This window comes from Winogradskyella echinorum (assembly GCF_014297365.1).
Lineage (GTDB): Bacteria > Bacteroidota > Bacteroidia > Flavobacteriales > Flavobacteriaceae > Winogradskyella > Winogradskyella echinorum.
Genome location: NZ_JACOQD010000001.1, coordinates 1,038,087 through 1,095,757, shown reverse-complemented (window position 1 = coordinate 1,095,757; position 57,671 = coordinate 1,038,087). Strand labels below are relative to the sequence as shown.

Genomic DNA, 57,671 nt, shown 5'->3' with positions numbered 1-57,671 from the left:
ATTGGTTTCACTTGGTAAAACTAAATCTGTAACAATGGTTTTAGACTGAAAAGCAGTTCTTGATTGCATAAATGTTTAAAATTTGTGCAAAGATAAAGGGAATTTAAATGGTAGATGTGCGATTTAAGATTTTAAATTCTGAATAACTATAAAAATTGGTGCATAAGTTTCCGAATTGAATAACGAAAATTACCGGAATTCGAGTCTATTTAAAATTTACTTAAGCTTCTTTATTAACAACCAAGCATCACGATTATGGTTGCGACGAACTTTATTAAGCTCGCGCTGAGCCTCTGCTCTGGTTTCAAAACTAGCATATACTACTTCATGCAGTCCATAACGGTTTTTACCAATTTTTCTAGCTTTATAACCTTTTGCTCTAAGTTGATTTACTTTTTTATCAGAATTGGCTTCCACTCTAAAAGCACCAGCTACAATATGGTAATTCCCACTTTGTTTATCGAGAGATAATGTTGCAGCAGGTAATGGATTGCTAATTATAAAAGTTGCCTCTTGTACTCTAGCATCAAGCTGTTCGTTGGCTTGTTCTTGTGCTAATTGGTTGTACTCTTCTATAGTATTATTGTAATATTTTGCAGCGCCAAAACCACCTAATCCTAATACAATAACTGCCGCAGCAGCATACTTTAACCAATTATTGTTAGAGCGTTTTTCTGGCGTAAAAGCAATCGGAGCTTTTTCTTCAATATTTTCAACAGTTTCTTTATAAACCTCTCTTGTTATATCAGAAGATGTAAAATGCGACAGTCCAAAAGAATCTGTTAGATAGTTGATATGACTAGATGGGTCAAAAACCATTTTTCCATCAGCATTTAAAGCTAATTCGCCAATATTTTTAAACTGAATCGTTTCTCCTTCTACTAAATAAGACTTTATAGATTTTACTTTTTTAGAAATCTTTTCTGTAGCTGTTGCGTATGGTATTTTTTCAACCTCAGCGATATAATTGGCTAATAAACCATCGTTATTTTGCAATTGCTCATTAAAAGATAACACCTTTTTTGGAGGATAAAAAGTGTGTGTAGTTTCATGTACTTTAGCCGAAACACGATTGGTTAAAAATGCTCCAAATCCAGGAACCGTTACACAATCATATCGGTATAAAAGGTCGCTAATGTAAGTCTCTAACTGCATATAATAGCAAAGTTAAAATTTTTTAATTCTGAATAAAGTTTAGTGCGATTTAGTTATTAACATCAGAAAAATTTAGTTTCTTGTAGGTTTGAAATCAATACTTTAAAATGACAGAACGAGACCTAATCTATGCTTTAGCTTTACAACATGTGCCAAAAATTGGGTCAACAACGGCAAAAAAGTTAATAAGTCATTGTGGTTCTGCCGAAGCGGTTTTAAAAGAAAAGACATCTAAGCTTTTAAAAATTGATGGCATAGGCACTATTACTATTGAAGGACTTTTTGATAAAGTTCACCTTGAAGAAGCCGAAAAAGAATTAAGATTTATAAAAGACAATAATATTGTTACGCATTACTTCACCGAACACACATATCCAGAGCGTTTAAAACATTGTATCGATGGACCAATAGTATTGTTTCAATCGGGTAACATTAACATAAAACAACAACGTATTATTAGTATTGTTGGTGCACGAAAAATTACAACTAGCGGCATCACTTTTTGTGAAAAACTAGTAGAATCATTATCACAATTTAATCCCATTATAGTTTCTGGTTTTGCTTACGGTACTGACATTACAGCCCATAAAGCAGCTGTAAAACATAATTTGCAAACTATTGGTTGTTTAGCTCATGGTTTAAACCAAATTTATCCAAAGGTGCACAAAAAATATGTAGCAGATATTGAAAATCATGGTGGATTTTATACCGATTTTTGGAGTACAGATCCCTTTGACAGAAACAATTTTTTAAAACGAAATCGTATTATCGCAGGGCTTAGTGAAGCTACCATTGTGATTGAGTCTGCAGAAAAAGGCGGAAGTTTAGTTACAGCGGACATTGCTAACTCTTACAACAGAGAAGTATTTGCAGTACCAGGACGCACAACAGATAGCCAAAGCGTAGGTTGTAATAATCTTATAAAGTTTCAAAAGGCACATTTGTTATCTAATCCATTAGACGTTCCTTATTTGCTAAACTGGGAATTAGAAAATGAGAAAAAGCCAGTAGTACAAAAACAGTTGTTTGTTGAGTTAGAACCCGACGAAAAAATCATTTATAACTTCTTAAAAGAGAATAATAAAGAATTGTTAGATGTCATTGCACTACGTTGCGAAATGCCAACCTATAAAATTGCTGGTATTTTATTGAATATGGAATTAAAAGGGGTTGTTAGACCTTTGCCAGGTAAGTTGTTTGAGGTAATTTGAATTCATTAAAAGGTAAGAATCTTATTTTTTATAATTTAAAGGTAAGTGAAAGCCTGTTTTAGATGCTTCCTCTTCTATACTAATAAGCCATATCTCATTTCTTAACTTGTTAAGTTTTTCTGGAAATAATACGTTCATATATACCATTTTATCATAGCCTTCTGGCATATAAAGAGTTGTTCCATAATAAGTAGATTCACTATCAACATACCAACTCACATAATGATCATAGGTTTTTGCATATTCAGAGGGTGTCAAATTTCCTTTTTCGACTTCAAGCCATAGAAAATCAATAAATTCTTTTGCATCATCTTTATTAATAAAACCAGCAACGGCGTGATTAAGTAGCATACTAATAGATTGATTATTAAATCTTGAAACAAGCCCACGACTAGGAAATTTATTGTTTTTTAATAGATCTAGCATCAAATAACTATTTCCAGAACCAAGATATTTTGCTATTGTATTGTATTCTGATTCCTCAATACCTTTTTTGGGTAATATGTTTAATCTAACTTGTTGAAAGTAATATTCATTTTGTAATAAAACCTCATAGGTTTCATCTTGAATTACATCTATGTTCTTGAGAAAATTTTCACGACTCTTTTTCATTTCTTTTTCATTTCTCGTTGCCATAGTTTTTATAAAACTTGCATAAGGACTTTTAGACTTTTCATAATTAAACAAAAAGCCGTTCTGATAATTAACTTTATATGGAAGATTTTTGAAGTTTTCATCATCTTCAAATTGATAACCAGAATCGATTGACTTAATAAAATATTTGTCAGAGTTATTTAAATCACCTTTTTTATAATAGGTAAATGCTAAACTTTTTAAATCCCTTGCGAATGGGCTTGCTACCTTAAAAGCTTTTATAAAATAGAATATAGTAGAGTCTAAATTTTTGAAACTCTTAGCTTTATTAATGGTTTTGTGATACGTTTTGTAATCATTGTTTTGAGCATTCAACTTGAAATGAAAAAGACAAATAATAACAAAATAAAAAGTAAGTTTTTTAAATAAGAAATGGTTCATTACATAATAATTTATAGTAATGAATATATTCAAAATATACTTAAGAACAGCTTTATATTATAAATTATGTTTTATTGGGCATTGTATAATTTAATTAATACCCAACCTTCTCTCTTACACGTTTCAATACTGCATCAGCAACTACCTTAGCCTTGGCAGCACCTTTAGCTAAAGCGGCATCAATTTCTTCGAGATTATTCATATAATATTCATAACGCTCTCTAGGTTCTGCAAAACGCTCTAAGATTAACTCGTATAAGGCTTGTTTAGCATGCCCATAACCATAATTGCCAGCTTCGTAATTAGCTTTCATTGTAGAAATTTGCTCATCGGAAGCCATTAAATTATATAACGCAAAACAGTTGCATGTTTTCCAATCTTTTGGATCTTCTAAAGGAGTACTGTCGGTTTCTATAGACATTACCTTTTTACGTAGTTGTTTTTCTGGCAAAAAGATATTGATAAAATTCCCTCTACTTTTACTCATTTTTTCACCATCTGTGCCAGGAATAAGCATTGAGCTTTCTTGTACTTTTCCTTTAGGCAAAACAAAAGTTTCTCCCATTTTAGTGTGAAAACGAGAGGCAACATCACGAGTCATTTCTATATGTTGTAATTGGTCTTTTCCAACAGGTATAATTTCAGCATCGTATAATAAAATATCTGCAGCCATTAGCATAGGATAAGTAAACAGGCCAGAATTAACATCCTCTAAACGATCTGCTTTATCCTTAAAACCATGAGCCAATGTTAAGCGCTGGTATGGAAAGAAACAGCCTAAATACCAAGACAATTCAGTAACCTGTGGTATATCACTTTGCCTATAAAACACTGTTTTTTCTATATCTAAGCCAAAAGCTAACCATGTAGCAGCAACAGAATACGTGTTATGTCTTAATTCTTCAGCATTTTTTATCTGTGTTAAGGTGTGTAAATTCGCAATAAATAAATACGATTCATTATCGCTATTTTTAGATAATTCGATTGCCGGTAAAATTGCACCTAAAATATTGCCTAAATGAGGTGTTCCTGTACTTTGTATGCCTGTTAGTATTCTTGCCATGCCAACTTCCTGCGAAAGCAGGAATCTCTTTAAATGTTAAACGATGCGCAAAGATAATTTTTTTAGTAGAACTATTTACTTAGTTTTGATGCTATGATAATTTTTAAGTATCCATTTTGGTTATTATATCGTATTTGGTTCTACATTTTAGTAGCAATTCCAATAATTGTTCTGTTTCCTTTACTCATTATTTCTATTTCTAGAGAACAATGGTATCCTTACTTTTTTAAACTTGCGCGTTTTTGGGCCAAATTTATTTTAGTAGGTATGGGCTTTAATTATAAAATTATAAAAGAAGAGGTGCCAGACCCTAAAAAGAGCTACATGTTTGTGGCTAACCACACGTCTATGGCTGATATAATGCTAATGTTGGTTTCGGTAAAAAATCCATTCGTTTTTGTAGGTAAAAAGGAATTAGCAAAAATTCCATTGTTTGGTTTTTTTTATAAACGAACATGTATTTTGGTAGATAGAAGTAGTGCTAAAAGTCGGCAAGCAGTATTTTTGAGGGCACAACGCCGTTTAAAACAAGGTTTGAGTATTTGTATTTTTCCTGAGGGAGGTGTGCCAGAGGAACGTATTCTTTTAGATGCCTTTAAAGATGGTGCGTTTCGTTTAGCAATAAATCATCAGATACCTGTTGTGCCAATTACATTTTACGATAATAAAAAGCGGTTTTCTTACACTTTCTTCAGTGGTGGACCTGGTAAAATGAGAGCTAAAATTCATAAATTTTTTAAAACAGAAGGCTTAAAGGTTGAAGACACTAAACCACTAAATGAAAATGTAAGAACTATAATTTGGGAGGAATTAAGCAAACCTGTAAAATAAAAAAAGCTACCCTAACCACGAGTAGCTTTTGTAATTACTGCTTCACCATTGCTTAATTGAGTTGCAATAACCTAACCTAATTTAAATTTCACCTAAAACTTAAAACTTAATCCTGTATATACACCAATAAAGAAAGGCTTAAAATTACCAGACGTATTATTGAATGTATTTATTTGATACTTGAACGTTGGTTCAAGATTGATATTCCATTGTTTCGATAAGCTGTAGTCCATACCTAAACCAAGATTAGCACTAAAGCTTGTTGAGTTAATATTATTAGCTTTACCAATTAATGTTGAATTTCCATCTATATCAGCATAGATTTCATTATCACTTAAAAAGAAGGTGCTAAAACCTCCTATAAGATTAACTCCAAACTTCTTATCTACAAGCTTGTATTCTATCTCTAAAGGCACTTCAATAAAACCAAATCGTTGATCAATATCTCCGGCTTGCTTAACATCATCATTATTTGGTTTAGACATAAGAAAATATTTGTTTGCATGCATAAAAGAAACTGTATTCATGCCATCCTCATATTCTAAATTATTTATATCCGTATTCTCACCGCGTAATAACACTTCGCCACCTGTGAAGGTAATAACATCTGAAGTCACATGATTAAGATGTACGCGGTTAACACCAGCACGTATTTTTATTTTGTCAGTCACAGCATAAGAACCAGCGATACCATAACTCATGTTAATGTCTCCTGCTTTTGTGTTACCGTTAAATTGATCGTTAATTGGTGAACCTTCACCTAAAGAACCGAAATAAACAGGCGCAACATTGGGCGCAATGCTCCACCTGCTTTGTTTATCTTCTTCTTTTTCATCAATATCTTTAGTCTGTTCTGCAATAGCATCGACAATAGATTGCTTTTCTGGTGTTTCTATTATAGAATTTTTTGTTTCTAGTTCATCAATATCTTTTATGCCAGTTCCTTTAGTTTCAGAATCCGATTTTTTTGATGAGGTATTATCTGCAACAGCAGTATTATTTTCTTCTACCGACTTTTTAAGAACTGATTTTATTTCAGTTTCATTTACAAGATTAGTCTTATTATTTTGCTCAGTATTTTTAGTATTTAATGCAACTTTAGTACTGTTCGTTTGATTTGGATTTGTTGATAAAGCACTACGCTTTTGAGAAGCTGTGGTGTTTTCATTCTCTTTTTTATTGCCATTAGAATTATTAGCAACAGTATTTAGCTTGGTCTTATTAGGACTTGTTAATTGTTTAGAAGCATTGTCTTTTCGAGGCACATTGCTTTCGTTATTATCCTTAATTAAGCTTTTGTTTTTATCAGAATCAACAAGATTAACTTTATCATTAACAGTATTAATATCTTTTTGATTTGTGCTTGTTGGAGTCTTTAAATTACCATCATCTTTAATAGATTCGGTTTTATCTATATCTACAATTGGTAGGTCTTGCTTGCTGTTTCCATCAGAATTAAAAACCGACACACCAATAGTTAGGAGTAAAGCAATAACTGCAGCAACTCCACCTATTTGCCACCAAAGCGCAATAACTCTACGCTTTTTCTTTTTGTTAGGAAGACTTTCGTTTATACGATTCCAAACAGCATCATTAGGTACTGCTTCAAAATCCTTAAACTTTTCTTGAAAAAGTCTGTCTATGTTCTTTTTACTGTTCATTGGTTATAATGATTGCGAATTTGGACTCGCATTGTAACTTTCTATTTTATCTTTTAAAATCAGCCTAGCACGTGCTAAGTTAGATTTTGAGGTGCCTGTTGAAATATTAATTAATTCGCTAATTTCTACATGAGAGTATCCGTCTAAGACATACAAATTGAAAACCAATCTATATCTGTCTGGCAATTCTTGAATAATTTGTAATAAAAAATCAAGACTTACATTCTCATCGTCTATATCTACAGAAACATCTTCAATATTACCTTCGTTTACTATATCATAAACTCCAACATCTTCTCTGTAGCGTTGCAATGATGTGTTAATTGCAATTCGTTTTAACCAACCTTCAAAAGAACCTTTATTGTTATACTGATCTATTTTACTAAATACAGTTATAAATGCATCATGCAGATTGTCCTCTGCTTCTGCATAGTTTTTAGAATACTTGAGACAAAGCGAAAATAATTTACTTGCATATTGCTTGTATAATTGACTTTGTGCCTCAGCATCTTGATTAATACAATTTTTAATGAGTCGGTCTAAACTCACATTAGTGTTGGAATTAATTAATAATCATTCTAACTATTCATCCTTTGTAACTTCATCTTAATAAATTAAGACAAGTGTACCTTTTGTCATTAATTTTTATAAATAATTACAATCAATTTCATCAAGTAGATGCAAAAAGTGCAAAAGGGTTGCGTCTAAAAATAAAAAAATCCTGAATTTTTTCAGGATTTTAATTTTTTCTATTCAGAATCATTAATCAAGGCTCGTACTTTTTCCTCTAATTCATCCATGAGATCGGGATTATCTTTAATTAAGGATTTTACAGCATCTCTACCTTGCCCAAGTTTTGTATCTTGGTAGCTAAACCAAGAGCCACTCTTTTTTACTATATCATGTTCTACTGCTAAGTCTAAAACTTCACCAACCTTAGATATACCCTCTCCATACATAATATCAAACTCTGCTAACCTAAACGGTGGTGCTACTTTGTTTTTAACCACTTTAACTCGGGTTTTGTTACCCATAACGTTACTGTTACTATCTTTTATTTGGGTAGAACGTCTTATGTCTAAACGTACAGAAGCATAAAATTTAAGAGCATTACCACCAGTTGTAGTTTCAGGATTTCCAAACATTACACCAATTTTTTCACGTAATTGGTTAATAAAAATCATAGTACAGTTGGTTTTGCTTATAGAGGCAGTAAGTTTTCTTAAAGCTTGAGACATTAAACGAGCATGTAAACCCATTTTTGAATCGCCCATTTCACCTTCAATTTCACTTTTAGGTGTTAAGGCAGCTACAGAATCTATTACAACAATATCAATAGCACCAGAACGCACTAAATTATCTGCAATCTCTAAAGCCTGCTCACCATTATCGGGTTGAGAAATGATAAGATTTTCTAAATCTACACCAAGTTTTTCGGCGTAGAAACGATCAAAAGCATGCTCCGCATCTATAAATGCTGCAATGCCTCCTGCTTTTTGTGCCTCAGCAATAGCGTGTAACGTTAATGTTGTTTTACCAGAAGATTCAGGACCATATATCTCAATAACACGTCCTCTTGGGTAACCACCAACTCCTAAAGCAATATCTAAACCTAACGAGCCAGACGAAATAGCATCTACATCAACAATTGCCTGATCACTCATTTTCATTACAGTTCCTTTGCCATAGGCTTTATCTAATTTGTCTAAAGTTAATTTTAAAGCCTTTAATTTTGCGTCTTTTTCACTACTCATTTCTTCTGTGTTTTTCTTAATTATAAACATCAAAAATACCACTTATTTTAATTTTATTACGCAACCATTTTACACTTTTTACATCTTACCATAATAAAGGTTAGAGTTGTGATGAAAACCTTGATTTAAAATTAAGGAAAGTCTTCGAAGCTTCATTACGATGATAGTAAAGTGTGCTTATTAAAATAAACACAGTAGTTCAAAATAGGTGTTTTACAAGAATATACTAGCCTTTTATTTCGTATTTAATCAAATCATAAATCAACTAACATGAAAAATATTTTACACAAATTATCAATGATTTTGGGATTAGTATTTACATTTTATGGCTGCTCAGAGGATATAGAAGATGATAACTTAGAAATTAATGTTGAACCAGAAGTTGCATCACAATTAATAGAGGATTTATACGCAAAGATGTATACTCCAGGTTCGGGTGGTACAGGAGAACATGATGATTTTGGACATAAAACGTATGATATATTTTCCGATTTATTAATTGGTGATATGGCGAAGTCGTATGAATTTGTTGGTTCAGGAGGATTAGCTCCTTCTGTTAATCAAGATTATTTTGGCACTCTAGATTTTACCAATTCAAATAACTACAAAGTTTGGATACAATACTATAGTATTATTGAAATTGCAAATACTATTTTAGATTTATATGGAGGTGATACTGCGGATCCACAAGACGATGCAGACCGTCATTTTTTTGGACAAGCCTTAACTATGCGCGCTCACTCTTATTTTTATCTCACGCAATACATGGCTAACGATTATGATCCTGAAGCACTAATACTGCCTATTTACAGAGAATCGAGTAGTGATTATGCACCAAAATCTACCACAGCAGAAGTGTTTCAATTAATTGAAAATGATTTAAATAAAGCTATTGATTTATTAAAAAACTATCAAAGGCCTTCTAAAAAACAGGTTAACGAATTTATGGCTAAAGCTATTTTGGCATATGCCATTGCAGCGCAAAGAGATGTGTCTCGTCTTAATGAGGTGGTACAATTATGCGATGAAGTTATTGTTAATAGTGGAGCTACTGTAATGGACGAAACAGAAGTCGTTGGAGGGTTTAACAATGTAGAAACACCAGGTTGGATTTGGGGTGTAGATCTTACTTACGACATGAATATTGGTTTAATATCGTGGTGGGGACAAGTTGATTACTTTTCATACAGCTATGCAGCTGTTGGTGATTCAAAAGCAATAGATCAAAATTTGTATGATGAAATACCTATAGAGGATGTACGTAAAGAACAGTTTTCTAATGAATCAGGTGTTAACTATCTTCAACCACTTTATAAATTTTATGATTCGGATAGAGTTCGTTTAGGAACAACAGAAAGTACACAGAGTGATTATGTATATATGAGAATAGCAGAACTTCACTTATTAAAAGCAGAATGTTTAGCTAAATTAGGTCAAGATGTGGCTGCGAGGATGGCTCTTTCGGAAGTTTTAACTCAACGATTACCAAATGTAAATTACCTAAACAGTTTATCAGGTGTTGCATTAGAAGACGAAATCTATTTACAAACGCGTATTGAATTTTGGGGTGAGGGGAAGGCATATTTAGCACTTAAGCGCAATGGAAGATTTACTGGTGTCAATGGTCAAAACCACTATTATCAAGATTTTATTGGTGCATCATTTCCCCATAATGACGAACGTTTAACTTTTGAAATTCCACAATCAGAAATTGAGAACAACCCATTTATAAATGAACAAAATTAATTTTTTTCAATTTTATCACGCAACCATTTTACACTTTTAGCATCTACTAATTGAAAAAGGAAATAATTGCTATGAAAAGCGTCAAAATTTTTTAAATTACAATTTAAAATCTAATGACAAAACCATCTAAATCAATTGTGTGAGATTAATTGAATTAGAATTTCTTTAAAAAGTTGAGATAAGTCTTGTAAATAATTTCTTCTACTTTTTAATACCAATTAGCAAAACATTAGGTGTTTCAGGTGCTACATTTTTTGCGGTAACTGTAAAGCCGATGTAGATTAACCTTTTAATTAGTTTTATGTTAATAGTTAATCTAAAAAGCACTTTGATAAATGTCAAAGTGCTTTTTTTATGGCTAGTCCTTTGATATTTAATAACAAACAATACCTTTGCACTTAGCACATCGAATTTTTTACATTGATGTGATAATAATAATTCTTTAACCTTAAAATTAGTATAGCATGCAACTGTACAATAACTTAAGTGCTAAGGAAAGAGCAGAACTTATTGAAAAAGCTGGAAAAGAACGCTTAACAATCTCTTTCTACAAGTACGCCAAAATTGGCAACACAGAAATTTTTAGAAATCATTTATTTTTAGCTTGGGATCAACAAGACGTTCTAGGTAGAATATACGTTGCTAACGAAGGCATTAATGCTCAACTATCTGTACCAGCTGAAAATTTCGAGGCTTTTAAAAATCATTTAGATACCATTACTTTTTTAGAAAACGTTAGACTTAACATTGCTATAGAGCATGATAATTTTGCATTTTTAAAGCTTAAAGTTAAGGTTAGAAACAAAATTGTAGCGGATGGACTTAATGACTCCTCGTTTGATGTTACAAACAAAGGTGTGCATGTTAATGCTGAAAAATTCAATGAATTAATTGAAGATCCTAATACTGTTTTGGTAGACATGCGTAATCATTACGAAAGTGAAATCGGTCATTTTAAAAATGCCATTACACCAGATGTAGATACTTTTAGAGAATCTTTAGATTTAATAGAGGAAGATTTAAGAGAACACAAAGAAGATAAAAAATTAGTAATGTACTGCACTGGTGGTATTCGCTGTGAAAAAGCAAGTGCTTACTATAAGCATAAAGGTTTTAAAAATGTGTTTCAGTTAGAAGGTGGTATTATAAACTACGTAAGACAAATAGAAGCTGAAGGTTTGGAAAACAAGTTTGTTGGTAAAAACTTTGTATTCGATCAAAGACGATCAGAGCGTATCTCAGACGATGTTATAGCCAACTGCCATCAATGTGGTGAGCCTGCTGATATGCATACTAATTGCGCTAATGAAGCTTGTCATTTATTATTTATTCAGTGCGATAAATGTAAAGAGAAGATGGAAAATTGTTGTTCTTCAAATTGTATGGAAATAAACAGATTACCACACGATGAGCAAAAAGCATTACGAAAAGGTCAGGGCAATAGTAATGATATTTTTAAAAAAGGACGAGCAGATCATTTACCCTACAAAAAAGATTTACGCAATATTTTTGATACCTTGAACAAAACTATTTAATGAATATTTATAAGCTTTTACAACTAAACAGAAAGATAAAAAGTCATAGAATTAAGTTTTTTGGTCTGTATCTGTTGCATAAATTTAATAAGCGCTATATCGCTGTTAATTTAGATCCTGTAATGGCTTGTAACTTGCGTTGTAAAATGTGCTATTTTACCGATGCTGATTTTGTAAAAACGTTAAAAGGTCAGTTTAAAGATGAAGATTTAGATCTGGTAGCAAAGGCTGTTTTTAAACGTGCATTAAAACTTCAAATAGGCTGTGGAACAGAACCTACATTGTATAAAAATCTTGAAAAAATTGTTGCGCTCGGTAAACAATATAATGTGCCTTATATTTCTATAACCACTAATGCCAACTTATTAACCGAAGAAAAAATTGAAGCACTATTAAAGGCTGGTTTAAATGAGTTTACAATTTCGCTGCATGGTGTAACAAAAGAAAGCTATGAAGGCTTTATGAAAAAAGCCAGCTACGAAAAATTTCACAATGCGTTTAATGCTTTTAAGAAACTCAAAGCGAATTACGATTTTAAAGTGAGAATTAATTACACTTTCAATAAAGATAATTTTTATGAATTAAGTGAGTTTTTCAATCATTTTGATGCTAAAAGTTTTGATATTTTGCAGATAAGACCAATTCAAAAAATAGGAAATACAGAATATAATGATTTTGACATTTCAACATTAATTGATGATTATCCAAGTCTTATTCAATATATAAGAACAACTTGTGCCAGCAATAACATTACGCTTATGGCACCAAACACTATTTTTGGTTTAGACTCAGAGAATCAATCTAGCTTTATTTTTGATTACACGTTTTGTTATGTGTCTCCAAACAAATTTTGGAAAGAAGGTTTTAATTGGAGAGAAGAAAACTTTAATCAATACTCTAAAAAAATAGGCTGGGGCAAAACCCTTTTTTCAAATATTTTTAAGTCTAAAACGCAATTAAAATCTTTATCTAATAGGTTGAATTACGAAATAGAATTCAGTTAATTTATTTCTTAATCATTTTAATTGTTTTTTTCTGGTTTTGTTCTCCTACAAGCGTTATAAAATATAAGCCATTAGAAAGTTCTGTAAGGTTTAATTCTCTTATACCTTCATCAGTAGTTTCATTAAATGTCTTAACAGTTTTACCTAAAACATCAACAATTTTAGCAGCCTTAATTTTGGTTGTAGAATTTATATTTACAACATCATTAAAAGGGTTTGGGTAAATTGAAGCTGATTCTAAATTTTCATCTTCTACGCTTAATGTACCAACATTATAGCTATGTGTTACGGTTTCTCCATTATAGGTAGCCTCCCACTTCCATTCACCAGCAACATCAGGAATAGAAGTCCATCCTCCCCAATATGAAGCATAATAATTATCAGTTAAATTAAAATTCCAGTTAAATAAGTCCGTATTATCTGGTTTTATAATTCTAAGGTTAACACTAGTGCCAGCAACTTGATCTCTTAAGTAAATGTAATGAGTAACTGTTTCATTAACATCAAATTGATTACTTTCATTAGTAATTTCTGTCGTTGGACAATCTGGAAAAACAGGAGCTGCTGAATGGGTCAATACAGCATTAATCCCTGGATTATTATATGGTTTTTGCGATTGCCACCAAGTGTCTGTATTCATACTGTTGCAAGTTCCAGAATAAGGATCTACTAACTGCGTAAATGAATTATCTGTAAAGGTTTCAAAATGCAAATGTGGACCTGTAGAATTACCAGAGCTACCAACTACTCCTAAATACTCGCCCTCAACAACAGTATCTCCAATGTTTTTAGTAGATAAAGAACCATTTTTCATATGACCGTAGAATGATATACTTCCATCAGAATGTTGCACATATATAGCATTCCAAGTATTACTATTAAAATTACAACTTCTATCATATTCACCATCGTTTTTTGCAACTATTTGGCCAGGAGCTGCAGCTATTATTTCTACCTCATCATTGTCTAACATCTTCCAACCAAATGGCCAAGTAAACATATCAATGCCTTGGTGGTTATAACCACTATCTGTATCGTAAGAGCGTGAGCCACAATTGTAGTCTGTAAGTTGATTTGGGAAAGACGTATTGTGATCTATATAACCAGAAATGCCATAAATTTCATTATAAGTAGAAGTTGAAGATTTCTGTAATGGCCATGCAAATAAAGGATGAGACCCTCCTTTTTGTTCAGAATATATTAATTTTTTTTGTTTTTTCAGCATTGTAATATTAGCATTTATCGTTTTCTCGATTTCCTGTCGCTGTTCTGCAGTTATACATTCAGATCTCTCCGGATTAAAGACAAATTCACCTCCCTTTGGCGTGATATTAGGATTCTGAGCACTGCAGAAATAAGAAGAAAGTAGAATGAGGATTACTAGAGTAGTTTTTAATTTCATAATAAATAGCTTTAAGATTAATACAAAGACATCGTAATAGATTTTATTTGTGAGCATAAATTACATAAAACCTTGAAAACAAACAATATATGATGCATTTTTTCAAATAAAAACACTGGTCTATAAATCAATTATTTTTCTGAATAAATAATATTATCTTTACTCATTAATTATTTACGAATCCTTTATCTAGATGTTTCTTTAGTATCTAGACTTAATATATATAATTTTTATGGCTTGTAACAGTTGCTCAACTGGTAATGATGGCCAACCAAAAGGATGCAAAAACAATGGAACTTGTGGTACAGACAGCTGCAATAAACTCACTGTTTTTGATTGGTTAGCTAATATGTCACTTCCTAACGGACAAGACCCTTTTATAGGTGTTGAGGTGCGTTTTAAAAACGGCAGAAAACATTATTATAAAAACACTGAAAATCTTACTTTAAGCATTGGAGATATTGTGGCAACACAAGCAAAATCTGGTCACGATATAGGTATGGTTACGCTTACAGGAGAACTCGTAAGGGTACAAATGAAACGCAAAAAAGTGAATATTGATGATGCTGAAAATGTTTTAAAAATATACCGAAAAGCATCACAAAAAGACATCGATATTTGGTCTGCTTCTAGAGATAAAGAAGAACCAATGAAGGTGAAAGCACGTCAGTTTGCCATTGATCTAAACCTTAAAATGAAAATCTCTGATATAGAATATCAAGGTGATGGTAGCAAAGCAACTTTTTATTATACAGCAGAAGAGCGTGTAGATTTTAGAGAACTGATAAAAGTTTTTGCGCGTGAGTTTAGAACGCGAATTGAGATGAAACAAGTTGGCTTTAGACAAGAAGCGGCGAGACTAGGAGGTATTGGCTCATGCGGTAGAGAACTATGTTGTTCCACTTGGTTAACAGATTTTAGATCTGTGAGTACATCTGCAGCAAGATATCAGCAATTATCATTAAACCCATTAAAACTTGCCGGCCAATGTGGTAAGTTAAAATGCTGTCTTAATTATGAATTAGATGCGTATTTAGATGCTTTAAAAGCGTTTCCTAAAAACGACACTAAGCTTTATACTGAAAAAGGTACAGCAGTTTGCCAAAAGACAGATATTTTTAAAGGATTATTATGGTATGCTTATGAAGGTGAGTGGATGAATTGGCATATTATTACTACAGACCAAGCCAATGAAATTATTGAAAAAAATAAGAGAAAAGAAAAAGTTGCTAGTTTAGAAGAATATGCTACTGAGCATATACAAGACACTAAAAATGAGTTTGAGAACGTTGTAGGTCAAGATAGTTTAACACGTTTCGATAGTCCAAAACCGAAAAAGAAACGTAGAAATAATAAGAGCAATAACAAAAATCGAAATCGCAACAGAAATCGTAATCAAAAACCTAATGCCAAAAAACAAACCAATGCTAAGAAGAACTAATTGGTTATATCTATTCATAATCATTTGTTTTTTAATCACAAGTTGTGACTCAAAAGCTGTTTACGATGTTTATAAATCAGTACCAAGTCAATGGCATAAAGATTCTATTGCGAGTTTCAATTTTAAATCTCCAGACACTATAAATAATTATAATTTATATGTCAATTTAAGGAATACCAATGATTATAGATTTAGTAATTTATTTTTGTTAGTCGAATTAAATTATCCGAACGGAAAAGTGATAAAAGATACGCTAGAATACAAAATGGCCGCGCCAAATGGAGAACTTTTAGGTACTGGTTTTTCTGATATTAAAGAAAACAAACTTTGGTATAGAGGTTACAAGGATTCATTTAAATTTAACGAAGAAGGGGACTATACTGTAAATATTCAACACGCTATGAGAAACAATGGAGATGTAAATGGTGTTGAGAATTTAGAAGGTATAACAGATATTGGTTTTAGAGTAGAACTAGCTCAAAAATAGTAATTATGGCAAAGAAAAAAGTAGCAAAATCTAAATCAGAAACTTTAGACTTTTCAAAATACGTGCGTTGGTTTTGGATGTTATTTGCAGGTGGAATATTAGCAGTAGTGCTTATATTTTTATTAGCATCTTGGGGAGTTTTGGGTGAAATGCCAGACCATACAAGGTTAGAAAATCCTGAAACTAATTTAGCTACAGAAATTATTTCTTCAGATGGTGTAACATTAGGAAAGTTTTATTTTGATGATAACAGAACACCAGTTGGATATGATGATTTGCCTAAAAATTTAGTCGATGCGTTGGTTGCTACCGAAGATGTTCGTTATTACGACCATTCTGGAATTGATGGAAGGGGAACATTAAGAGCGATTAGTACCTTAGGAAAAGGAGGTGGAGCTAGTACAATATCGCAACAATTAGCGAAAAATTTGTTCACTAAACAGGTTTCATCTAACATAATTGAACGTCTTTCTCAAAAAGTAAGAGAATGGATTATTGCCATTCGTTTAGAGCGACAGTATACCAAAGAAGAAATAATTGCACAATACCTAAATATCTATGATTTCGGAAATAATGGTGATGGTATTAGATCTGCTGCACGAATTTATTTTGGTAAAGAACCTATGGATTTGGATTACAAAGAATCAGCAATGTTAGTTGGCATGCTTAAAAACTCCTCTCTTTATAATCCTAGAAGAAATCCAGTTGGTGTTAAAAATAGACGTAATGTAGTTTTATCTCAAATGATGAAATATGAATTTATTACAGAACAGATAAAAGATTCATTACAAAAAACAGAATTAGATTTAAATTATACACCAGAGTCGCATCGCGAAGGTATCGCTACCTATTTCAGAGAATATCTAAAGGGTTTTATGAAGGAGTGGACAAACAAAGAATCTAATAGAAAACCAGATGGCTCCAAATATGATATTTATAACGACGGATTAAAAGTTTTCACTACTATAGACTCGCGTATGCAAAAACACGCAGAGGACGCAGTTGCTCTTCATATGCCAAGATTGCAAGCAGAATTTGACCACCAAAGTAAGCGGAATAAAACAGCACCTTTTTTAGAACTAGACCAGTCAGAAATTAAGAAATTAATGAATGATGGAATGAAACGTGGAGAACGTTGGCGAATTTTAAAAGCTCAAGGAAAATCTGAAAAAGAGATAAGAGCGTCTTTCGAAAAGCCTACTGAAATGGAAATATTTAAGTGGGTAGATGGTAAGCCAGCATATATTGATACTATAATGAAACCTATCGACTCTATGCGCTACTACAAATCTTTTTTACGTCCTGGTATGATGTCTATGGATCCACTTACGGGTCATGTAAAAGCTTGGGTTGGCGGTATGAATTATAGACATTTTCAATACGATATGGTTAAACAAGGTAAGCGTCAAGTGGGTTCAACCTTTAAACCGTTTGTATATGCGACAGCTATAGATCAATTACAAGTATCTCCTTGCGATTCTTTTCCAAGAACACCAATTACCATAGAAGCTAATAAATACGGAAATCCGGAACCATGGACTGTTAAAAACGTGGATGCTGTTTATACAGGGAAACAAACCCTTAAAGATGCACTGGCAAGTTCTACTAATACAGTTACAGCACGTTTAATGAATGAAATTGGTCCTCAACCCGTTGTAGAAATGGCGAAAAAGTTAGGCATTACTTCAGAAATTTTACCAGTGCCAGCAATTGCATTAGGTACAGCAGATATAAGTGTATATGAGATGGTGGCAGCTTATTCTACTTTTGCAAATAAAGGAGTTTATAATAAGCCAGTAATGGTAACTCGTATTGAAGATAAAAACGGAACGGTTCTATATCAATTTGCACCAGAAAGTAAAGACGTTTTAAGTGAAGAAGTAGCTTATGTTGCTGTAAATCTTATGGAAGGTGTTACTCAGGCAGGTTCTGGTAGAAGACTTAGACATACAGGAGTAGATAAATATAATGCCGCTTATAGAGAAGTAGTAACAGGATATCCTTATGAATTAAAAAACCCTATTGCAGGAAAAACAGGAACTACTCAAAACCAAAGTGATGGTTGGTTTATGGGAATGGTCCCTAACTTAGTGACTGGTGTTTGGGTTGGTGCAGAAGATAGGGCCGTACACTTTAGCTCTACTACTTATGGGCAAGGGGCTTCTATGGCGCTGCCAATATGGGGATTATATATGAAAGCGTGTTACGCTGACAAATCTTTAGATGTCTCTGACGGTAATTTTGAGAAACCTTCTAATCTAAAAATTGATATTAATTGTGAAGCGAGAGATGAAGGAGATCTGGGAAGTAATGAAGATCCTGATGGTAACGTGGATTTCGATTTCTAAATTCTACAATAGTCACACCCTTATTTTATGATTATTTATTCTAAATTTAGAACATAGTTTTGTATTTTTCAGATGCAAAATTTTTCAACTTATGATTAATAAAAAAGTAGCTAATGTTACTGAAGCACTTAAAGGTGTAAAAGATAATATGACCTTTATGTTTGGTGGATTTGGATTATCTGGTATACCGGAAAATGCAATAGCAGGATTAGTAAAACTTAATATAAAAGGCTTAACCTGTATATCTAATAATGCAGGAGTAGATGATTTTGGCTTAGGCTTGCTGTTACAACAAAAGCAAATCAAAAAAATGATTTCATCTTATGTTGGTGAAAATGATGAATTTGAGCGTCAAATGCTTTCAGGAGAGTTAGATGTAGAGTTGATTCCACAAGGAACTCTTGCAGAGCGCGCTAGAGCTGCTCAAGCTGGCTTTCCAGCATTTTACACACCTGCTGGTTATGGAACTGAAGTTGCCGAAGGAAAGGAAACTAGAGAGTTTAATGGAAAAATGTATGTGTTAGAAAACGCTTTTAAAGCCGATTACGGATTTATTAAAGCCTGGAAAGGGGATGCTGCCGGAAATTTAATTTTTAAAGGAACCGCTAGAAATTTTAATCCAAATATGTGTGGTGCTGCAAATATTACGGTTGCAGAAGTAGAAGAATTGGTGCCAGTTGGTGAATTAGACCCCAATCAAGTTCATGTGCCAGGTATTTTTGTACAACGTATTTTTAAGGGTGCACATTTTGAAAAACGTATAGAACAGCGAACTGTAAGACAAAAAAGTAATTAGAATTGTCATTCCTGCGTAGACAGGAATCCAAAATATATTAGTTTCATTTAATAAGATTCCAGCGTTCGCAGGAATGAGAGAAAACATGTTAGACAAAAACGGAATAGCAAAACGCATAGCAAAAGAAGTAAAGGATGGTTACTACGTAAATTTAGGAATTGGCATTCCTACTTTGGTAGCTAATTTTGTTAGAGATGATATTGAAGTAGAATTTCAAAGTGAAAATGGTGTTTTAGGTATGGGACCTTTTCCATTTGAAGGAGAAGAAGATGCTGATATTATTAATGCCGGAAAACAAACTATTACTACTTTACCAGGAGCAAGTTTCTTTGATTCTGCTACTAGTTTTTCTATGATAAGAGGAAAACATGTTGATTTAACAATACTTGGAGCTATGGAGGTGTCAGAAAATGGAGACATCGCAAATTGGAAAATTCCGGGCAAAATGGTAAAAGGTATGGGTGGAGCTATGGATTTAGTTGCAAGTGCAGAAAATATCATTGTTGCTATGATGCATACAAATAGAGCTGGCGCATCTAAGTTACTAAAAACGTGCTCATTACCATTAACGGGAGTGGGTTGTGTTAAGAAAATAGTAACAAACATGGCAGTTATTGAGATTACTTCTAAAGGTTTTAAGTTATTAGAGCGTGCACCTGGTGTTTCTGTTGAAGAAATTGAAAAGGCAACGGAAGGACACTTAATTATTGAAGGTGATATTCCGGAAATGATATTGTAAACATATAGATGATGAAAAAATTAAACCACTAAAGCCTTAGTGGTTTTTTTTGTAGGATAAATCTTCGAATCAAGTCTTAAATGTTAAATAAAAATGTATTTCATCGATTTTTAATGTATTTAAACTGATTAATTAAAAATAAGTTTCATATTAGCCATCCCAAACAATTAAACTAAATTAACCAGATTTATCATAAACTCAATTTACTTTTTGCCCCAAATCTACCATGAATTACTGCTTATGAAAACTAAATCAAATCTACCAGAAACAACTTTAAATAAAAGCCAAGAATTTTCTTTCATAGAAGACACATTGGAGTTAGTCTCAAATGTTTTAAAGTTAGCCAAAAAAGTGTTCATGCTATAATCCTTTTGGAATAGCATGAATTAGCTTTTTGGTATAGTCTTTTTTAGGCGATTCGTAGATGCTATCAGCATCACCAATTTCTTCAATTTTTCCTTTATTCATCACCAACAATTGGTCTGCCATATATTTTACAACTGCTAAGTCGTGTGATATAAATATATAAGTAAACCCAAACTGCTCTTTTAGATTATTTAATAGGTTTAAAACTTGCGCCTGTACAGAAATATCTAAAGCAGAAACAGACTCGTCACACACAATAAGTTGAGGTTCTAAAGCTATTGTTCTGGCTATACCAACACGTTGTCTTTGGCCACCAGAAAACTCATGTGGATATCTATTAAAGGCAGAAGCATCTAAACCTACATTTTTTAAAATATCTAGTACTTTTTCTTTTCTTTCAATATCAGAATTTCCGATATTATGAACTTTCATAGGTTCCATAATAGCATTGCCTACAGTGAGCCTAGGATTTAAAGAAGCAAAAGGATCTTGAAATATTATCTGAATGTCCTTACGAAGCTGGCGCATTTCAGAATTATTTAAATGCGTAATATCCTTTCCTTTATAAATAATACGTCCAGAGGTCGCTTTATCTAATTGTAATATTGTATTTCCTAGGGTAGATTTTCCACAACCAGATTCACCAACTAAACCAAGGGTTTCACCAGGATAAACCTTAAAACTGACTCCGTCGACTGCTTTAAAAGGTTGGTCTTTTGCAAACCAACCCGTTTTAGTGAAATACATTTTTTCTACATCAATAACTTCTAATAACGGATCTTGAGCATATAATGTTTCGTGACTTTTAGATCTGTTATCATTAGAAATAATGGTTTTATCTACAGTATCAGACATAAAATCTGATATAGTTGGTAAATGCTTGAGTCTATATTCCGTAGATGGACGTGCACCAATTAATGCTCTTGTATAATTGTGTTGAGGTGAATTAAATATCGCCTCAGTACCACCTTGCTCAACAATGCTCCCTTTATACATTACTAAAACCTTGTCTGCTAATTCTGAAACTAAAGACAAATCATGCGAAATAAATAATATGCTCATTTTAGTTTCTTTTTGAAGCGCTTTCAGTAATTCTAAAATCTCTTTCTGAACTGTAACATCTAAAGCAGTTGTAGGTTCGTCAGCAATCAATAATTTGGGCTTGCATGCAATTGCCATAGCAATCATTACACGTTGTTTTTGACCACCAGAAATTTCGTGAGGATAAGCCTTGTAAATTCTACTTGGATTTGGAAGTTTTACTTTTTCGAAAAGATTTAAAATTTCGGTTTTAATTTCTGAAGATGATAATTTAGAATGTTGATTTAAAATTTCTTCAACTTGTTTACCACAGCGCATAGAAGGGTTTAAAGAACTCATTGGTTCTTGAAAAATCATAGCTATATCTCGACCTCTTATACTTCGAAATTCTTTTTCAGAAAGGTCAACTAGATTTTGTCCATTAAATAGAATAGAACCCGATGTAATTTTAGAAATACCTTTTGGTAACAATCCCATTAAAGCCAAAGAGGATATAGATTTCCCTGAACCAGATTCTCCAACTACTGCGATAATTTCGTTTTGCAGAATTTGAAACGAGATATTCTTTATAATTTGATTTTCATTTAGGTCTTTATAGAATGAAATATTTAGACCTTCAACCTCAAGTAATTTATCGTTTTCCATAGGTAAATGTAGTTATTTTCTTCAATAGTGTTGTGGTAAAACCGTAACCATAAAAAATGTTAATGTATTTGAACGAAAACGTTTTCGCCAAATTTTTATTTTAACAAAAATTTAATACTTTCAATGCATTAATATTAAATTATTCACTAACTATTTAAACATTTTACATGAAAAACAGAATTACATTCGCATTAATGAGTTTTCTACTTTTAGGATTCACAATAATGCATGCACAACAAAGAGAATGCTCCACTATGGAGAACTTAGAGTACAGAAAACAAATAGACCCAAGTCTACAAAAACGAATGAATGATATTGAAGCATTCACACAGGCTAAAATACAACAAATGGAAGGTAAAAGTATCAGTGGTGGTATTATTACAATTCCTGTTGTAGTACATGTTATATACAGTAATTCTAATGAGAATATTAGCGACGCTCAAATATTATCTCAAATACAAGTATTAAACGATGACTTTAGAAGAATGAATTCTGATGCCGATAACACTTGGTCTCAAGCGGCTGATACTCAAATTCAGTTTTGTATGGCCACTGTAGATCCAAATGGAAATTCTACAAACGGTATTACAAGAAAATCTTCTTCTACAACATCTTGGGGAACTAATGATGCTATGAAAAAATCATCGCAAGGTGGTGTTGATCCATGGGATACATCCCAATATCTTAATATGTGGGTTTGTAATATTGGAGGAGGAATCCTTGGATATGCACAATTTCCTGGCGGTAGTGCAGCAACAGATGGTGTTGTTATGGGACCACAATATTTTGGTAGTAAAGATGGAGGTTCAGGATTTTATTTGTCTGCACCTTTCGATTTAGGTCGTACAACCACTCACGAAGTAGGTCACTTTTTAAATTTACGTCATATTTGGGGAGATGGTAACTGTAATGCAGACGATTTTGTTACAGACACGCCAACTTCAGATGCTGCAAACTATGGATGCGCAGTAGGACATGTATCTTGTAGTTCAGTAGATATGGTTCAAAATTATATGGATTATAGTGATGATTCGTGTATGAACTTATTTACACAAGGACAAACCAATAGAATGCGCGCTGTTTTACTTCCTGGTGGAGTAAGAGCTAGTTTAGGTGCCTCAACAAAATGTGAAGGTGGTGGAACTACACCAACTTGTACTGATGGAATACAAAATGGAGATGAGACTGGAGTTGATTGTGGAGGTTCGTCTTGTGCACCTTGTCAGACTGGTTGTAGTGATAACCAAGTTAATGTGTCTATTACTTTCGATAACTATCCAGAAGAAACAGCATGGACATTAACTAATAGTAATAATCAAACAGTAGCATCAGGATCTTATTCTAGTGCTAATCCAGATGGATCTACAATAAGTGAAGATTTATGTTTACCAGATGATTGCTACACCTTTACAATTACTGACGCTTATGGAGATGGCATTTGCTGTTCTTACGGTAATGGTTCTTATTCAGTTACAGACGCTTCAGGAAGTTTAGCTTCAGGTGGTTCGTTTACTAGTTCAGAAGCAACAAATTTCTGTTTAGGAGGATCGTCAGCGCCGACATGTACAGATGGCATTCAGAATGGTGACGAAACTGGAGTAGATTGTGGAGGGTCGTCTTGTGCACCTTGTGTAACACCACCTACATGTACAGATGGAATTCAAAACGGTGATGAAACAGGAGTTGACTGTGGTGGCTCATCTTGTGCACCATGTTCTACAGGTGGAAATGACGTCTTACTTGAAGGATATTTTGAAAGTGGCTGGGACGGCTGGTCTGATGGTGGAAGCGATTGTGCTCGTTATTCAGGATCTCGTTCTTATGAAGGAAATTATTCAATACGATTAAGAGATAACTCTGGTACAGGGTCTGCAATGACATCGCCAACTTTGGATTTAAGAAGTTATAACCAAGTTGAAGTTGAATTTTATTTCTATGCTTACAGTATGGAAAATGGTGAAGATTTCTGGTTACGTTATTATAACGGTTCTAGCTGGACAACAGTTGCTACTTATGCTAGAGGAACTAACTTTAATAACAACACGTTCTACACAGCTACAGTAACTTTAGATGCAAGTCAGTATAATTTTGCTAGCAATTCTCAGTTTAGATTCCAGTGTGATGCAAGTAATAATGCAGACTACGTTTATATGGATCAGATTACTATTACAGGATTAGGTAATGGTACAAGAATTGAAACAAATACTTTACAACCACTTAGAACAATGAATGAAGATACACCTAATTCTGAAGAAGAATTCTTAATGTATCCAAATCCGGTAAAAGGTGGAACACTATACATTAAAACTTTAAGTAAAGAGAATGTTTCTTATAGAGTAATTAGCATGTTAGGACAAACTGTTATAACAGGTAAAACTACTAAAGAAATTAATGTTGCTAAATTAGAGCCAGGAATGTATTTCTTAGAAATTAATGATGGTGAAGATATAATGACAAGAAAATTCATTAAACAATAATACTAATCAACTATTTAAAAAGTCCTGATGAAAATCAGGACTTTTTTTATATATGCTTTATTTCATTGTCATGAAGTAATTCGTCTCCTCTTAATCTTAAGAAAATTTGAGCGACAGCTATGGTGTCTTTTTCGCAATAAGTAATGATTCTATCTATTTCTTTTTCTTGGTAATAAACACGATACACTTCACTACCATCTATATCATCCTTTGGAGATGGAATACCTAAAACATTAGTCAATAACTTTAAAGAGGTATAGGTTTTATAGTCACCAAATTTCCAAAGTTCTAGAGTATCAAGATGTGGTACTTCCCAAGGTTTTTTACCAAACAAATTCAGTTTGTATGGTAATTCTATGTTGTGAATTATCATTCGTCTTGCTATGTAAGGAAAATCGAATTCTTTACCATTATGAGCACAAAGCAAATGTCTATTAGAGCTAAAATGAGAGATTAATAGATTCTTAAAATCTTTCAAAATTTTAATTTCATCACCATAAAACGAAGTCACTCTAAACTTTCGAGATTCACCTTCAATTTTAAAATAGCCAACAGAAATACAGATAATTTTACCAAACTCTGCCCAAATGCCTGCTCTGTCGTAAAATTCTTCTGCTGTAAATTCTTCTTTACGTTGGTAACGCGATTTTGCATCCCAAAGATCTTGTTTGGTTTTATCTAAATCAGAGAAGTTTTCTGTTTCGGGTACAGTTTCTATGTCTAAGAATAGAATATGTTCTAAGTTGAGTTTGCTAATCATTTTTAATTGAGTGATTTACTACAATTATACCAAAAAGCAATAATTGTAAATAATATACAATAGATGAAACAATTAAAATAAAATAATTGGTTTTTAAATAATCTTTGTAAAGTGCCAATTTATCTATATATCCATCAAATGAAGAAATGCCATAAAAACTATATAAAGAATCGAGGACCTGAATCAATACATAAAGAATAACTAACCAAATAAAAGATTTTTTAAGGCTTTTTAACTGTATCTCTTTTTGATTTATTATCATCTTTAAACCAAAATAAATACAAAGAGCAAAGATTAAAATCTGAATTATTTCTTTACTTACAAAAGAAAATAAGGGGTTTTGGTTATAAAATATTAGTAACTCATTTACAATTTTTCCGATAAAATATGCGAATTGAACAGTTAAAAGGATCATGAAGCCTCCAATTGCCAGAAAAAATAGATGGTGTTTAGTTATTATTTTGTCCAAAATTTGTGAAAATTAATTTTCCATCATCTCATATGCTTCATCTATAAAGGTATAAAAATCAGGCGAATGTGCGTCTCCTTGAGATTTTTCAATAGAATGTCCTAGTCTAACAACAATAAGGTTGTCTTCGGGTATTACAATAACCAATTGCCCTAAATGACCTCGCATATAAAACACTTCTTTATCATTAAAATTGGCTAACCACCAACCATAACCATACATCTCTCCATCACTAAAACGTGGCGTAACAGATTTGGCAACAAAAGTAGAATCTAAAATTTGTCTGCCATTCCATTTGCCATAATCTTTAAATAATTTGCCATAACGCGCAAAGTCCTTGGCGTTACTAGCTATACAGCAATAAGCTTTTACTAAATCATGATCTTCACTATCTACTTGCCATAATGTTGCGTTTTCTGCACCTAGTGGTTTCCAAAAACATTCTTCAAAATAGTTGTATAGTTTTTTACCGCTAGCTTTTTCAATCACCATAGCAAGCATTTGTGTATCTCCACTTGCATATTTAAAACTTTTTCCTGGCTCAGTTTCCATCTTTAACCCATTCATAACTTTAGCCAAATCATCATCAAAATAAGCACGTGTAGTGATAGAGAGAGGCGAATAGTAAGCTTCATCCCAATTAGTGCCAGAACTCATGCTCGATAAATCACCAACCGTCATTTTAGCCGCATTACCATCGCAAAAAGCAGGAAGAAAATCGCAAACGGGTTGGTCTAAACTTTTTATATAACCATCTTGAATGGCTTTTTGCATTAAACCAGAGACATAACTTTTAGCCATTGAAAAGCTATTAGACTTAGAATTTTCGTTGAAACCATCATAATAATTTTCAAACCATATGCTGTCGTTTTTTATGATAACATAAGCTATGGTGCCTGAAACTTTATTCAGTTCATTCAATAGTTTAGTTTCTTTTGCACTATTATAATCTTTGTGATTTGGCCAAGGTTGAGGTGCACCAATATCGATAACTTGGTTGTCAAACTCTTTATAATCCTCTAAAAAAGCTGTGGTGTGCCCTTTTAGATAGATGGTTCGTACGGCTTTTATAAGGTAGTCCGTATCTGTAATGTATAATACAGCAATTAGTAAACCGAAAAAGATAACTAAGAACTTAAATAGCTTTTTTAGAAATTTCATAAGAATTATTTAAAAACTAAATATAGTAAAAGTGAATTTAAAATAATGATTGTTGTTTGTATGCACTTTCGTGGTTAAGTAACCATTGCTTTCTGTGCAAACCTCCAGCATAACCAGTTAAACTTCCATCGCTACCAATTACGCGATGACAAGGAATTATTATCCAGAGTGGATTTTTACCATTTGCATTAGCCACAGCTCTTATAGCTTTTACATCACCTAATTGTTTTGATAGTTGGAGGTAAGAGAGCGTTTTACCGTATGGAATAGTTGCTAATTGATTCCAAACGTTTTTCTGAAAAGCAGTGCCTTCGGGATTAAGTTTTAGGTTGAACGTTTTGCGCTCATTCTTAAAATAAGCCTTAAGTTGAGTTACACACTCTAAAAGCGATTCAGGTATAACTTCAGATAATTCTTCTTCGGTATCTAATATTGAAACGGAAGCAATGCCGTTGTTGTCTCCAACAATTTTAGCATTACCAAGAGGTGTTTCAATAAAGCAGGTTTGCATTACTCTTCAGGATTGTCGTTTTCTATTAAACCCAAACGTTTTGCTCTTGTTTCCCAGCTTTTTCTAGCCAGCATTTGTAAATCTGAAACATTATCACTTTCATCCATAATTTCGAGTCCTAATAGAGTTTCAATGACGTCTTCCATGGTCACAAGGCCACTAACTGAGCCATATTCATCTACAACTAAAGCTAAGTGATTTCTACTCTCTACTAATTGCTCAAATAATGTTGGTATAGGTAAGTTACGATTCACAATTATGATGCTTCTTTTGATATCAGCTAATAATTTTGACTTATTGCCAAGTGCCATTTCTTTAAAAACTTCAGCTTTTAAAACTATTCCAGTAATGTTATCTGCATCACCAGTAAATACAGGAATTCGTGAAAATCTAATGTTAGAGTTGGCATTAAAAAATGCTTCAACCGTCATACTTTCATTTTCAGTTTTCATAACAGTACGCGGTGTCATAACATCTTTAGCTTGTACCTCTTTAAATGTTAGTAGGTTTTTAATAACCTTACTTTCGTTTTCTTCAAACACACCTTCTTCGTGTGCAATTTCGGTCATTGCAACAAAGCCTTCTCTGCTTAAAACACTACCATGTCCTTTTCCGCCAATTAATTTTGTAGTTAGTTGAAGTATCCATAAAATACCTGTCCATTTTAGAGGAAAGATTAAAACGTTGAGTGCTTTTGATGTAAAGTTGGCGAGCTGCTTCCAAAAGGTTGCGCCAATGGTTTTTGGTATAATTTCTGAAGCTACCAAAATTAAAATGGTCATTATAGTAGAAACAACACCCACCATTATATCTTCAGTGAATTCAATACCTAAAATAGTTCGCTTTGTAGTTCCATAAAGTTCTGCGTAAGCAACTTTAGCTTGCACACCAACCAAAATGGCACCAACTGTATGGGCAATAGTATTTAGCGTTAGTATTGCAATTAAAGGACGATCGACGTCTTTTTTTAGTTCTTCTAATTCGGTAGCATAAGCTTTGCCTTCCTTCTTTTTTATATTAATAAAAGTTGGAGTAATACTTAGAAGTACAGCTTCTAAAATAGAACACAAAAAGGAAAAGAAAATAGATATGACAGCGTAAAAAATGAGTAAGCCCATTAATAGGATATAAGTTTAATTAACACAAAGTTACAAAATGAATACTTAAAAGGGATAAGTAATTTAAATCATCGTACGAAATTAAAGATTAATAGAATTAATTAAAAAAAGTATGATTATTTTAAAGATGTATTTTGGTATTATTTTTGAGAGAATAATAAGACATAGTATAGTACAATTTCTTAATCCTCTAATTAAACTTTGTTATATGCGTTATAACTTTACTCTATTTTTTTTATTACTGCTATTAGGTTTCACCTCTCTAAAGGTCGAGGCACAGATAATCAATAATATTACTAAGCCATCTCTAACAAAACACAGTTTAGCAGAGAAAATCTATCTACAATTAGATAATACTATTTATCAAACAGGTGAAACGATTTGGTTTAAAACAGTAGTATCGAGATCTTATGATAACAGTCTATCTGATATTAGTGAAGTACTGCATGTAGAACTCATAGATTTTAACGAGACCTTAGTTGAAAAAAAGATATTGAAGTTAAAGGGAGGTATAGCAAGTGGTTCTTTTGAGTTACAAAAGGGTTATAAGTCGGGTAAATATTTAATTAGAGCCTATACACACTGGAACCGAAATTTTGAAGAAGACTTTATGTTTACCCAATCAATAGATGTATTAAATCTTGATGAAAACAAAAAGCTAAAAAATCCAATCATCAATGTTGTAGTAACTACAGACAGTATCAACACACTTTCAGCAGATATTAACCCAAGAGTACTTAATCCAAATCATAGAGGGAAACTACAATTATATATTGATACAGGTAAAAGTATAGACACCATAGAGCTCAAAAAAAACAAGGAGAATATTTATAAGTTAAACTATAGATTACCAGAAAAGGTAACCCAAGCAGAGTTAAAGTTTAATACGCAGGCTTCAGGCAAAATATTTGAAGCAAGCACACCAGATAGTTATGCAAAAACGATCGTAATAGATAAAGATTACTTAGATGTTCAATTTTTTCCTGAAGGAGGTAAATTAGTTAATGGTTTATTAAGTACAGTTGCATTTAAAGCGATAGATTACCAAGGATTAGGCTACGAGATATCTGGACTTATTAAGGATGGGAAAGGTAATGATATTACTAGTTTTAATAGTAATAATTTGGGCTTAGGCACCTTTAAACTATTGCCAAAAAGAGGTAGTAATTACTATGCAGAAGTAAGTGTTAATGATGTTACATATACCTATAGTTTACCAATAGCTAAAGGCACAGGGAATGTTTTATCGGTTGTAAGATTAAAGGATGACATAAGAATTTTATTAGCTTCAAATGTAAAAAGTAAAGGTAATATTAGAATCCAGACCGAATCAAGAGGCATTAAATATCATGATTTAAGTTTTAAAAGTAAAGACACTATTACCACATCAATTTCATCAAAATCACTACCTGAAGGCATAATTAAAATCACGGTTTTAAATGATAAAGCCCAAATTATAAGTGAACGCTTAGTTTTTAATACTAAACTAAATAATAGATTAAAATTAGATTTAGAAAGTAATAGAACTAGTTACAGCCAAAGAGAAAAAACCACCTTAAAGATTCAATTAGATAGTTTACAAGTACCAGAAGGCAAAAGCTTATCGGTTTTAGTTATAGATAAGGAAAAAGCAGATGCATCAAAGACTTACAAACCAAATTTAATATCTCATTTACTACTTAGTTCAGAGTTAAAAGGTTTTATTGAAAACCCTAGGTATTATTTTAATGATAACAACAAAAACAGAGCTTTAGATTTAGATGCCTTACTATTAAGTCAAGGTTGGCGTAACTATAAATACCAAAATTCAATAGCAAGTACCAATTACATCTATAAACCAGAAAAGCGATTGGTTGTTTCTGGCACCATTGGAGAATACTTTAATCCTAAAAAACGACCAAAGAAACCTTTGGACCTCAATATGATTGTTTATGGAGAGACAGAAGACATTTACAAGCAAGAGATAGATTCAAGTGGTAGATATTATTTTGAGCTAGAAGATTTGTATAAACCCAGAGCAGAACTTTTTATGCAAGTGGTAAATAAAAAGGGTGAACCTATAGATTTTGGTATTAATCTGGACAAAAAGTGGAATCCTAAAATAAAGCTTAGAGCTGAGCAAACCATTGAATTACCAAGTCAAATCATATCTACTTTTACGGAACGATTAGAAGCAGATAACAAGATACAACGCGATTATGAGGTGGCGCACAATACCATTGCCTTAGATGAAGTAAAGCTACGAGACTATAAATTAACACCGGCAAGAGAAAAATCTATTGAGTTGCATGGTGAGCCAACATACGTAATTGATGGTGAAGAATTCATAGAAGTAGCTCCCGATTGGAATTTTGGTGTTTACAGTGTTTTAAAAGCTAAATATCCTGATAAGATTAGGATTAGAACAGTACACGACATTCCACCATGGTATTATGCCAAAGTATGGAATTCAGATATTACTTTGGTATTAATTGATAACATTCCTGTCTATTATGAAGATTATGACGAAATTCAGAACATACCTGCAGATGAGGTAAGTAGTATTGATATTATAGAAAGCGCTAGAGATGTTTATCGTTATGTATTTGAAATATTTGGGACTGGTAATGTAAACTTTGGAGCAAATAGAGTAAGTTATTTAAACATATATACAAAATCGGGCAATGGTCTATATGGTATAACTAAAGCAAAAGGTGTCTTAACTGACTATGTTAGTGGCTTTTCAAAAAGTGTGGAATTTTACGCTCCAAATTATGAAACTTTAAACAATCAAGATTGGGTAATACCAGATAATAGAAGTGTAATCCACTGGTCACCAAATATTACCTTAAATTCTAAAGGAGAATATATTTTAGAATACTATAATGATGATCACATAGGTGAAGTTTCGGTAATAGTTGAAGCCATTTCTAAAGATGGTAAAATAGGATATATTGAGAAAACTTACACCTTAAGAAAAGCTGAACGTTAAGATTTATTTTTTGGTGTCATTAGAGTTAAGATAAAACACTTGTTGTAATCTAGGGCGAATATTCAAATTATAAATATTTCTATGCGATCTGTTTGGGTATACTCTATTAGAAAGAAAAATAAAAACCAAATCATTTTTAGGATCTGCCCAAACAAATGTACCTGTAAAACCAGCATGTCCATAACTCTCTTTACTAACTTGAGGTGCTGGATATGATTTTTTAATACTTAAAGTGTCATTACCAATGAGTGGTTTATCAAACCCTAAACCACGACGATTATTATTGTCTGGATATTGAATTTTAGTAAACTCTTTTATGGTTTCTGGCTTTAATAATTGTTGACCATTATAACGACCTTCTTGTACTAACATTTGCATATACTTTGCTAAATCTTCTGCAGACCCAAATAAACCTGCATTACCAGAAATTCCACCTAAAAGAGCTGCGTTTTCATCATGTACCCAAGCTTTAGTTATCGTTTTTCTTAAAACAGTATCTATTTCGGCAGGCACAATAGCATTTTTAAAGCCTTTTTCTAAAGGTAAATAACCAAGCGTATTACAACCCAAAGGAGTATAAAAATTATTTTGAAGGTATGATGTATAAGATTTTCCAGTTAGATTTTCTATGAGTTTAGGATAGATTAATGAAGCCAATCCCGAATAGCGATAGATTTTTTCGTCAGACACTTTAGAACGCGAAATTTTTCGAAATATCTTATTTTCAAATCGAGGATTAACAAATAAATTTTCTGATACTTGTCTCGAAAAGCGTTTCGATTTTTTTGACCTGATGAACCGTTTTTTAAATCGCTTATTCTTTTTGTAAACAGCTTCTAAAAAAACAATATAAGGAATCATTCCCGATTGATGCGCTAACAATTCCCTTAGTGTAATATTTTTTTTATCTCGTTTATGTCTCCAAGATTTCCAATAGGTGCTAAAAGGTTGATCTAAGTCTATTTTACCTTCCTCATAAAGTTTCATCAAAGCAGGTAAAGGGCCAACAATTTTTGTGACTGATGCTAAGTCATAAACATCATTTTTTTGCACTTTTTGAATACTATCATAGGTATGAAATCCATAAGCTTCATGAAAAATAATAGCTCCGTTTTTGGCTACTAAAAGTTGTGCACCAGGAAAGGCTTTTTCTATAATACCTTCTTGCATTATAGAATCTACTTGTGTTTTTATTTTTATGGAGTCGTAACCTTGAGATTCTGGTGAGCCGTTTATAAGTTGTGCCTGCAATCCTTGAAGCATCAATAAAACTAAACTTATATACGAAACACACTTTTTCATGCTTTAACTTAAGTTAAGAAATCAATTTCACAACATCTTTTGCAAAGTAGCTTGCAATGATATCAGCACCAGCGCGCTTAATAGAAGTCACTTGTTCCATCATAACAGCATCATGATCTAACCAACCTTTCTCTGCTGCAGCTTTTAGCATGGCATATTCACCAGACACTTGGTAAACAGCAAGTGGTACATCAAAAGTGTTTTTTATATCTCTTACAATATCTAGGTAACAAAGTCCTGGTTTCACCATGACGATATCTGCGCCTTCATTAATATCCATTTCGGTTTCTTTTATGGCTTCATCTCTATTAGCAAAATCCATCTGATAGGTTTTTTTGTCTTTTGGTACATCTACCATATCTACAGGAGCAGAATCTAAAGCATCTCTAAAAGGACCATAAAATGCTGAGGCATATTTTGCAGAATAGCTCATAATGCCTGTATCAATGAAGTTAGATTGATCTAATGCTTCTCTAATGCCTAGAATGCGACCATCCATCATATCACTAGGTGCTACAAAATTAGCTCCAGCTTCAGCGTGAGACAAACTCATTTCGGCAAGTGCTTCTACGGTAGCATCGTTTATTATTTTTCCGCCTTCAACAATACCATCATGTCCATAAGAAGAATATGGGTCTAGCGCCACATCTGTCATTACTAACATGTCTGGACAAACATCTTTAACTGCTTTTATAGCACGTTGCATCAGACCATTTGGGTTCCAAGCTTCAGTACCTTTATTATCTTTTAAAACATCTTCAACCTTTACAAACAATAAAACCGATTTTAGACCTAAGCTCCAAAGTGTTTTTACTTCGTCTTTTAGTAGTTCTAAACTGTAACGATAGTAATTGGGCATTGAAGCAATTTCTTCTTTAACACCTTTACCTTCAACTACAAAAAGAGGTACCAAAAAATCATTTGGAGTGATGTAAGTTTCTCTAACTAAACTTCTAATAGCCTCGTTGGTTCTGAGTCTTCTATTTCTTCTTATTGGAAACATATTTTTCTTTTTGCAGACCTGCGAGGTTATAAAAACCTGCTAGGTCTTGGTTTTGTTTTAAACCCAATCCTTTGGGTTCTGTAACACCTTAATTAATTTTTCTTCGTCACTACCAACTTCTGGTTGATGGTCGTAAACCCATTGCACATGTGGTGGTAAACTCATAAGAATACTCTCTATACGTCCATTGGTTTTCAATCCGAATAAAGTGCCTTTATCGTGCACAAGGTTAAATTCCACGTAACGTCCACGACGAATTTCTTGCCAGTCGCGTTGGGCTTTGGTGTATTCTAAATCTTTTCGTTTTTCAACAATTGGCACGTATGCTTCTAAGAAGCTGTCTCCAACTTCGGTAACAAAGTCGTACCAATCTTGCATGCTCATGTCGTCAGAGGCTTTGCAATAATCAAAGAATAAGCCTCCAATGCCACGTCCTTCATTACGGTGAGCATTGTAAAAATACTCGTCGCAACGTGCTTTGTATTTTGGGTAGAAGTCTGGATTATGTTTATCACAAGCCGTTTTACAAATTTGATGAAATTGTTTAGCGTCCTCTTCAAATAAATAATACGGAGTTAAATCTTGTCCGCCACCAAACCACTGATCTACAATGTTACCGTCTTGGTCGTACATTTCAAAATAGCGCCAATTAGCATGTACTGTTGGCACCATTGGATTTTTAGGATGTAACACTAAACTTAATCCGCAAGCAAAAAAATCAGCATCTTCTACACCAAAGTATTTTTGCATAGAATCGGGTAATTTGCCATGGACACCAGAAATGTTAACTCCACCTTTTTCAAAAACGTTTCCGTTCTCTATAACGCGTGTTCTTCCGCCTCCTCCTTCTGGACGTTTCCAAAGATCTTCTTGGAATTTGGCTTTGCCATCAATGGCTTCAAGTTTTGAAGTGATGGTATCTTGTAACTGATGTATGTATTTGAAGAATTTGTCTTTCAAAATCTAGTTTTTATATAATTCATATAACTCCATATCTAAAGGTTCTTCACCAACAGGAGTAAATTCATTTAACAGTGTCTTTTGCCATTCAAAATTATTATTAAGCGCAACTTTTATGCTTCCAACATTGTCTTTGTGAGATATAATTTGAAGCGTTTCTAATCCTAAATAATTAAAAGCATATTTAGACAAAGCATTAATAGCTTTTGAGGTTAATCCTTGCCCTTCAAAGGTATAACCAATGCAATAGGCAAATTCCCCTTGTTTTTTAGCCCAATCGAGTTCTTTTATGTATATAAGTGCTGCAAGTTCTCTAGTTTCAGAATGTTTTAAAGTGAATAAAAACTCTTCTTTATTTTCAAATTGTTTTACCTTTTTATCTACAAATAATTGTGATAAAGTTGGGTTTAAATTCTGTTCTGAAGTCTTAGGAAAATAACGTTTTAATCGGTCTGCATTGGCTACACACAAATCACAGATTTTCCATGCATCGCCTCCATGTATAGGATTAATTTCAAAACCATTAAACTCTGCAACCATGGTTAAGCGTTTAGTTTTTCAAAAGGCTCAAAACCTATAGTACCATCGTCGTCATAAAGTAAATCAACAGCAATAACTGAGGCAGAGGTTACACTCAATGGTAAAACTAGCACAACACCAACAACCGGAATAAGTAACAATAGCATAAACCCGATACCATTACCTATAGCAAGCCCTCTATTTTTTCTGATAAAAGCAACACTTTCTTTATATGAAAAATGGCGTTCTAACGTGTAATCCATATTACCAAAACCAGCATAATAGGCTTGTACTAAAAACAATAATGCTGTAGAAAAAATATTAATAACTGGTATAAATTTTAAAAGTAAAATAGGCAGTGTAAATAACAACTCTTGCGATAAGTTTCTTAAGCTTAGTCTAATACCTCTTACTAACTGTTTTGTAAATGTAGATTTTGTATAATTCTTAGTCGGTTGACCTGTGTAATAAGCTTCAATTTTTTCTGAAACCGGACTCATAAATGGCGATGACAATGCCATTATTATATGTTTGTAAAGAATTAAACCAATAGCAAATATGATAATGCCACCAATAATTGTTGAAATAAAAGTAATGGTTGCTTTTCCCCATTCCCATACCCAAATTCCGGCAATCCATTCTCCTAAATTATCTGAAAGTCCGTAAGCAGAAACAAAAATTAATAAAAATACCACAAAGCTTATAAGCATTGGAATAACAAAGTACTTCCATAGTTTTAGTTTTGAAATTAAAGCATAAGCACCAGTATAAACTTGAAGTCCTCTAAATATATTTTGTAACATCTTTTCGTTTTTTTGATTAATAGTGATTGACTATTAAACTAGACGCATAAAGTTAATATCTGTTACGCAAAACAACCAAACAATTATGGTTTATATTCTTTAACAGCATCTATAAACGCCTTGGCATTATCTAATGGAATATTAGGTAAAATACCATGCCCTAAATTTACTATGTATTTATCTTTTCCAAACTCGTTAATCATTTGGTGTACCATTCTTTTTATTTCAGCTGGAGGCGAAAATAAACGTGTAGGATCAAAATTACCTTGTAATGTAATATTTCCACCTGTTAAATAACGTGCGTTGCGTGCAGAACATGTCCAATCTACACCTAAAGCCGAAGCTCCAGATTTAGACATTTCATTAAGCGCAAACCAACACCCTTTTCCGAAGGCAATGACGGGAGCATCATCTTTTAAAGCATTGATAATTTGTTGAATATATTGCCAAGAAAATTCTTGATAATCTACAGGAGATAACATGCCTCCCCAAGAATCAAAAACTTGTACAGCATTACAACCAGCTTTTACTTTCTCTTTTAAATAAGCAATCGTTGTATCAGTAATTTTCTGTAATAATTGATGTGCAGCGATTGGATTTGTAAAACAAAACTCTTTGGCTTTGTCAAAGTTTTTAGACCCTTGACCTTGCACACAATAACATAAGATTGTCCACGGTGAACCAGCAAAACCGATTAACGGAATTTCATCATTCAGTTTTTCTTTGGTTGCTTTTATGGCTTCGTAAACATAGTTTAAAGCGTCCTTCACATCTGGCACAATAACATTGTCCACATCTTTTTGAGAACGTACAGGATTTGGTAGATAAGGTCCAAAATTAGGTTTCATCTGTACCTCAATATTCATGGCTTGAGGGATGACCAAAATGTCTGAAAATAGAATTGCAGCATCCATACCGTAACGTCGAATAGGTTGCACAGTTATTTCACTTGCTAATTCTGGTGTTTGGCATCGAGTAAAGAAATCGTACTTTGCTTTAATTTCCATAAACTCTGGCAAATAACGTCCTGCTTGACGCATCATCCACACTGGTGGACGCTCAACAGTTTCACCTTTTAATGCTCTTAAAAATAAATCGTTTTTTATCATAAGCCTTTCCCTAGCCCTTTCCAGAGGAAAGGGAACTTGTAAATATTAATAGTTTTTTATCCGTCCTTATTTCCTTCCCTCTGGGAAGGTTAGGATGGGCTTTTATATAAAATACTCATTCACCAACTCAATAACACTCTCAACAGTTGGTACTTTAGCAACTCTCACATCTTCAAAATATTTCTTTGCTTCCTTTGCCGTTGTCTCTCCAATACAAAATGCAATACCATTAGCTTTATTTTGTTTTAAAAAAGCTTCAACTGTAGATGGGCTGTAAAACATTACACCATCTAAATTTCCTTCAACTTTATCAGCATCAAATTTAGTTTGGTAGGCTTCAACTTCATTTACTGTAATGTTGTTTTTGGTTAAGATATTAGGTAAATCATCTAATCTTAAATCGCTACAAAAGTACGTAACTTCGGTTCCGTCAATATATTCAACCAAGTACTCGGCAAGTTTCTTTGCGTTTGCTTCCGTATGTGTTACACTACCAATACGTTTTTCAACCATTCGCTTAGTCCTTCTGCCAACACAATAGATGTTTTTAAATTGTAATTCTGGTGCAGAAAAGTTAGTTAATAGGGCTTCAACAGCATTTTTACTTGTTATAATGACATTCTGAATTTCATTTCTAACAAGTGTCTTCGGAATACGGTTCAGGCTTATTTTTATAGCATCGTTACTTTCTGAAACGACATCATTATGAAATAACATCACCTGATCATCAGTGAGTTTCTTAGTAGAATAAATATTAGTGACTTTATCTCCACGTTGTAACTGATCAATTAAGGTTTTACCACCTTTTTCAATAATGTAATCTGCGGCAAGCTTAGCCAATTCATCTTTTTGGTCTAAGGAAACAACTTTTGTATATTCTATTTTTTTAGTGCCATCTTTACTTAGAAGCACGCCTTTAAAATTAACTTCTTCCTCTTTATTGATATAACAAATAGCTCCGATTGGTGCTGTACAACCGCCTTCAAGTCGATTTAAAAATTCGCGTTCAATAGATGTGCAAATTTCTGTGACTTCATCATTAATTTCTGCGCATATGGCTCTAGTTTCTTCGTCAGATTCTAATGCTGTAATCATTATAGCTCCTTGTGCAGGAGCAGGAATCATCCAATGCAGATTTATTGAATTTTCTGGTGTGATATTTAAACGACCTAAACCAGCACCAGCAAAAATGGCGGCATTCCAATCGTCGTTATCTTCAAGTTTTTGAAGTCTAGAAATAACATTGCCTCTTAAACCTACAACTTTATGAGTAGGATAGCGATTTAACCACTGTGCACGACGTCTTAAACTCCCAGTTGCAATCACTGCATCTCGTGCAGATAGGAACTCTTCATTTTTTTTAAAAACCAAAGTATCATTAATGTTTCCTCGCTTTAAAACCGCAGCTTGTACGATGCCTTTTGGTAAAAGGGTTGGAACATCTTTCATGGAGTGTACAGCAATGTCAATATCTTCGTTGAGCATTGCAATATCTAGTGTTTTGGTAAAAATGCCTGTGATACCAAGCTCGTAAAGTGGTTTATCTAGAACAATATCTCCAGTTGATTTTATTGGTACCAAAACGGTTTTATGACCTAAATGCTCAAGTTGAGATTGTACGGTCTTTGCTTGCCACATAGCGAGCTGGCTGTCGCGTGTGCCAATGCGAATAATTTTAGACATTATCTGTGGTTTCTAACTGAAAAATTTTTTTTATGAGTTCTATACTCTCATCAGTTGTGTTGCTATCTTCCCTAAGGTGATGTGCAAATTGATTAGTTATTTTCTGAATTAAGTTATTCGTAATTATTTCTGCTTGGTCTTCGTTAAAATCAGCTATTTTTTTACGTTGAGTATTAAATTCAGAATTTTTAAAATCTGTTAGTTTATGTTTTATGGCTTGTATTGTAGGAACAAATTTTAAGGTGTCTAACCATGCATTAAATTCAGCCATAATCTCTGTAATAATTGCTTCTGCAGCAGGGATATAAGCTTTGCGTTTTTCTAAAGTATCGTCCGTAATCTTTGCCAAATCATCTAAATGTACTAAAGTAACATTAGAAAGGTCCCTAATATCTTCGTTTACATTTTTTGGAATAGATAAATCTAAAACCAATAAAGGCTTATCTGTAGAAATTAAAGATTTATAAACCGTTGGATTTTGAGCTCCAGTAGCAACTATAACTATATCTGAAGCGTTTATCTCTTTCTGTAAATCTTCATAATCTTTTACGATAAGATTAAATTTTCCAGCAACCTCTTCAGCTTTAGTTTTGGTTCTATTGATTAAAGTTATATGCGAATTCTTGGTATGTTTAACCAAATTTTCACATGTATTTCTTCCAATTTTACCAGTTCCAAAGAGAAGAATATTCTTTTCAGAAATTTGTTCTACATGGTTCATTATATACTGAACCGAGGCAAAAGACACAGAAGTTGCACCAGAAGATAATTCCGTTTCTGTTTTAATGCGTTTACTAGCTTGTATTACGGCATTAACTAATCGTTCTGTAAAAGAATTGAGTAAACCTTCTTTTTTTGAAGCTCTTGCACCAAACTTCAACTGGCTAATAATTTCAAAGTCACCAAGTATCTGGCTATCTAAACCAGAACCTACTCTAAACATGTGATTAATCGCCTCCTTGTTTTTATGTACATAAGCAACTTTTTGAAATTCTTCAACCGTGCCTTTTGTGTTGTTACATAATAATTGGATGAGTTGATAAGGATGCTCAGCAAAACCGTATAGTTCAGTTCTATTGCAAGTAGAGACCAATAAAATACTTTCAATACCATTTTCCTTAGCTTGATCCAAAACATTTTGTTTTGCTGACTCGCTTAAACTAAAATGACCGCGTACTTCGGCATCGGCTTTTTTATAGCTGAGACCTATAGCGTAAAAATATTTGCTTTTATGTTGCATTCGCTCGTTTACCTGACTAGGAAATTAACAGGAACAAAAATATATTTGTTATTCAGATAAAAGTAACGCTAGAAGAACTTAAAGTATCGTTTGTGGTTTTTTAAGATTGTTTTTTACAAAAACATGATATTTATCATATTTTTGTAGTGAAATCAAGGGCTGTTTAGCTCTTTGTTTAGAACGAATCTAAATAAAAGCAAAATGAATTTAGAAAATCTACCTTCAAAAAGTATCGCTACAGGAACTTTTGAAGAAACATTTATAGAAGATGGCTTTTTTGTGTTAACCCATAAAAATGAAAATAATTCTGTAGAAATTCTTGAACGCGAGATTGATAGCAGCTACATTCAGTTTCATTTTTGTACCAAAGGAGCATTGAATTTTGTGTTTAATCAAGGTAGTTACACACTAAATATTAATGAAGACACCTCGCTTTTACTTTATAATCCGCAGCGAGATTTACCCATTCATTTAGAAATGAAACCACATTCTTGGTTGGTGTCTTTGGTAATTTCGATAAAAAAATTCCATGGATTATTTTCCGATGATGCTAATTATGTAACATTTTTAACCGACGATAATAGAGATAAAAAATATTATAAAGATGGAAAGATTTCACCTTCTATGGCTGTGGTTTTAAATCAGTTAATGAGTTTTAACCTCAATAGTTCTATAAAGCAATTATACTTTAAAGGAAAGACATATGAATTATTGAGCTTGTTTTTTAACCGAAGTGAAGATGCAGATATTGAGCAATGCCCATTTTTAGTCGATGAGGTTAATGTGGCCAAACTTAAAAAGGCCAAAGATATCATTATTGCTAATATGGCCGAACCGCCAACACTACAAGAGTTAGCGGACGAAATAGATTTAAGCCTTAAAAAATTAAAGGAAGGCTTTAAGCAAATTTATGGTGATTCTGTCTTTAGCTTTTTGTTTGACTATAAAATGGAAGTGGCTCGCAAACTTTTAGAATCTGGAGATTATAACGTTAACGAAGTTGGTCTAAAAGTGGGATACAGCACAGGGAGCCATTTTATTGCAGCTTTTAAAAAGAAATTTGGAACTACGCCAAAGAAGTATATTATGGGTTCTAGTTAATAATCATAATAATTACCACCTCCACGGGCACTAGGCGTTACACGCTTTCTATCTTTATAGATTGCTAAGTTGATAATTTCGTTATACTGTTCTTCTAGCTCTTTGGTCTTATCGATTTCTGTACCGTAATTATTGGATTTTTTATAAAATTCTACAACTAACCGTTTAGGATCTTTTGGTTTTATAAAAGAGATGTAATGTAAAATTTCGGACTTACCAGAATACTCATTGTCTTTGTCAATTTTAAAGAAATACATCACAGCATCTTTTCCTTTGTCTGTTACAAAATCTCGTTTTAAAACAAAAGTTACAGAGTCTTTTTCTTTTTCGTACTGCGCATTAGACAAGAGTTTAGATTTAGCAAATTGTTGTTGACTAATATTAATAGATTTTAGTTTGCTTAATAACTTAGCTTTATCTAACTTTTCTAGCAATAAGTATTGGTTTTCCTCATCGTCTAAAATCTTTTCCTTTAATTTTTTAGGTATAGATTCTTTATGCTTGGTGAGTAAAATGTAATAATCTACAAGTGCCGATTTATCATCTACATTTAGCAATTTCTCGAAGAAATCTTGGGCAGAAGTTTCCTTTCTGTATGGAAAAATTAGTTTAACATAAGTTGATAGGTCATTAGAGTAAGCATTGTAACCATAGTTATTAGATTGATTACCTAAACTTCGTTTTACTTCTATCTTTCCATCGTTAATTAACTGATTTTTGTATTTAGAATAACTTTTTGGTTTTATATGACCACTATCCTTTACTCTTACTAATAAATTATAGAGAGGTTGCTTGTATTCGTTTATAGAACTGTATTGTAATATTTTAGGGAATAAGGACGCTTTTAGCTCTAACGAATCCTTACCAAAATAAGTATAGAAAATACTGCCAACTCCATTTAATGGTAAATCGCGTTCCATTAGGTCTAACGCCAAATTGTAAGAGTCTTTTTTGTTAGAATCTAACAGACCTTCGAGAATTGACGTTTGGGTTTGTGGATCGGAATAACTATCGTAATACAACTGTTTTATAAACGGTAAATTATTTTTTAAGTCAATTTCAATTAATTGCTCAACAAGATGCGATTTAATCTCTAAACGTTCTTTATCAAATTCAAAATCTTTAAGAATAGCAACTATGTCTTTACTGTTGTGCTTCTTAAACTTAATAAGATTAAATGATTCTAAAACGATACTATCTTTTGCCTTTAAAGCTTCAAAAAATTGCTTCGTTTTATCTTTAAAAACATTTTGACCTAAAAGCGTGTCTTTAGGTGTAAATGAGTCGTAAAATTCTTTTACAAAAGTAGAAGGACCGCTAATAGAATCTACTAAGGTCTTTAACTCAAACAGAACTCCTTCTTTTAAAATATTTTTTACTAAAACCTGTTTAGCACTTGCAGAATCTGTATAGCTGAAACTATAAGCGTAGATACCGTCTACCTTAGATGTTTTACGGTTAGAAATTTTAAAGATTTTATCTGGCTTGTAATAGCGTGTGCTAAAATTTATTTTCTGCTCAGTGTTTTTCCATAAACTATCTACATTATGAAACATTTGCAGGTCGTGAAACTTAGTTCTAGAAACAGATATTTGTTCGTTAGCATTTGTAGAATAAACAGTTTGTTTTGTTTTTTCCTCGTAATCCTTTGCATCTTTATTATTATAACCATAGCTATAAGGATTTGGTAATGGTGCTTTAGCATTTGTTTTTACAGTAAAATGTAAAGATGTATCTATTACCTTTTCAAAGTTTTTATAATCAGTCTTATTGAATTTAAAAGATTTGAAAAAGTCAGTTTTATCAGCTTCATTTTTGCCAACATATCCTAATAAATAGTAGCTTCCATCTTTAACAATGGTTTTAAGATGTAAATTTTTATTTGTTGTAGAATCTAAAACAGCATAAGACTCATAGGATTTATAGTCACCAGACTTAAAGCCACCTTTAGCTTCTTTAAGTTTGTAGTTTTTATATAATGCATGATGAAAATATTTAGCCTCAAAACTATCTTCTTCAATATATGACATGTCATGAAGCGCAGCTTCTTCAATAAAATAATAAGCATCATTTTTATAACCTTCTAATAGTTTTTTTCCACTATTCTGCATGTTGCTGGTTATAAAATATTCTGGAAAATTAACTTGAAACTTTTTATTTGGAGATACAAATAATGTGTTTGTTTCAGTAGGACTTTTTAATACAATTGAATTAAAAATTTTGCTTTCATGCTTTAAAATAAAATCGCTACGACCTGCAAATTTTATAATAATAATCTCTAAAGGAGTTTGATAAATATGATATTTCTGAAATTCCCCTTTCTTTGTTTTATTTACAATACTAAGACCTGGATATGGAGTGGTTAATTCTTCCTTTTTTATAATATCTCCAGGAATATCTTCATATAATAAATCATCAATATCTTTTAAAGTGATGTTTTCTTTTTCGTTAGGTAAATACAAAAAACGACTGATTCTATTTACAGTTAAATATGCACCATTAGTCATATCTGGGTCTAGATAATATTTTTGCCCACCGTAAGAAAGCTCTCGGAGCTCATCATAAGTATTTAAGCTTAAAAAGCCATCTGGTGTACTGTGCATTTTAAGTACTGGAGCTACAAAAAGACTATCGAGTTTTACCTTTTCCGTTTTACTATAATCTGTTTGCTCTGAGGTTAAGGCTTTAACTGTGTAACCTCTTTGGCGTAGCATATTTATCATCCCTTTTTCTCCAGGTAAATGAGCAGCACCAACACCAGCAAATACAGACTTGGTTGGCATTAATTCCTCTAAAGAAATAACCATGTTTTCATTTCTAATAAAAAGCATGTTTTCTCTGTAGAATTTGGTGTTTACACCAGCTCCAATTGAATCTAGTAAGTCTAAATTTCTATCGCGATATAAGTTTTCTTGGATGAGGTAAGGATTCTCTTTAGCAAATAATTTCTGTAGCCAAGGGTCTAAGTCCTTTTTATCTGCATTATAAGCTGCTTTGGTTGTTAAATATCGAGATTCTGCCAAATCTTCTAAACCATAAATGTCTTTATTATTTTTCTTTCCTGCTTGGAAAATAAACATATCCAAGTAGGTTTCTTCTTCAAAATTATCTGAAGCGTTATTTTTTCTGTATAAATAAGCATTTACAGCATTATTATCCATTCTTAAAGAGCCTCTAACGGCCATTTCTTCAGGATGTGAAAGTTTAAATAGGTTGGTGTAAAACTCATTTCTGTAGTTATTGTAATAGCCCATTTCTCCAACCATCATTTCGTAATTAAAACCTGGCCAAGTGGTTGGGTCAGATTCTAATGCAACGCAGTCACTTTCATTAAGTGCTTTGTAGAATACATCGTCTAATCGAAAAGCCACTTTTTTACTTACATGCATGGTGCCATATAGGTAAGAAGGCTTCTCAAGACCATTTCCTGAAATTTCCCAAAGTAAACTTTGATATTTTTGTTGTGCAAAACACGTAATTGAAAAAGTAATTATTAGGGCGGTAAGAAATTTTTTCATAATAAAATTTAATCAAGGCTTGTAAAGATATTTAATTCTTTGAAACAGCCATATGCAATCACTAATACTCGTTAAAAAACAAATAGCTTAGATGATTTATCTTGCTGTAAGAACAAATAAAATTAGAAAATATTTAGTGATACAGTTATAAATAAAACTAATAGATACAAATAATTAGTATTGTAATTAGTGTTGTATTTTTGTTTTATTATTATTTGAAGACTAATAAATAGATTTCCATTTAATGTAAAATGTATATGAAAAAAGGAATTTTACTAGTTAATCTAGGTTCGCCAGATAGCCCAAACCCAAAGGATGTAAAAAAATATTTGGGTGAATTTTTAATGGACGAGCGTGTTATCGATGTACCTCTTTGGGCAAGAACCCTTTTAGTTAAGGGTATAATTTTAAATACAAGACCAAAAGCATCGGCAGAAGCTTACAAAAAGATTTGGTGGGAAGAGGGTTCTCCATTAATTGTTTTATCGGAAAGGCTACAAGAGAAAGTTCAAAAAAAAGTAGATTATCCTGTTGCTTTGGCTATGCGTTATGGAAGTATGACACTCAAAAATGGACTGCAAGAGTTAGTCGATAAAGGTTGTACAGAAATAAAAACCATTCCATTATATCCACAATTTGCTATGGCAACGACTGAAACTATCGATGTTAAGATAGATGAACTAGTTGCAGAATATTTTCCTGAAGTAAAAATTACACGAACACCGGCATTTTATAATCGCGAAGATTACGTTAATGTGCTTTCAAAAAGTATTGGTGAAGTTTTAACCGGATTAGATTACGAACATATTTTATTCAGTTATCATGGTGTTCCAGAGCGTCATATTCGCAAAAGTGATATTACAAATGGAAATTGTAAGATGAACGGTAAATGCTGTTTTAAAATGAGTAGTAAACAGCACGAGTTCTGTTATCGTCACCAATGCGAAATTACCACAGTTAACGTCGCTAAAAAACTTGGCTTAAAAAATGGTACATATTCAACCACCTTTCAATCTAGACTTGGTTTTGATCCTTGGTTAAAACCTTATACAGATCGCACCATTGAAAGAATGGGTAAAGCTGGTACTAAAAAGATGGCAATTGTCACTCCAGCTTTTGTAAGTGATTGTTTAGAAACATTAGAAGAAATTGCTATGGAAGGCGAAGAAATTTTCCATGAAGTAGGAGGAAAGGAATTCACAGTAATTCCTTGTTTAAATGAGCGTGATGATTTTGCTCAGGTATTAACCAATATTATTGAGGAGTGGGCAACGCCTGAAATTTCAACTATTTAATGGCAAATGTATCGTCACAAGATTTAGGGAATCAGCCAATAGGAAAATTACTTATAAGACAAGCAGTACCTGCGTCTATTGGTATTTTGGTGATGTCTCTAAACATACTTGTAGATACTATTTTTGTAGGCAACTGGATTGGTTCTACAGCTATTGCCGCTATTAATGTGGTATTACCTGTTTCGTTTTTTATTGCTGCTTTAGGTATGGCAATTGGTGTTGGTGGATCTTCAATTATCTCTAGAGCACTTGGTGCAGATAATAAAGCTAAAGCCCTTAAAACTTTTGGAAATCAGATTACATTAACCCTATTATTTACGGTTACTTTTGCCGTATTTGGTTTGTTGTTTGTAGACACCTTAATACCTGCTTTTGGTGGAAAAGGTAATATTTTTGAACCTGCAAAAGTGTATTATGAAATTATTCTTTATGGAGTTCCAGTTTTGGGCTTTGTAATGATGGGTAATAATGTCATTAGAGCAGAAGGTAAGCCAAAATTTGCTATGTATGCAATGTTAATACCATCTATTGGCAATTTACTTTTCGACTATATTTTTATCAATGTTTTAGATTACGGAATGGAAGGTGCTGCTTGGGCAACAACAGGTTCTTATATAGTGTCTTTTATATTTATTTTTTGGTTCTTTATGTCGAATAATTCCGAATTAAAAATCAACTTCTCTCAATTTAGATTAGATAAAACAATTGTATCTGAAATAGGTTCTTTAGGTTTTGTGACCTTAGCGAGACAGGCTGTTGTAAGTGTTACTTTTTTATTAGTTAATAATGCGCTTTTCAATTTCGGAGGCGAAACATCGGTAACTGCTTATGCAATTGTTGGTAGAATGATGATGTTTGTCTTATTTCCAGTTTTTGGTATTACGCAAGGGTTTATACCAATTGCAGGTTATAATTATGGAGCAAAAAAATACGATCGTGTAAAAGAGGTGATTGCTACAGCCATAAAATATGCAACACTTTTAGGTTCAATTGTTTTTATAGGTTTAATGTTTTTTCCAGAGGTGATTACCAAATGGTTTACCACTGATGCTGATGTTATAAATGAAACACCAAATAATATGCGTTGGGCGTTTGCTGCTGTACCAATTTTAGCTTTGCAACTTATAGGTGCAGCATACTTTCAAGCGGTAGGTAAAGCGCTACCAGCCCTTTTATTAACACTTACTAGACAGGCCATATTTTTTATACCATTAATGTACATTCTCCCTATTTTTTATGGTGAATTAGGGATTTGGATTGCATTTCCAGTTTCAGATGTGTTATCGACTATTGTTACAGCATATTTCCTAAGACGAGAGATAAAGTTAAATTTATTATCAAAGGAGATAGAATAATTTTTAATCCGTAATTTTAGGATTCTATAACCAATCATATTACTAATATGCGATTTCCAACCATTATTGCAGTAATTCTGCTATCATTTTTAAGTTTAAATCTTCAATCTCAAAATTTTCAAGAATCAGATTATGATGCTTTAGAGTATCGTCTCATTGGGCCCTTTAGAGGAGGACGAAGTGCAGCTGTTACAGGAGTGCCAAATCAACCCAATCTCTATTATTTTGGATCAACAGGTGGTGGTATTTGGAAAACAACCAATGGAGGACGTCAATGGGAAAATATTTCTGATGGCTTTTTCGGTGGAAGTATAGGCGCAATTACAGTTTCTAAAAGTGATCCTAATGTTATATATGTTGGTGGTGGCGAAAAAACCGTAAGAGGAAATGTGTCGTCTGGTTATGGTATCTGGAAAAGTGTAGATGCAGGTAAAACTTGGAAATCTTCAGGATTAAAAAACTCTAGACATGTGCCACGTATTGCAGTAGATCCAACGAATCATAACATAGTTTATGCTGGTGTTATGGGAAATCTGTATAAACCAACACAAGAGCGTGGAGTTTATAAAAGTATTGATGGAGGAAAAACATGGAAGAAAACCTTATTTTCAAATGCGCATGCAGGTGTTGTAGATTTAATAATGGATCCTACAAATCCAAGAGTTTTATATGCTTCAACATGGAGAATTAACAGAACTCCATACAGTTTAAATTCTGGTGGTGAAGGTTCTGCGCTATGGAAAAGTACAGATAGTGGCGAAACTTGGACAGAGATTTCTACGAACAAAGGCTTTCCAGATGGTACTTTAGGAATCATTGGAGTTACTGTGTCACCTTTAAATAGTCAACGTATTTGGTCTATAATTGAGAATAAAGATAAAGGTGGCTTATACCGAAGCGATGATGGAGGTGAAACTTGGATACAAGTTAATAGCGAACGTAAATTACGTCAACGTGCTTGGTATTACACACGTGTTTATGCTGACACAGAGGATGTAAATACAGTATATGTTTTAAACGTGCGTTATCATAAAAGTTCTGATGGTGGAAAAACATTTAGTACCTACAATGCTCCTCACGGAGATCACCACGATTTATGGATTGCTCCTGAAGATCCAAAACGCATGATTATTGGTGATGATGGTGGTGCACAAGTAACTTATGATGGAGGTGAAACTTGGAGTACTTATCACAACCAACCAACCTCTCAATTTTATAGAGTTACTACAGATAATGCGTTTCCATATCGTATTTATGCAGCCCAACAAGATAATTCTACAGTTAGAATTCCACACAGAACTGATGGCAGAAGCATTTCTGAAGATGATTGGGAAAGCACTGCAGGTGGTGAATCTGCTCATATAGCAGTAGATCCAGAAGATAATGATATTGTATATGGTGGAAGTTATGATGGTTTTTTAACCAGAGTAAATCATAAAACAGGAACTGTAAGAGCTATCAACGTTTGGCCAGATAATCCAATGGGTCATGGAGCCGAAGGAATGAAATATCGTTTTCAGTGGAATTTTCCTATTATATTTTCAAGACACAACCCAAATCGTTTATATACCTTTTCTCAGCATGTACATGTAACGGAAAATGAAGGACAATCTTGGGATATTATCAGCCCAGATTTAACGCGCAATGATCCTGAAAAGCTAAAATCCTCGGGAGGACCAATCACCCAAGACAATACATCGGTAGAATATTATTGCACCATTTTTGCAGCAAATGAATCTCCATTAAAGGAAGGTTTACTTTGGGTTGGTAGTGATGATGGCTTAATCAATGTCACACAAGATGGAGGCAAAACCTGGACAGATGTTACACCTAAAGGAATGCCAGAATGGATGATGATTAATAGTATTGAGCCAAGTGCTTTTGATGAAGGTACTTGTTATGTAACTGGTACTAAATACAAATCAGGTGACTTTGCTCCATACTTGTATAAAACAACTAATTACGGAAAGAGCTGGACAAAAATCACAAATGGGATCAATCCAGAGCATTTTACTAGAGTACTTAGAGAAGACCCAAAACGAAAAGGCTTACTGTATGCTGGTACAGAAACAGGTATGTATATTTCGTTTAATGATGGTAAAGATTGGAAACCATTTCAGTTAAACTTGCCTATAGTGCCAATCACAGATTTAACGATTAAAGACAATAATTTGATTGTGGCAACACAGGGTAGAAGTCTTTGGATAATTGACGATTTAACGGTAATCCACCAGTTGTTCGATGCAGATTTAAACAAGAATTTATTGTTTAAACCCAAAGATACTTATAGAATGCGAGGAGGTGGTCGGGCAGGAAGCAAAACAACTGGTACTAATCATCCAAGTGGTGTTATAACTTATTTTAATTTGAAGGATTTTAAGGAGGATGATAAAATATCTTTAACCTATTTTGATACTAAAGGAGACACAATTAAAACCTATTCTACAAAAGATAAGAAGAATAAATTGACTGCTAAGAAAGGTGCAAATCAATTTGTGTGGAATATGACTTACGATGGAGCTGAGCGTTTACCAGGTATGATTTTATGGTGGGCAAGCTTACAAGGTCCTAGAGCAATTCCTGGAGATTATAAGGTAAGCCTAAACGTAAATGGACAAGAGCAATCGCAATCATTTACGATTGTTGCGGACCCGAGAGCAGAAAGTACTTTAGATGATATGAAAAAGCAGTTTGCTTTTATAAAAGACGTCAATAAAACGATGGATGATGCTCATAAATCTATCAAGAAAATAAGAGCAGTTAATAAACAACTTGGAGCGTTTCAAAAACAATATAAAGGTGATGATAATGTAAAGGAATTATTAGAGAAAGCTAAGGCTTTAGAAGAACAACTGTCTAATATTGAAAAAGAGTTATATCAAACCAAAAATAGAAGTGGACAAGACCCATTAAACTTCCCGATTAAGTTAACCAACAAATTAGGACACTTAAACTCGTTAGTAGGTATGGGTGATTTTGCACCAACCGAACAAGACATTGCAGTAAAGAATGAATTAACAACAAAGATTGAAAAACAACTTACTGCGTTTAATACCATTTTAAATGATGAGGTAAAAGCATTTAATGCTGCGTTTAATGCAAAACAGTTGAATTATTTATTTGTTGAGGATTAATGGAATACTACAATTACATAAAATCCCTACACCTAATCTTTGTAATTACATGGTTTGCTGGTCTGTTTTACATTCCGCGTTTGTTTGTATACCAAATAGAAGCCTTTCACAAGCCTTCACCTGAAAAGGAAATTTTAGGAAAACAACTAAAATTAATGTCGAAACGTTTATGGTTTATCATTACTTGGCCATCTGCAATTTTGGCGACTTTATTTGCTGTTTGGTTGATTGTGTTAATGCCAAGTTGGTTAGACCAAGGTTGGATGCATGTAAAACTCACTTTTGTATTATTATTATTTATTTACCATTATAAAACGCATATTTATTTTAAGCAATTGCAAAAAGATGAGGTTAAAGTAACCTCTAACTTTATGCGTATTTGGAACGAAGGAGCAACATTTATTTTATTTGCTGTTGTTTTTCTGGTGATTTTAAAAAATTCTATCAATTGGATTTTTGGAGTTCTAGGAATTGTAGTTTTAGGAATATTACTTATGTTAGGTTTTAAACTCTATAAAAATATTCGTTCTAAAAATCCCAATGCCTAGTTGGCTTGATTATTGCTATATTTAGTCCATTGTAATCACTGATGAAAATTAAACGACTGTCCTTAAGAGCAAGAATATTTGTAGCCATGATACTGTTGGTGTTATTGGCTTCAGTTTTAATTGCAGTAGTTACAATCTATCAGTACAATGAAGAGGCTAAAGATTATCACAAAGAGCGACTAGAAAGAAAAGAAAGAGCAATAAGACGCAGCATAGAATTTGCGCTTAGAGAAACAACCTATCCTGTTACTTCAGAGAATATTCCACTGATATTTAAAGATGTTATTTTTGATATTGATGCCGTTCATAGTCAAAAAATTATGATCTACGATTTAGAAGGGCAATTGTTAAAAAGCTCTAAACGTGCCATCTATAGAGACACTACGGAAATATGCTTAGATGCAGAAATTCTAAATCAGTTGTCGAATACTTTAGACCATCGTTATGTTGTAAAAAATGAAGAAAATGGGCAAATATTTCAATCATCTTACACATATATAACTGATAGAAAATTTAAGAATCTAGCGATTTTAAATTTACCCTATTTAGAAGATGATGATTTTTTAAATAAGGAATTAGATGAATTTATGGGAAGGCTAAGTTTTGCTTATCTAGCAATGATTTTAGCTGCAATAGTATTTGCGTATTTCATTTCTAAATACATTACAAAATCATTAAAAACCATTAGTGATAAAATGAATGAGATTAGACTTGAAAAACGCAATAAAAAAATTGTAATAGAATCTTCAAGCGACGAAATTGAAACACTTGTTAAATCGTATAATAGTATGATTGACGAATTAGAGGATAGTGCTGTGAAATTAGCAACAAGTGAGCGTGAACAAGCTTGGAGAGAAATGGCAAAACAAGTGGCACACGAGATAAAAAACCCACTAACACCAATGCGTTTAAGTGTTCAAAGTTTTCAGCGTAAGTTCAATCCCGAAGATGAAAACATTCACCAAAAAGTTGAAGAATATAGCAATACGTTAATTCAACAAATTGATACCATGAGTTCTATAGCTTCGGCATTTTCTAATTTTGCTAAAATGCCAGCTCAAAAGAAAGAGGTGTTAAATGTTGTACTTATTGTAAAGTTAGCCTTAGATATTTTTAACGAACATTACATTACATTTTATCCAGAAGAAGAGGAAATTATTGCAAAATTTGATAGAACACAACTCATAAGAGTAGTTACCAACTTAGTGAAAAACGGCATTCAAGCCATACCAGAAGGAACAGAACACCCAAAAATAGAAGTGAGAGTATTTAGCAAAGAAAATAAGGTGTATATTACTATTGAAGATAATGGCTCTGGTATTCCTGAGGAAAATAAAGCTAAAGTATTTGAACCTAAATTTACAACCAAAACAAGTGGAATGGGACTAGGCTTAGCTATGGTAAAAAACATTGTAGAAACTTATAATGGAAATATTAACTTTGTATCTCAACAAGGAAAAGGAACTACGTTTACAGTTATTTTTCCGAAGGAATAGAATTTCTGCGAAGGCAGGAATCTCGTAGCAAACTAGCAAAAGATTTTGTGATTGCTCGAATATTTGCAAGGAAATTTTAAGAACATAAAAATGAGATTCTCACGAAAGTGGGAATAAAATTAATTTTCAATGAACTACGAAAACATATTATCAGATTACAACAACGGGATAACAACTATCACCATCAACAGACCCAATAAGTTAAATGCTTTAAACAAAGATACTATACAAGAATTACACGAGGCATTTGATGAGGCCAATAATGATAGCGACACAAAAGTTATTATTATTACAGGAAGTGGTGAAAAAGCCTTTGTAGCTGGTGCAGATATTAGTGAGTTTGCAGATTTTGATGTAAAAGAAGGCGCAAAATTAGCTGCTCAAGGTCAAGATTTACTATTCAATTTTGTTGAACAACTTAGTACTCCTGTTATTGCAGCGGTCAATGGTTTTGCTCTTGGTGGAGGTTTAGAATTAGCGATGGCTTGTCATTTTAGAGTTGCAAGTAGTAATGCTAAAATGGGCTTACCAGAAACATCACTTGGTGTTATTCCTGGTTATGGTGGTACACAACGTTTACCGCAATTAGTTGGTAAAGGCAGAGCTATGGAAATGGTTATGACAGCTGGTATGATTGATGCTAACCAAGCCTTAAGTTACGGTTTAGTAAACCATATGGTAGAACAAGATGAATTGCTACCACTTTGCGAAAAAATTGCCAGTAAAATTATGAGAAACTCTTCCATAGCAATAGGTAAAGCTATAAAGGCTATTAATGCTAATTACGAAGATGGAAAAGATGGCTACAAAGTAGAAATTAAACAATTTGGAAAATGTTTTGGCACTGAAGATTTTGTTGAAGGTACTACAGCATTTTTAGAAAAGCGTAAGGCTAATTTTCCTGGAAAGTGATTGGTTTAAGTGATCCAATATTTACAATGAAAATCTTAAGAGGTTTTTTTCTAATGGTTTTAATCTCATTGTGTTTTGGGTGTGCATCGTTCTCTAAAAAAGGATTTAGGAAAGAATTAAAACCTTTAACCAACAAGAACTTGAATAATTTAAATGGGAATTATTCATTTTATCCAAAACAAAGGTTTGGTGATCGATATGTGGATAATAATGCAGATTCATTGAGGTATACTAACTCTTATCATAGAATTATTAATGAAAATAGGAGTGTTAGAAGAAAATTTGATTCAATAAAAAATGATAATTCGAGTTATTCAGTTAATTTAAAATTGATTGAAAATAAAAAACTACACATATCACTCCTAGAAAACGGAATTAAAATAAGTGATACAATGTTTGAAGGTACATTAAGAAATAAAATGTTTTACATCGATAATAATTTTCTCAAATGTACAGGAATCCCATATCTGGTAGGTGACTGTAATAATAGCAAAAGACGTATAGGGCTTTCAAGCGAAAACCATTTAATTATAAATGAAGCAATAAACAACGAAGGTGCATTTTTATTATTAATTGGTGGTGGACATAGGTATAATTCTTCTTATGAATTTGAGAGATTATAATTAAAAAATAAAAAGAATTCTTACAAAATTTGTGAATAAGCAACAAGGTTAAAACTACAACCTGTAGCTACAATCAATAACATTTCATAATAATTTTATGGAATGAATTCCAAATCTAAAATCAAGGGTCGTGGTGCCCAACAAAATGTGCACAATCGTTTTTTTGAATTGTCTTACGAAATGCGAGACGATTTCTTAGAATTCTGCCATAAAGAAGGCGAAGTGGCCGACAAAAACAAAACGCAATACTTCAATGTATTTCCTAAAACAATAGTTAATAAAGTCACTAGTCCAGATGTTGGTATGGCATATTCCATGAATATGTATCAAGGTTGCGAACATGGTTGTATTTACTGTTATGCACGTAATAGTCATGAGTTTTGGGGCTATAGTGCTGGTTTAGATTTTGAGCGTAAAATTTTGGTTAAAAAATCAGCGCCAGAACTTTTAGAAACCTTATTAAAAAAGAAAAGTTGGAAAGCGCATCCTATAGTAATGTCCGGGAATTCGGATTGTTATCAACCTGCAGAGCAAAAATTTGAGCTCACCAAACAATGTTTAGAAGTGTTTTTAAAATACAAACACCCTGTAGCTATCATTACTAAAAATGCATTAATTCTTAGAGATTTAGACCTTTTAAAAGATTTAGCTAAGGACAATTTAATATCAGTACATGTTTCAATTACATCGCTATCTGAGGATACAAGACGAATATTAGAACCAAGAACAGCAACTATAAAAAGGAGGCTTCAAGTTGTAAAAGAATTAAGTAAAAATGGTATTCCTGTAAATGTGATGCTGGCTCCAATTATTCCTTCTATTAATAGTCACGAAATTTTACCAATGGCAAAAGCTGTTTCAGATGCTGGTGCATTGAGTTTGGCACATACTATTGTTAGATTAAACGGAGCTATCGGTGAAATTTTTTCAGATTGGATAAAAAAAACAATGCCAGATAGAGCAGATAAAGTCTTACGTCAAATAGAGAATTGCCATGGAGGTACGCTTAATGAAAGCAGATATGGAGTAAGGATGCGAGGTGAAGGAAAAATAGCCAAACAGATTAACGATTTGGTACAACTAGCAAGATTAAAATACTTTAAAAATAAAGTAATGCCCAAACTCAATACAGAATTGCATGAGCAAAATAAGGTTGGGCAAATGAAACTATTTTAAACAAAAAAAGTGGGCCTCTAAGCATAGCCCACTTTTTACTAATTAACTAATATATATAAACAACAATCTAAATTGTAAAGTTTTCAATAAACACTCTATCGTTAGTTTTAATAATGGCTGTGTAATCGCCTGTAAGTGTTTTGTCTAATTTGTACACACGGTTTAGGACTTTATTTCCTTTTATAGTCTCCGATTTAATTAATTCGCCTTCAAAATAAAGTTCCACCTTCATTTCATTTGAATCAAAATCTAATTTTGAAATTAAAACTTTAGCGTTTTCATTTCTAACAACAGGCTTATAAATTGTTTTCTTATTAGCTGTTATATATGAAACGGAATTATTTTTTACTTCAATAGTATTGATTTCAATTTCAAAACCTTTAGTAATTTCAACAGTGTACTTTCCATTTTTTAATTGTGAAAAATCAAATAGTTTTGTTAGGTTTCCGTTATAATTAACTTCTCCATTATAAATAACTTCTCCTGAAGCATCTGTTACTAAAATCTGGCTTCCTTTTGTTACGTAGTTAAAAGTTGTAGTTGCTTCTAACACTTCGTTTGCGTAGCTTGTATATGTTCCTAACACTACAGCTAATACTAAAAATTTTTTAAATAATTTTTTCATAATAAATCAATTTGAATGATTTCTGGTACAAAGATATAGCGTATTGCAAGCTGGGAAAACATGGATTTTGGCATATTTGTATACTAAATTAACCGTAATGAGAAATCGATGTTTTTATATAGTTAATATAGTATAGATTAGTGATAATCTGCCATAGGTTTAAGAATTAAGAATAATTACTGGAAGGAAGAGTGCATTATATAAACAAAAAAAGTGGGCTTATAATCTAAGCCCACTTTTTACTAAATAAAAACTAATATATAAACAACAATCTATATTCTAAAGTTTTCGACATATACTCTGCCATTAGTTCTAACAACTGCAGAATAATCTCCTTTTATAGTTTTGTCGAGTTTAAAAACACGGTTTAAAATTTCACTGCCTTTTACATTTTCCGTGTGTATTAATTCATCTCCGTAATAAAGATCTACTTGCATTTTTGGAGAATCGAACCCAAATTTTGTAATTATTAGCAAATCATCTTCTACTCTAAAGACGGGCTTAAAAATTGTTTTCTGTTTATTATTTAAAAAAGTAACAACGTTACCTTTTACTTCAACAGTACTAATATTTATTTCAAAATCTTTATTTACTTCGAGGATATAGATACCATCCTCTAGTTGAGAAAAATTATATAGGCGACTAATATTGCCATCAAAATTAATTTGACCACTAAAGATGATTAATCCTGTTGCATCTGTAACAGTTATAGAGTTCCCTTTTTTTACATTATTAAAAGTAGGTACAACTTCTAATGTTTCATTTGCATAGCTTGTGCACGTTCCTAACATCACAGCTAATACTAAAATGTTTTTAAATAATGTTTTCATAATGTTTCATTTTTTTTGGGTTACACTAAAAATTAAAATCTGCCATCTATTTTTTAAGTTTTATATGAACGAATGGCTTTTTTAAAATAATTAGTTTAAATGATTTAACACTACAAATGTATTATGACATTGTTTTATAGAAAACATCGATTTTGGTATATTTGTATAGATAATTAACCCAATTAAGAATCAATTTAGCATATAATGATAAAATAGTATACATTTTTGATAATTGTACATAGGTTTATTCTCTAAATAAACGTAACTTTACAGTGATATATCTACTATGAAATCAAGAAAACCTACATTAGAAAAAATTAGCCCCGAATTTGGTAGTTCACTTAAAGTTAGAAGGCATCAGATGGATGTTTATAAGGGTGAAACCAAACCATTTTGGCACTTTCATCCAGAGATAGAATTAGTATATGTTAATAAAGGAAGAGGAAAACGCCATATAGGTAATCATTTATCTTATTTTAATAATAGCCAGCTATTATTAATTGGTCCTAATTTACCTCACAATGGTTTTACAGATCGATTAACTATTAATGGTTCTGAAACATTAGTGCAGTTTAGGCAAGATTTTTTAGGTGATCATTTTTTTGATATTCCAGAAATGGAAAAGATCAATCTTTTATTTGAACGTTCTAAAAAAGGGATTCTTTTTGGTGTAAAAACAAAACAGAAGCTTGGGAGTAAAATTGAAAAGCTC

General features: G+C 32.6%; 47 protein-coding genes (2 of these 47 cut by a window edge). 22 read left to right on the top strand and 25 right to left on the bottom strand.

All coding sequences use genetic code 11. The annotated features are described in order from the left end of the window. Both H8K90_RS04850 and H8K90_RS04845 read right to left on the bottom strand, forming a co-directional pair. Positions 1–69 carry the start of an acyl-CoA thioesterase gene (locus tag H8K90_RS04850; protein ID WP_186844796.1) on the bottom strand. The gene continues 441 nt to the left of window position 1, outside the view, so the window shows 69 of its 510 coding nt (coding positions 1–69); it begins with the start codon at positions 67–69; its stop codon lies off the left edge, out of view. A gap of 147 nt (positions 70–216) precedes the next feature. Beyond that, positions 217–1,155 (bottom strand): HU domain-containing protein, encoded by a 939-nt coding sequence (locus tag H8K90_RS04845; RefSeq protein WP_186844795.1) that lies wholly within the window; start codon positions 1,153–1,155, stop codon positions 217–219. Positions 1,156–1,262: 107 nt separating this feature from the next. On the opposite strand from H8K90_RS04845, the gene dprA reads away from it, so the two are divergent. Beyond that, a complete protein-coding gene (gene dprA, locus H8K90_RS04840; RefSeq protein WP_186844794.1) occupies positions 1,263–2,366 on the top strand; it encodes a DNA-processing protein DprA in 1,104 nt (367 codons plus the stop codon). A 21-nt stretch (positions 2,367–2,387) separates the two neighbouring features. Here dprA and H8K90_RS04835 read toward each other — a convergent pair whose 3' ends face one another. Both H8K90_RS04835 and trpS read right to left on the bottom strand, forming a co-directional pair. After that, entirely contained in the window at positions 2,388–3,335 is a 948-nt protein-coding gene (locus H8K90_RS04835; RefSeq protein ID WP_186844793.1) for a hypothetical protein, read from the bottom strand. Between the two features lie 160 nt (positions 3,336–3,495). Next, on the bottom strand, positions 3,496–4,464 hold the full coding sequence (gene trpS / locus H8K90_RS04830; protein WP_186844792.1) for a tryptophan--tRNA ligase: 969 nt from the start codon (positions 4,462–4,464) through the stop codon (positions 3,496–3,498). A gap of 93 nt (positions 4,465–4,557) precedes the next feature. Here trpS and H8K90_RS04825 point away from each other — a divergent pair, with 93 nt between their 5' ends. Next, entirely contained in the window at positions 4,558–5,295 is a 738-nt protein-coding gene (locus H8K90_RS04825; RefSeq protein WP_186844791.1) for a lysophospholipid acyltransferase family protein, read from the top strand. Positions 5,296–5,387: 92 nt separating this feature from the next. On the opposite strand, the gene H8K90_RS04820 is transcribed toward H8K90_RS04825, so the two are convergent. The 3 genes from H8K90_RS04820 to recA form a co-directional block, all read right to left on the bottom strand. After that, positions 5,388–6,956, bottom strand: a complete 1,569-nt coding sequence (locus H8K90_RS04820) for a hypothetical protein (protein WP_186844790.1) — start codon at positions 6,954–6,956, stop codon at positions 5,388–5,390. Between the two features lie 3 nt (positions 6,957–6,959). Beyond that, positions 6,960–7,505 carry an RNA polymerase sigma factor gene (locus H8K90_RS04815; RefSeq protein ID WP_186844789.1) on the bottom strand — a complete coding sequence of 182 codons (546 nt, stop codon included), beginning with the start codon at positions 7,503–7,505 and terminating at the stop codon, positions 6,960–6,962. Positions 7,506–7,705: 200 nt separating this feature from the next. Continuing rightward, positions 7,706–8,710 carry a recombinase RecA gene (recA, locus tag H8K90_RS04810; RefSeq protein ID WP_186844788.1) on the bottom strand — a complete coding sequence of 335 codons (1,005 nt, stop codon included), beginning with the start codon at positions 8,708–8,710 and terminating at the stop codon, positions 7,706–7,708. Positions 8,711–8,980: 270 nt separating this feature from the next. On the opposite strand from recA, the gene H8K90_RS04805 reads away from it, so the two are divergent. From H8K90_RS04805 to H8K90_RS04795, 3 genes are all read left to right on the top strand, one after another. Further along, a complete protein-coding gene (locus H8K90_RS04805) occupies positions 8,981–10,456 on the top strand; it encodes a RagB/SusD family nutrient uptake outer membrane protein (protein ID WP_186844787.1) in 1,476 nt (491 codons plus the stop codon). 464 nt (positions 10,457–10,920) lie between these two features. Continuing rightward, complete coding sequence (gene trhO, locus H8K90_RS04800) at positions 10,921–11,991, top strand: oxygen-dependent tRNA uridine(34) hydroxylase TrhO (protein WP_186844786.1); 1,071 nt, start codon at positions 10,921–10,923, stop codon at positions 11,989–11,991. Beyond that, on the top strand, positions 11,991–12,995 hold the full coding sequence (locus H8K90_RS04795) for a radical SAM protein (protein ID WP_186844785.1): 1,005 nt from the start codon (positions 11,991–11,993) through the stop codon (positions 12,993–12,995). Before trhO ends, H8K90_RS04795 begins: the two co-directional genes overlap by 1 nt. Before the next feature lies 1 nt (position 12,996). Here the strand turns inward: H8K90_RS04795 and H8K90_RS04790 are convergent, their stop codons facing one another. After that, a complete protein-coding gene (locus H8K90_RS04790; RefSeq protein WP_186844784.1) occupies positions 12,997–14,397 on the bottom strand; it encodes a peptidoglycan DD-metalloendopeptidase family protein in 1,401 nt (466 codons plus the stop codon). Positions 14,398–14,629: 232 nt separating this feature from the next. On the opposite strand from H8K90_RS04790, the gene H8K90_RS04785 reads away from it, so the two are divergent. From H8K90_RS04785 to H8K90_RS04765, 5 genes are all read left to right on the top strand, one after another. Beyond that, positions 14,630–15,838, top strand: a complete 1,209-nt coding sequence (locus tag H8K90_RS04785; RefSeq protein ID WP_186844783.1) for a PSP1 domain-containing protein — start codon at positions 14,630–14,632, stop codon at positions 15,836–15,838. Next, entirely contained in the window at positions 15,822–16,325 is a 504-nt protein-coding gene (locus H8K90_RS04780) for a gliding motility lipoprotein GldH (RefSeq protein ID WP_186845262.1), read from the top strand. Before H8K90_RS04785 ends, H8K90_RS04780 begins: the two co-directional genes overlap by 17 nt. A 5-nt stretch (positions 16,326–16,330) precedes the next feature. After that, positions 16,331–18,673 carry a penicillin-binding protein 1A gene (locus H8K90_RS04775; protein WP_186844782.1) on the top strand — a complete coding sequence of 781 codons (2,343 nt, stop codon included), beginning with the start codon at positions 16,331–16,333 and terminating at the stop codon, positions 18,671–18,673. A 91-nt stretch (positions 18,674–18,764) separates the two neighbouring features. Then, positions 18,765–19,469, top strand: coding sequence for a CoA transferase subunit A (locus H8K90_RS04770; RefSeq protein ID WP_186844781.1), 705 nt, complete (start codon positions 18,765–18,767; stop codon positions 19,467–19,469). Between the two features lie 85 nt (positions 19,470–19,554). Beyond that, positions 19,555–20,208, top strand: coding sequence for a CoA transferase subunit B (locus H8K90_RS04765; RefSeq protein ID WP_186845261.1), 654 nt, complete (start codon positions 19,555–19,557; stop codon positions 20,206–20,208). A gap of 360 nt (positions 20,209–20,568) precedes the next feature. On the opposite strand, the gene H8K90_RS04760 is transcribed toward H8K90_RS04765, so the two are convergent. Continuing rightward, positions 20,569–22,260, bottom strand: coding sequence for an ABC transporter ATP-binding protein (locus H8K90_RS04760; protein ID WP_186844780.1), 1,692 nt, complete (start codon positions 22,258–22,260; stop codon positions 20,569–20,571). Between the two features lie 167 nt (positions 22,261–22,427). Between H8K90_RS04760 and H8K90_RS04755 the strand changes: the two genes are divergently transcribed. Further along, positions 22,428–24,737: a M43 family zinc metalloprotease gene (locus H8K90_RS04755; protein ID WP_186844779.1), complete on the top strand. Its 2,310-nt coding sequence runs from the start codon at positions 22,428–22,430 to the stop codon at positions 24,735–24,737. Between the two features lie 46 nt (positions 24,738–24,783). Here the strand turns inward: H8K90_RS04755 and H8K90_RS04750 are convergent, their stop codons facing one another. The 5 genes from H8K90_RS04750 to H8K90_RS04730 all read right to left on the bottom strand — a co-directional run bounded on the left by H8K90_RS04750 (position 24,784) and on the right by H8K90_RS04730 (position 28,756). Then, positions 24,784–25,497 (bottom strand): 3'-5' exonuclease, encoded by a 714-nt coding sequence (locus tag H8K90_RS04750; RefSeq protein ID WP_186844778.1) that lies wholly within the window; start codon positions 25,495–25,497, stop codon positions 24,784–24,786. Continuing rightward, entirely contained in the window at positions 25,490–25,759 is a 270-nt protein-coding gene (locus H8K90_RS04745; RefSeq protein ID WP_186844777.1) for a hypothetical protein, read from the bottom strand. Before H8K90_RS04745 ends, H8K90_RS04750 begins: the two co-directional genes overlap by 8 nt. 219 nt (positions 25,760–25,978) lie before the next feature. Beyond that, positions 25,979–27,127, bottom strand: a complete 1,149-nt coding sequence (locus H8K90_RS04740) for a serine hydrolase domain-containing protein (RefSeq protein ID WP_186844776.1) — start codon at positions 27,125–27,127, stop codon at positions 25,979–25,981. 37 nt (positions 27,128–27,164) lie between these two features. Continuing rightward, positions 27,165–27,638 (bottom strand): methylated-DNA--[protein]-cysteine S-methyltransferase, encoded by a 474-nt coding sequence (locus H8K90_RS04735; RefSeq protein WP_186844775.1) that lies wholly within the window; start codon positions 27,636–27,638, stop codon positions 27,165–27,167. Next, positions 27,638–28,756 carry a CNNM domain-containing protein gene (locus H8K90_RS04730; protein ID WP_186844774.1) on the bottom strand — a complete coding sequence of 373 codons (1,119 nt, stop codon included), beginning with the start codon at positions 28,754–28,756 and terminating at the stop codon, positions 27,638–27,640. Before H8K90_RS04730 ends, H8K90_RS04735 begins: the two co-directional genes overlap by 1 nt. Positions 28,757–28,964: 208 nt before the next feature. Between H8K90_RS04730 and H8K90_RS04725 the strand changes: the two genes are divergently transcribed. After that, complete coding sequence (locus H8K90_RS04725; RefSeq protein ID WP_186844773.1) at positions 28,965–31,727, top strand: hypothetical protein; 2,763 nt, start codon at positions 28,965–28,967, stop codon at positions 31,725–31,727. Between the two features lie 3 nt (positions 31,728–31,730). On the opposite strand, the gene H8K90_RS04720 is transcribed toward H8K90_RS04725, so the two are convergent. The 8 genes from H8K90_RS04720 to hemA form a co-directional block, all read right to left on the bottom strand. Further along, positions 31,731–33,029, bottom strand: coding sequence for a serine hydrolase domain-containing protein (locus tag H8K90_RS04720; RefSeq protein ID WP_186844772.1), 1,299 nt, complete (start codon positions 33,027–33,029; stop codon positions 31,731–31,733). Positions 33,030–33,042: 13 nt separating this feature from the next. Beyond that, positions 33,043–34,032 carry a porphobilinogen synthase gene (hemB, locus tag H8K90_RS04715; RefSeq protein WP_186844771.1) on the bottom strand — a complete coding sequence of 330 codons (990 nt, stop codon included), beginning with the start codon at positions 34,030–34,032 and terminating at the stop codon, positions 33,043–33,045. Positions 34,033–34,089: 57 nt separating this feature from the next. Next, entirely contained in the window at positions 34,090–34,992 is a 903-nt protein-coding gene (gene hemF, locus H8K90_RS04710) for an oxygen-dependent coproporphyrinogen oxidase (protein WP_186844770.1), read from the bottom strand. 3 nt (positions 34,993–34,995) lie between these two features. Beyond that, positions 34,996–35,532, bottom strand: a complete 537-nt coding sequence (locus H8K90_RS04705; RefSeq protein ID WP_186844769.1) for a GNAT family N-acetyltransferase — start codon at positions 35,530–35,532, stop codon at positions 34,996–34,998. A gap of 2 nt (positions 35,533–35,534) precedes the next feature. Further along, on the bottom strand, positions 35,535–36,314 hold the full coding sequence (locus tag H8K90_RS04700) for an EI24 domain-containing protein (RefSeq protein WP_186844768.1): 780 nt from the start codon (positions 36,312–36,314) through the stop codon (positions 35,535–35,537). 83 nt (positions 36,315–36,397) lie between these two features. Continuing rightward, the gene (gene hemE / locus H8K90_RS04695; protein ID WP_186844767.1) at positions 36,398–37,423 is read right to left on the bottom strand and encodes a uroporphyrinogen decarboxylase; all 1,026 of its coding nucleotides are present in this window, start codon (positions 37,421–37,423) and stop codon (positions 36,398–36,400) included. 102 nt (positions 37,424–37,525) lie between these two features. Further along, on the bottom strand, positions 37,526–39,106 hold the full coding sequence (gene hemC, locus H8K90_RS04690) for a hydroxymethylbilane synthase (protein WP_186844766.1): 1,581 nt from the start codon (positions 39,104–39,106) through the stop codon (positions 37,526–37,528). Then, positions 39,099–40,346 carry a glutamyl-tRNA reductase gene (gene hemA, locus H8K90_RS04685; RefSeq protein ID WP_186844765.1) on the bottom strand — a complete coding sequence of 416 codons (1,248 nt, stop codon included), beginning with the start codon at positions 40,344–40,346 and terminating at the stop codon, positions 39,099–39,101. The genes hemC and hemA overlap by 8 nt, the downstream gene beginning before the upstream one ends. 201 nt (positions 40,347–40,547) lie before the next feature. Between hemA and H8K90_RS04680 the strand changes: the two genes are divergently transcribed. Next, positions 40,548–41,447 carry an AraC family transcriptional regulator gene (locus tag H8K90_RS04680; RefSeq protein ID WP_186844764.1) on the top strand — a complete coding sequence of 300 codons (900 nt, stop codon included), beginning with the start codon at positions 40,548–40,550 and terminating at the stop codon, positions 41,445–41,447. Here the strand turns inward: H8K90_RS04680 and H8K90_RS04675 are convergent. Then, on the bottom strand, positions 41,444–44,965 hold the full coding sequence (locus tag H8K90_RS04675) for a TraB/GumN family protein (RefSeq protein ID WP_186844763.1): 3,522 nt from the start codon (positions 44,963–44,965) through the stop codon (positions 41,444–41,446). The two genes, H8K90_RS04680 and H8K90_RS04675, sit on opposite strands and share 4 nt — an antisense overlap. A 257-nt stretch (positions 44,966–45,222) precedes the next feature. Between H8K90_RS04675 and hemH the strand changes: the two genes are divergently transcribed. The 8 genes from hemH to H8K90_RS04635 all read left to right on the top strand — a co-directional run bounded on the left by hemH (position 45,223) and on the right by H8K90_RS04635 (position 55,504). Next, positions 45,223–46,260 carry a ferrochelatase gene (gene hemH, locus H8K90_RS04670; protein ID WP_186844762.1) on the top strand — a complete coding sequence of 346 codons (1,038 nt, stop codon included), beginning with the start codon at positions 45,223–45,225 and terminating at the stop codon, positions 46,258–46,260. After that, the gene (locus tag H8K90_RS04665) at positions 46,260–47,615 is read left to right on the top strand and encodes an MATE family efflux transporter (protein ID WP_186844761.1); all 1,356 of its coding nucleotides are present in this window, start codon (positions 46,260–46,262) and stop codon (positions 47,613–47,615) included. The genes hemH and H8K90_RS04665 overlap by 1 nt, the downstream gene beginning before the upstream one ends. A 47-nt stretch (positions 47,616–47,662) precedes the next feature. Continuing rightward, positions 47,663–50,749, top strand: a complete 3,087-nt coding sequence (locus tag H8K90_RS04660; protein ID WP_186844760.1) for a WD40/YVTN/BNR-like repeat-containing protein — start codon at positions 47,663–47,665, stop codon at positions 50,747–50,749. Next, complete coding sequence (locus H8K90_RS04655) at positions 50,749–51,297, top strand: CopD family protein (protein ID WP_186844759.1); 549 nt, start codon at positions 50,749–50,751, stop codon at positions 51,295–51,297. The genes H8K90_RS04660 and H8K90_RS04655 overlap by 1 nt, the downstream gene beginning before the upstream one ends. Before the next feature lie 41 nt (positions 51,298–51,338). Then, on the top strand, positions 51,339–52,793 hold the full coding sequence (locus H8K90_RS04650) for a sensor histidine kinase (protein WP_186844758.1): 1,455 nt from the start codon (positions 51,339–51,341) through the stop codon (positions 52,791–52,793). A gap of 129 nt (positions 52,794–52,922) precedes the next feature. Next, positions 52,923–53,705 carry an enoyl-CoA hydratase/isomerase family protein gene (locus tag H8K90_RS04645; protein WP_186844757.1) on the top strand — a complete coding sequence of 261 codons (783 nt, stop codon included), beginning with the start codon at positions 52,923–52,925 and terminating at the stop codon, positions 53,703–53,705. A 26-nt stretch (positions 53,706–53,731) separates the two neighbouring features. Then, the gene (locus H8K90_RS04640) at positions 53,732–54,328 is read left to right on the top strand and encodes a hypothetical protein (RefSeq protein ID WP_186844756.1); all 597 of its coding nucleotides are present in this window, start codon (positions 53,732–53,734) and stop codon (positions 54,326–54,328) included. Positions 54,329–54,430: 102 nt separating this feature from the next. After that, the gene (locus H8K90_RS04635) at positions 54,431–55,504 is read left to right on the top strand and encodes a PA0069 family radical SAM protein (RefSeq protein ID WP_186844755.1); all 1,074 of its coding nucleotides are present in this window, start codon (positions 54,431–54,433) and stop codon (positions 55,502–55,504) included. Positions 55,505–55,571: 67 nt separating this feature from the next. On the opposite strand, the gene H8K90_RS04630 is transcribed toward H8K90_RS04635, so the two are convergent. Then, positions 55,572–56,129, bottom strand: coding sequence for a hypothetical protein (locus H8K90_RS04630; RefSeq protein WP_186844754.1), 558 nt, complete (start codon positions 56,127–56,129; stop codon positions 55,572–55,574). Positions 56,130–56,401: 272 nt separating this feature from the next. Then, positions 56,402–56,959 carry a hypothetical protein gene (locus H8K90_RS04625; RefSeq protein ID WP_186844753.1) on the bottom strand — a complete coding sequence of 186 codons (558 nt, stop codon included), beginning with the start codon at positions 56,957–56,959 and terminating at the stop codon, positions 56,402–56,404. Between the two features lie 286 nt (positions 56,960–57,245). On the opposite strand from H8K90_RS04625, the gene H8K90_RS04620 reads away from it, so the two are divergent. Further along, positions 57,246–57,671 carry the 5' end (the start) of an AraC family transcriptional regulator gene (locus H8K90_RS04620; RefSeq protein WP_186844752.1) on the top strand. The gene runs 453 nt beyond the window's last position, so only the first 426 of its 879 coding nucleotides appear in the window; it begins with the start codon at positions 57,246–57,248; its stop codon lies off the right edge, out of view.

Coding starts and splice junctions, on each gene's coding strand:
- H8K90_RS04845 (WP_186844795.1), bottom strand. CDS start 1,155: ATGCAGTTAGAGACTTACATTAGCGACCTTTTATACCGATATGATTGT.
- dprA (WP_186844794.1), top strand. CDS start 1,263: ATGACAGAACGAGACCTAATCTATGCTTTAGCTTTACAACATGTGCCA.
- trpS (WP_186844792.1), bottom strand. CDS start 4,464: ATGGCAAGAATACTAACAGGCATACAAAGTACAGGAACACCTCATTTA.
- H8K90_RS04825 (WP_186844791.1), top strand. CDS start 4,558: ATGATAATTTTTAAGTATCCATTTTGGTTATTATATCGTATTTGGTTC.
- H8K90_RS04820 (WP_186844790.1), bottom strand. CDS start 6,956: ATGAACAGTAAAAAGAACATAGACAGACTTTTTCAAGAAAAGTTTAAG.
- recA (WP_186844788.1), bottom strand. CDS start 8,710: ATGAGTAGTGAAAAAGACGCAAAATTAAAGGCTTTAAAATTAACTTTA.
- H8K90_RS04805 (WP_186844787.1), top strand. CDS start 8,981: ATGAAAAATATTTTACACAAATTATCAATGATTTTGGGATTAGTATTT.
- trhO (WP_186844786.1), top strand. CDS start 10,921: ATGCAACTGTACAATAACTTAAGTGCTAAGGAAAGAGCAGAACTTATT.
- H8K90_RS04795 (WP_186844785.1), top strand. CDS start 11,991: ATGAATATTTATAAGCTTTTACAACTAAACAGAAAGATAAAAAGTCAT.
- H8K90_RS04790 (WP_186844784.1), bottom strand. CDS start 14,397: ATGAAATTAAAAACTACTCTAGTAATCCTCATTCTACTTTCTTCTTAT.
- H8K90_RS04785 (WP_186844783.1), top strand. CDS start 14,630: ATGGCTTGTAACAGTTGCTCAACTGGTAATGATGGCCAACCAAAAGGA.
- H8K90_RS04780 (WP_186845262.1), top strand. CDS start 15,822: ATGCTAAGAAGAACTAATTGGTTATATCTATTCATAATCATTTGTTTT.
- H8K90_RS04775 (WP_186844782.1), top strand. CDS start 16,331: ATGGCAAAGAAAAAAGTAGCAAAATCTAAATCAGAAACTTTAGACTTT.
- H8K90_RS04770 (WP_186844781.1), top strand. CDS start 18,765: ATGATTAATAAAAAAGTAGCTAATGTTACTGAAGCACTTAAAGGTGTA.
- H8K90_RS04765 (WP_186845261.1), top strand. CDS start 19,555: ATGTTAGACAAAAACGGAATAGCAAAACGCATAGCAAAAGAAGTAAAG.
- H8K90_RS04760 (WP_186844780.1), bottom strand. CDS start 22,260: ATGGAAAACGATAAATTACTTGAGGTTGAAGGTCTAAATATTTCATTC.
- H8K90_RS04755 (WP_186844779.1), top strand. CDS start 22,428: ATGAAAAACAGAATTACATTCGCATTAATGAGTTTTCTACTTTTAGGA.
- H8K90_RS04750 (WP_186844778.1), bottom strand. CDS start 25,497: ATGATTAGCAAACTCAACTTAGAACATATTCTATTCTTAGACATAGAA.
- H8K90_RS04745 (WP_186844777.1), bottom strand. CDS start 25,759: ATGATAATAAATCAAAAAGAGATACAGTTAAAAAGCCTTAAAAAATCT.
- H8K90_RS04740 (WP_186844776.1), bottom strand. CDS start 27,127: ATGAAATTTCTAAAAAAGCTATTTAAGTTCTTAGTTATCTTTTTCGGT.
- H8K90_RS04735 (WP_186844775.1), bottom strand. CDS start 27,638: ATGCAAACCTGCTTTATTGAAACACCTCTTGGTAATGCTAAAATTGTT.
- H8K90_RS04730 (WP_186844774.1), bottom strand. CDS start 28,756: ATGGGCTTACTCATTTTTTACGCTGTCATATCTATTTTCTTTTCCTTT.
- H8K90_RS04725 (WP_186844773.1), top strand. CDS start 28,965: ATGCGTTATAACTTTACTCTATTTTTTTTATTACTGCTATTAGGTTTC.
- H8K90_RS04720 (WP_186844772.1), bottom strand. CDS start 33,029: ATGAAAAAGTGTGTTTCGTATATAAGTTTAGTTTTATTGATGCTTCAA.
- hemB (WP_186844771.1), bottom strand. CDS start 34,032: ATGTTTCCAATAAGAAGAAATAGAAGACTCAGAACCAACGAGGCTATT.
- H8K90_RS04705 (WP_186844769.1), bottom strand. CDS start 35,532: ATGGTTGCAGAGTTTAATGGTTTTGAAATTAATCCTATACATGGAGGC.
- H8K90_RS04700 (WP_186844768.1), bottom strand. CDS start 36,314: ATGTTACAAAATATATTTAGAGGACTTCAAGTTTATACTGGTGCTTAT.
- hemE (WP_186844767.1), bottom strand. CDS start 37,423: ATGATAAAAAACGATTTATTTTTAAGAGCATTAAAAGGTGAAACTGTT.
- hemC (WP_186844766.1), bottom strand. CDS start 39,106: ATGTCTAAAATTATTCGCATTGGCACACGCGACAGCCAGCTCGCTATG.
- hemA (WP_186844765.1), bottom strand. CDS start 40,346: ATGCAACATAAAAGCAAATATTTTTACGCTATAGGTCTCAGCTATAAA.
- H8K90_RS04680 (WP_186844764.1), top strand. CDS start 40,548: ATGAATTTAGAAAATCTACCTTCAAAAAGTATCGCTACAGGAACTTTT.
- H8K90_RS04675 (WP_186844763.1), bottom strand. CDS start 44,965: ATGAAAAAATTTCTTACCGCCCTAATAATTACTTTTTCAATTACGTGT.
- hemH (WP_186844762.1), top strand. CDS start 45,223: ATGAAAAAAGGAATTTTACTAGTTAATCTAGGTTCGCCAGATAGCCCA.
- H8K90_RS04665 (WP_186844761.1), top strand. CDS start 46,260: ATGGCAAATGTATCGTCACAAGATTTAGGGAATCAGCCAATAGGAAAA.
- H8K90_RS04660 (WP_186844760.1), top strand. CDS start 47,663: ATGCGATTTCCAACCATTATTGCAGTAATTCTGCTATCATTTTTAAGT.
- H8K90_RS04655 (WP_186844759.1), top strand. CDS start 50,749: ATGGAATACTACAATTACATAAAATCCCTACACCTAATCTTTGTAATT.
- H8K90_RS04650 (WP_186844758.1), top strand. CDS start 51,339: ATGAAAATTAAACGACTGTCCTTAAGAGCAAGAATATTTGTAGCCATG.
- H8K90_RS04645 (WP_186844757.1), top strand. CDS start 52,923: ATGAACTACGAAAACATATTATCAGATTACAACAACGGGATAACAACT.
- H8K90_RS04640 (WP_186844756.1), top strand. CDS start 53,732: ATGAAAATCTTAAGAGGTTTTTTTCTAATGGTTTTAATCTCATTGTGT.
- H8K90_RS04635 (WP_186844755.1), top strand. CDS start 54,431: ATGAATTCCAAATCTAAAATCAAGGGTCGTGGTGCCCAACAAAATGTG.
- H8K90_RS04630 (WP_186844754.1), bottom strand. CDS start 56,129: ATGAAAAAATTATTTAAAAAATTTTTAGTATTAGCTGTAGTGTTAGGA.
- H8K90_RS04625 (WP_186844753.1), bottom strand. CDS start 56,959: ATGAAAACATTATTTAAAAACATTTTAGTATTAGCTGTGATGTTAGGA.